Origin of the sequence: Nocardia sp. NPDC050412 (genome assembly GCF_044458825.1) — a bacterium.
Classification (GTDB): domain Bacteria; phylum Actinomycetota; class Actinomycetes; order Mycobacteriales; family Mycobacteriaceae; genus Nocardia.
On the sequence record NZ_JBITIJ010000011.1, the window covers coordinates 173,014 to 228,683 of the forward strand.

Sequence of the window (55,670 nt, forward strand, 5' to 3'; positions counted from 1 at the left end):
GCGGGCACGTCCGTCACCTTCGATCGAAACGAAGTGGTGGCGGCCACGAAGAATTCGTCTCAGATCGTCTGCCCGTGGGTGGCCCAGGACGGCGAAGCTGGACCCAATGAGGCCGATGCCAGGCATACCGTGCGACGCTATCTGTCCCGCTTCGTCGGCACCCCCCTCGACCCTTCCGATAAAGAAGGGACGTATCCGCTGGTCTGCAAAGCCAGCCCGGCGAACTGGGACCCCAACGGAACCGGCAGTCCGACAGCCCCGCCACTGGCCAACAACCCGGGCAAGCTGACCGGGACCACGAAATTCACCGATCAGGAGATCCGCTCGGAGCGGCTGCGTGCGGACTACGTCACTGTGCAGGTTCCGGTCACGAACTCCTCGGGTGTGACCCAGACCCACACCTTCACCCTGACCGCGGACGCCGAGGGCTACTGCATCGGCGACGTTTCTGCCTAACCACTACCCTGGATGGCTGGTAACGGTCAGGAGGAGCAGCTCGTGCAGATCACCAGCGTCGGACACGCCGGATTCCACATCCGCACCGCGGCCGGGTCGATCCTTTGCGATCCCTGGGTCAATCCCGCGTACTTCGGTTCGTGGTTCCCGTTTCCGGACAACACCCAGTTGGACTGGGACGAGCTGGGCAATTGCGATTTCCTGTACGTCTCGCATTTGCACCGCGACCACTTCGACGCGGCGCATATCGCGAAGCACGTCAACAAGGACGCGACCGTACTGCTGCCGGACTATCCGGTGCCGGATCTCAAGCGCGAACTCGAGAAGCTCGGCTTCCACAAGTTCTTCGAGACCAAAGATTCGGTCAAGCATCGGGTGAGCGGACCCGGCGGCGAGATCGACATCATGATCATCGCGCTGCGCGCACCCGCCGACGGACCGATCGGCGACTCCGGGCTGGTCGTCGCCGACGGCGAGACCACCTGTTTCAATATGAACGACGCCCGTCCGGTGGATATGGATGTGCTGCACGACGCATTCGGGCATATCGATATCCACCTGCTGCAGTACTCGGGCGCGATCTGGTATCCGATGGTCTACGACATTCCTTCGCGGACCAAGTCGAATTTCGGTAAGCAGAAGCGTCAGCGCGGAATGGATCGTGCGCGCAGCTATGTCGAGCAGGTCGACGCCACCTGGGTAGTGCCCTCGGCCGGCCCGCCGGTATTTCTCGACGACGAGTTGCGCTACCTCAATGACGATCGCGGCGACGAGGGCAATATCTTCCCGGATCAGATGGTGTTCCTGGAACAGATGAAAATCCACGGCAACGAGGGCGGGATCCTGATGATCCCGGGTTCGGTCGCCGACGTGCGCGGTGCCGAACTCGCGCTGGCCCATCCGTTCGAGCCGGGCCTGATCTATGACAACAAGGCCGAATACATCGAGCTGATGGCACAGCGTCTCGCTCCGGTGCTGGCGGCCGAAAAGGCTTCGTGGGCAACGGGTGACGAGCGGCTACTGGAACCGCTGAAGGCGCTGTTCGAGCCGATCATGAAGCAGAGCGATCTGATCTGCGACGGGATCGGCTATCCGGTCGGACTGGTCATGGGTGACGAAACCGTGGTGCTGGACTTCCCCAAGCGCGTAGTGCGCGAGCCGATCGAGGGTGAAGGCAAGTATCGCTACGGCTTCCGTATCCCGCCGGAACTGGTGCGCACCGTGCTGCGCGACGACGAGCCGGACTGGGTGAACACCATTTTCCTGTCCACTCGATTCCAGGCCTGGCGCATCGGCGGCTACAACGAATTCCTCTACACCTTCTTCAAATGCCTCACCGATGAGCGGATCGCGTACGCGGACGGCTGGTTCGCCGAGGCGCACGATGATTCCGCCTCAACGGAATTGGCCGGCTGGGAAGTCCAGCGCCGCTGCCCACACCTGAAGGCGGATCTGTCGAAATTCGGCGTGATCGAAGGAAATACCCTCACCTGCAATTTGCACGGGTGGCAGTGGGATCTGGAATCCGGGCGGTGCAAGACCTCCAAGGGACATGAGTTGCGCTCGCACAAGCTCGTCTGAATTCTGGTCCCCCGGGTGCCTTTTGCCGACTGTCGGTCGGTTCTGAAATTCGGTGCGATTCGGTCGCTCACGTGCTGGTGGCGACTACCTGGGGCTCCTACAATCAGGGGCGTCGGGGAATATCGAACGAACTCGACGATCGGCGAGTCCCGTACGCGGGACGATTCGCCGGAAGAAGGCACCATGATCATCAACAAGGCGCGCGGCAGCACCGCGCGCCGACTGCTCGCAAAGGTCGCGCTCGTTGGAGCGGCGGTGGCGGTTCCGATGACGGCAGTGGCGGTTCACGCCACGGCGATGCCGACACCCGGACCAGGTGTTGTGCAGACAGATAATCCGCACTGCCCGGGCTACGGCCCCGGGTGCAATGGCGGCGGTTGGGGCGGGGGCGGCGGCGGCTGGGGCGGCAACGGCGGTTGGGGTGGCAACGGCGGCTGGGGCGGCAACGGCGGCTGGGGCGGCGGCGGCTGGGGCGGCGGCTGGGGTGGCAACGGCGGCTGGGGCCAGTGGTTCCCACCGGGCTGGTTCGGCAGCAGCTAACCGAACAAATCCGAGCACCGCAAGATAGGTCTCCCGGCGAGGTCGACCATTGCGGTGGGGTCGCTGGGCGGCCCATGTCCAGGCGCATGCCCTCGAGCAAGGTCGGCCCCGAACACCAAGTGCAATGACTGACACATCGGTGAGTCGCTGCCCCGCAATGCCGGAAGTTCGGCGCTGGGGTCAGGTTCGTGAGCGGGTGGCGACGAGGACGGCGAGGAAGGTGAGGGCGCAGCCGATTACGGCGGTTGGGGAGAGTCCGGCACCGGTTGGGGTGAGCAGGTCCAGGGTGATCGAGGCCAGGAGTTGGCCGGCAACCGAGGTAAGGCCGAGGAGCAGGACGCCGATCCAGCGGACGGTGATGGCGGCCAAGGCGATGAAGGCGACGCCGATGAGGCCGCCCAGATAGAGCCATGGCTCGCTGGGGAATCCACCAGGCAAGCCGGTGCCGACCAGGATGCAGGCCTCGATGGCGAAAAGGGCCGCGGTGCCGATGCCGAAGTTCACCAGGGTGGCGGAGAACGGACCGCCGACCGCGCCGACGCGACCGTTGACCGCCTGCTGCCAGGCCAGTCCGATTCCGGCCAGCGCGGGCAACAGGATCAGCACAGCGGTCGGGCTGTTGCGCAGCCATTCGGGCACCGCCGCGGAACCGACCGGCGCGCCGGACCCTCCCGCCACAGCGAGGACCACCGCGACCATGGCCAGCGCCGCACCGCCAACGCGCGAAACCGTGACCGGAGTGCGGCCATTCGGCGCCAACCCGAGCCGGTCCACCACCAGACTGCTCAGCAATTGCCCGCCGACTGTGGCGACGGTGAAGGCCGTGACGCCGATCGCCGCAACGGTAAGTCCTTGGCACGCAACGAAGAACGCGCCGCAGAGCCCACCGAACAACTGCACCGGCCGCAGCTCACCATCGGCCACCGCCCGCCGCACCCGCACCAGCCCGTCCCGCAACCGCCGACTCACCGCGAACGCGATCACCAACACCACTAGACCGATGCCGAAACTGATACAGGCAGCCGCGATCCCATCCCGCAACCGCACCCCCAACGCCCCATTGATCCGGCCCTGCACCGCCACCCCGGCCCCGATGCAGAACCCGAAGGCCAACCCCACCTTCGCCCGCGCCACCATCCCCGCACCGTACCGCCACCCCCCGCATCCCCCGACCGCGCCACAACCCACCGCGCCCGAGCCCACCTCACACCAGCCCGATCAGACACCCTTCGCTGGCGCCGAATTCGCACGGAATGGCCGGTCACCCTCGATGCAAGTCGGCCGAAGGATGTTCGTCAGATGTGTGTCTGGCGGCTGCACCATCGACCGAGTCGACCAGCCATGCGAGACCGTCATCGGCTGTATCGCCGTATGTGGAGTTGCTTCGAGCGCCCTTGCAGCGCCGCCACTTCCAGCGCCAACTCGTGACCAAGCACTGACTGCGGCCATTCGCCGAACGTCATCGCGGTGATGCCATGGCGGCATCGGTCGGAACGCGCCGTTGCCGACCGCCCGGCGCGCAGGGGCAGCACGGTTACCCGGCGCGCAGGGTGGTGCGGGCAGCGTAGGTGTCGTGACGAGCGTAGGTGCGGTCGCCGCCGTTGCGGGCGATGGAGCCGCGGACCAGGCGGGCGCGGATTCGGGCACCGAGCCGTTCTTGGAAGCGGGTGGCGCCGGGGATGAGTTGGCGGGGTACTTCCAATGCGCCGTTGACTACAGCAGTCGCCATGACGGCGCTCTGGAAGAACTTGCTGTTCTCCAGGCCGAGGAAATCAGAGTTGGTCGGGCCGAGGACGATTCGGCTGTAGGCGACCATATAACTGGTGATCACGCGGCGGATCAGGCGCTGACCTGTGGTGTCGGTGCCGATGAACAGGCCGCCCGCGGCCGGGACCAGGGCCTGGGCCAGGCGTCGGGAGTCCTCGTCCGGGATGAATTCGGTATCGGCGAGGATCCAGAAAGCGCGCCAGGTATCGGTTTCATTGGTCGGCAGGATTTCGGCGTCGATGCCGAGCAGGAAGCCGACATAGCGCCAGAGTTGGAATACCGAATCCTTCTCCTGGGCCGAAAAGCGCAGGCCGAGCGCCTGTGCGCCAACCAGATTCGCCATCGAGAACAGGCCGAGTGTGCCGACGGTGAGCACCTGGTTCACCGGATGGTCCCAGGCTTCGTAATCCCAATCGGGGCGTCGATTCATGCCCGCGCGCACCAGCGCGTGCATCAGCCGCACCCGCAGCACACTCTGGTAGCCGACCTGATTGCGTTGCAGGCCACCGGGAGTCGTGACGTCCAGCCACCACTGGGTGGTTTCGGCCAGGCGGCGCGGCGCCATGGCATCGAGATCACCGGTGCCGACCAGGGCCTTATCCGCGCGAGAGGCCAGATAGCCGCCCATCAGCGCGAACATCCCCATCGCGATCCCACCCCAGACACTGGTGCGTTCCACGACCCGGGCACCGCGGTCGATTTTGGTGCGGTCCAGCCAGTACGGGTCCGTCTCGACCTGACCGAAGAATGCCGTCAATTCGTCGGGTGCATTCGGCACCGCATCGATTCCGCGCTCCACGGCGACCTCGAACATCCGCCGACCCTCGCCGACCGGCAGCCGCTTGAACATGGCGACCACACCGTCCGCGAGCGGATCCCCGACCTGCGCGAACCGGCGGAACGAATCCCGCTGCGCCGCGGTGCAGCGCAGATCGCCGGGTGCCAGCACCGGCACCGCGTACCGGAAGGGGAACTCCGTGAACAGCGGCGGAGTGGGCAGCAGCTGGTTGTCATGCGTCATTGCATTTCACCCATCGGAAGAGAGGTTCGCGCCCAAGCCGAGCACATCTGACAAGACCGTCTCACAAATTCGAATATCTGGCAAGGATCCATGCCAGAATGGAGCGGCGAACCCCTCTCATCGAAGCGACCCACAGCTGACGGCCCATTGCCTCACCGATCGGACGTGCGGCGCGGTAGCGAGGACGGAATCAGCAGGGCAATAGCGAGCATGGAAGCGCCCAGCAACGCGACCGTCGTCGACATCGACAGCCACAACGTGGCGATGGCGGCGAACCCGAAGACCGCCAGTGCGACAACCTCCGCAGCGAGACCCGACACCGAGGTGACCGTCGCCCGCGCCGGACCTTCGATCGCGTCCTGCAACCGAGCCCCCGCCACCACACTGGCGTTGTAGACGATGCCGTAGGAAACACCGATCGCCGTAAATCCCACGCCCGCGAGCACATACACCGCACCCGGCCAGCGGACGGCGAGACCGGCGACCACCGCACCGCCGACGAACAGCACACCACCCAGCCCCACCGCGATCGCCATGACGCGCGCCGACATGGCCTCGGTGCGCCCCGCCAACACCGAACCCACCAGCGAACCGACAACCGTGATCCCGACCAAAACCGGCACCACCGCCGTCTCCACCCCAACCTCCTGAGCGAGCAATGCGAAGTACTCATCGAAGGCCGTAACCCCCGACAGCAGCGCCCCCAATGCCACGACATTACGCACGGCACGCACCCGAATCGCCTCCCCCACACCGGTTCGCAGCATGTTCAGATACGTCGCGAACGGCCGCGACTCCGTCGAGATCGACGCCTGCGCCATCACCGACTCGCCACTCAGGGCGACTGCTCCTCGCGATATCTCGGATGACCCAGCCGAATCCTCGTCTTCCAGATCCTCCACTGCCACCGTCGACACAGCCTTCGGCGCGCTCGGCAAGGACAGACCGACCAGCGTGTGCACCGCCGCGAACGCCACACTGCACCAGCCGAGCAACGGATAGCCGCCCCAGATATACAACGGCGTCGCACCGAGGATGGCGATCACGATCGCGGCTTCCGACGCTGCCCTCGCATAACCGATGATGCGCGGATACGCCCGCTGCTCATTGCGGGCGACGAGTTCGTCGTAGAGCAATGCCTCGAACGTCCCGGACATCAACGCGCCCGAAGTACCCCACAGTACGAAGCCGACCGCGAATCCCAGGTAGGTCGGCAGCAGTGTCCAGCACGCGAAACCGGCGGTCAGCAGCACACCGCTCGTGACGAGCAGCCCACGCCGTGACACCGTATCGGCCCAGGCACCCGATGGCACCTCGAGCAGGAACGCGGTCACCGACCACATTGCCAGCAGAGAAGAGATCTGCCCAGTGCTCAATCCATGATCGGCGAACAGCACCGCGTACAGCGCATACAGCGGAATCAGATCACCGAGGCCCTTGAAGAGCACCGCCCGCACCGTAAGCCCGCGCAGACCGATCCCGCGGGTCAACGACCTATCGAATCAATAGCCGTAGATAAGTAAACGCATACCGTCAGCCTGCCGATCTGTCCCCCAGCGCGTCAAGCGATTTTCAGCCGAGCGGCAGCCACCCGTTGGCGGTATGCAGGTCTCCATCACCGAGTTCCCGATCATTGAGCCCAGGACCGACTCGACCCTGATGCTCGTTCAGATCGGTGATCAGCTCCGAGACCGGATGTGAATCGCTGTAGTGATAGCCCTGGGCCAGCGCGAAACCGAGTTCGGTGAGCACCGCCGCCTGGTATTCGGTCTCCACGCCTTCGGCGATCACCTGCAGGTCCAGTGCACTGCTCAGTGCTGCGATCACACCGAGCAGCGGCGGTGCGGGTGAGTCCGAACGGATCGCGGCGACGAAGGACTGGTCGACCTTGAGGATGTCGCTGGGCAGGGTGGCCAGGCGACTCAGCGACGAATAGCCCGTGCCGAAGTCATCGATCGCGATGCGCACGCCGCGCTCGCGCAGAATATGCAGATTGCCGATGGCCGTTTGGGATTCGGCCGCCAACTCGCTCTCGGTCACCTCGAGCACCAGTTGGTCGGCGGGCCAGCCGGTGCTGGCCAGGATATTGGCGACGCGGTCCGCGTAACCGGTCTCGGCCAGTTCCAGGCCGCTGACATTGACATTCAGCGTCAGATCGAGTTGCGCGAAGGTTTCCTGCAAACGAGCCGCGTCCGCACACGCCCGGCGCAATACCAGCTCGTCCAGATCGGAGATGAGGTCGTATTCCTCGGCAACCCGGATCAGCCCCTCGGTGGTGACATCCGGCTGCGCACTCGACGACCAGCGCAGCAGCGCCTCGACACCGACCGCCTTACCGCCGCCCTCGGTCAGGCTGACGATCGGCTGGTAGTGCACATCGAGCGCGCCACGGTCGATCGCCTCGCGCAACTCGACCGCCAGCGGCAACTGTCGCGACGACTCCAGCACCGTCCGATTGCGCCCCGCCTGCTTGGCCCGGTACAGACCGACATCGGCCCGACTCACCAGCAGCGAACCCGACTCACCCGGCTGCCATGAGGTGACTCCGGCCGAACACCCGGTGGTCACCGATGCCCGCAACTGCTCGGTCAGCAGAATCGCCGCCTGCTCGGTGGTATTCGGCAACAGCAGCGCGAAGGCGTCACCGCCGTAGCGAGCCAGTCGCTGGTCCGGCGCGAGCAATTTCGACCAGGTATCGGCGACCCGCTGCAGCACCGCATCGCCCGCGCGATGGCCGAGGTGATCGTTGATCTTCTGGAAGCGGTCGAGGTCGACGAGCACCAAGGCCAGGCCCTGGCCGGTGCGGGTGGCGGTTTCGATCGCGGCGTTCAACGCACGGTCGAAACCGCGCCGGTTGAGCAGTCCGGTGAGCACATCGATATCGGCCTCGGAGGCCATTCGGGTCAGGATGCCGACTACCACGCCGACTCCGAAGGTCACACCCGCCGGAATCAACCCGGACCACCATGGCAGTGTGGGATGCACCGGCCGCGTCGGCATCACCCACAGGCACATGACCATAGCGAAGGCTATGTGCGCGAATGCCTGTGGCCATGCGAAGAACAATGCGGCATCACAGGCAATGAATACATAGAACGAGGCGAGACTGATCGCGCCGACGGTATTCGGGAACGCGTATACCGCGATCGTCACCAATACCGTCGCTATCGCGACATAACCATGGTGAATCCCATGCGGCAACCGCGGACCCCAGCCGAGCAGGCTGAGTCCGAGCAGCAGCGCCACCGCGGCGGCGGTACCCACCAGTGCTCGGTTGCCCTCGCTGCCCGGGGCAATTCCCGTGATCAGCAGGCCGAGCGCGCCCCCCATTACATAGAAGGCTCCGGTGGTCCGGGACATGACCATCGCCGTCGCCAACGCAGACGCGGCCCGCACCCGGGTTCGGGTATCGCCGCGAGACCCGATTCCTCGCACGGGGAATAGCCTAGACATAGAAATTACCTACAGTTGCCACATCCTGTGAATCCGGCATGGCGAACCCCTAGCTATTTACCTGTAGGCAATGTCGGACGGGCTATTTCGAGGTGTTTATCGCGGCGGTGTCAGCACCTCGGTACCGACGAACGGTACCAGCGCGGCGGGCACCCGGACAGAACCGTCGGCCTGCTGATGGTTTTCCAGAATCGCCACAATCCAGCGGGTAGTCGCGAGCGTACCGTTCAAAGTGGCTGCGATCTGCGGCTTTCCATTCTCGTCGCGATAGCGCACAGCGAGGCGGCGGGCCTGGAAGGTGGTGCAGTTCGAGGTCGAGGTGAGCTCGCGATAGGTCTGCTGGGTTGGCACCCAAGCCTCGCAGTCGAATTTGCGCGCTGCCGAACTGCCCAGATCGCCCGCGGCGACATCGATGATTCGATAAGGCACCTCGACGGCCGCGAGCATGTCCTGCTCCCAGGCGAGCAGGCGCTTGTGTTCGGCCGCGGCCTCCTCGGGCGTGGTGAACACGAACATTTCGACCTTGTCGAATTGGTGCACCCGGATGATGCCGCGGGTGTCCTTGCCGTAGCTGCCCGCCTCGCGCCGGAAACACGACGACCAGCCCGCATAGCGCTTCGGACCGGCGCTCAGGTCCAGGATCTCGTCCGAGTGGTAGCCCGCCAGCGGCACCTCCGACGTGCCGACCAGGTACAGCTCGTCCTCCTCGAGGTGGTAGACCTCGGCACTGTGCTGACCCAGGAATCCGGTACCGGCCATGATCTCCGGACGCACCAGCACCGGCGGAATCATCATGGTGAACCCGTTGGCCACCGCCTGCCGCGCGGCGAGTTGCAAAAGACCCAGCTGCAGCAGCGCACCGTAACCGGTCATGAAGTAGAAACGCGCGCCCGAAACCTTGGCGCCGCGTTCCATATCGAACAACCCGAGTGACTCGCCGAGCTCCACGTGGTCCTTGGGCTCGAAGTCGAATTCCCTTGGTGTACCGATGGTCTCCAGCACGATGTAATCGTCCTCGCCGCCCGCGGGGGCGCCTTCCTGGACCACATTCGAGATGGCCCGGTGCGCGGCGTCCATATCGGCATCGGCGGCGTGCTGGGCGACCTCGGCCTCCTTGACCTTCGCCGACATCTCCTGCGCCTGTTCCAGCAGGACGGACCGTTCCTCCGGCTTCGCCTTGCCGATCAGCTTGCCCATCGCCTTGTGCTCGGCGCGCAGGTTATCGGCGTTGGCCACCGCCGCACGGCGCGCCGCGTCCGCCTCGAGCAGGGCGTCGACGAGGGCGGGGTCTTCGCCGCGGGCGCGTTGCGAGGCGCGGACCGCGTCGGGGTTGTCCCGCAGGAATCGGAGGTCGATCATGGGTGACCAGCCTAATGGTCGCGATATTGCGGTTTCACGCCGATATCCCAGGATGCGGACCGGCGGGCTGGGTCCGCGCGCATAGTTGGCTTGTGGGCACGCCTTTCGACTAAACCGCTATTGATAATGCGGTTGCCGATCTGGTCGCGGGTGAGAAAACGTGGGCGCACACCCCGCTGCGGCGCCGCCGCGAACTTCTCGACGATATCCACACCCGCACCGGCCGCTTCTCCCACGAATGGGTGCGCGCGGCGCGCACCATCAAGGGCCTGGGTCCGGACTCGCCGCTGGTCGGCGAGGAGTGGATGTCGGGTCCGATGACGCTGCTGCAGGCCACCACCGCGCTGTCGGCCACGCTCGCGGCGTTGGAGTAGGGGCGCAGTCCGCTCGACGGGGTCGAACTCGCCGAGGCGCCGGGCCAGCGGGTCGCGGTGCCGATCGTGCCGCTCGATTTCTACGACAGATTGCTGCTCAGCGGTTTTCACGGCGAAGTGTGGCTGCGTCCCGGCATCGACGCCGATACCGCGCGCCGGCGCGCCGGACTCGCCCAACTCGATCCCACCGCGACCGGCGGCGTCGGCGCGGTTCTCGGCGCGGGCAATATCACCTCCAACGCAAGCTGACCGAGTTCTACGCGAGCGCCGATCCGGCGCGCGGTTGCCCGGCCTATTCCTGTCCGCGTTCCGCGGCTGACGCGCCTGGCATGGGTACGACCGGGGCGCTTCGGATCGATCCGTCCAGGTCGTAGCACCAGCGAACAGACGCTGACATGATGGACCGCGATGTCTGCTGATGATGTGACCAAGGACGCGTACGAATCCGACCTGCCCTCGGGCGAGTCGTCGCGCGCGGAATCGTTCCCGCAGTCGGTGATCATCGACCGCGACGCCGTCGCCGACGGCAAGCTGCATCTGTCCGCGCCGAAGTTGCGTTGGGTATTGCTCGCCGCGGCGACGGGCGCCGTAATCATCTCGTTGGTCGGTCTGTTCATCACCGGCTACGACAACGACAAGCGGCTCGAGGCACACAACCCTGGTTCGCCCGGCCAGACCGCCTTGGACAAGGAGTTCGGCACCGCGGCCCGGGGCGACTGCCTCAGCTGGACCAAACAGGACCGTGGCGATCTGGTGAAGGTCGCCTGCTCCAACAAGCACCTGTTCGAGGTCGCGGCCGATGTCGATATGGCCAAATATCCCGGCGTGGAATTCGGTCCGGGCTCCCGCTTTCCGGACTCGTTGCGACTGACCGAACTCAAGGAAGAGCACTGCACCCCCGCCGTCGAGCAGTATCTGAACGGCAAGTTCGATCCGCGCGGTCGCTATGTGGTCGGCCTGATGTACCCCAGTCCGGACGGGTGGAAGCACGGCGACCGAACGCTGCGCTGCGGACTCCAGTTCTCCGGTAGCACCGGTACCCCGCTGCCGACCAGCGGCGCGGCCACCGAACACGATCAGTCGAAGATCTTCGAGCCGGGCACCTGCCTCGGCATCAATCAGAATCTGCCCTCCGATCCGGTGGATTGCGCACAGGCGCACGCCGTCGAGATCGTGTCCACCGTCGACCTCGGCCAGCACTTTTCCGGCGGTCCGCCCACCAAGGACGACCAGGACAAGTTCATGGAGGACGAGTGCGGCCGGGCAACCAACGACTATCTCGGCTCACCTGATGCGGTGCGCAATAAGACGCTGACGGTGTTCTTCGACTACCTCGACGCACGCAGCTGGCTGGCGGGCAGCCACAAATTGGACTGCATGATCGGAAAGGGCACCGACCGTGAGGGTTTCGCGCCGGTCACCGGATCGGCGAAGGGCGACATCCTGATCAACGGCCAGGCTCCGGTGCCGCCGCCGAACTCTGGTCGCTCGACTCCTGCCCCACTACCCGGCGCCGCGCCGCTGCCACCACAGCCACAACCGCGCTGATGGCGGTGACCATGTCCGCGGACCGGTTCGAGGAGCTGGTCGGCGATGCGCTCGATCTCATTCCGCCCGAATTGGCCCGCGCCATCCACAATGTGGTCGTGCTGATCGAACCGCGCAATCCGGAGGATCCACATCTGCTCGGGCTGTATCACGGAATCGCGTTGACCGAGCGAGATAGTCACTACGGCGGCTCGCTACCCGACACCGTAACCGTCTATCGCGAGGCGATTCTCGATATCTGCGGCGATGAGCGCGAGGTCGTCGAGGAGGTCGCAATCACTGTGATCCATGAGATTGCACACTATTTCGGCATTGACGAAGACCGGTTGCATGAGCTGGGATGGGGCTAGTCTTATCCAAGTTGTGTTCGGGCTCGGCTCGACGAGCGCGAAACCAGCACGGATGACCGGAAGAAACTTGGGGATTCGATGGAACCGATCGCGTTGCTGTCGCGTCCTATCACTCGAAGGGGGAATTCTCGTGGTTCCGCCCCACAGCCACTAGAAGGAGTCGAGTCATGGTTGGACATGTACTGATCTCGCCCGAGGCCATTCTCGCCGCGGCGGCCGAACTCGATCTGGTCGCCGAGCGGCTTTCCGCAGCGTCCATGATCACCGCACCGGCGACGCACGTGATCCCGTCCGGCACCGAAGAGGTGTCGCTCGTGGCCGCCAGCCACTTCAACCAGGGCGCGGTGACCCACGATCATTCCGTCGCCCAGGGCATTCTCGAACTGCACCATGCTGCACAGACACTGCGCATGCAGCTGGCGCAGCATATCGCCGGCGATGTCGTGCGCGCCGCTGGAGTCAACGCCATACAGGTCTAGCCGGCACGGCTGTCCTCAACCACCATTCAGACATTCAGGGGAGTTATCAGCATGGTTGCAGGAGTCACCGGGGTCGTGTGGATCGCCCGGCCATCCGAAATCAATTCCGCCACCCTTCACGCGGGCGCACACGCGATCCCGATTTCAGCCGCCGCTACCGCGTGGGGCGCGCTCACCGCCGCCTGGGTCGATGCGACGACCACCGTTGCCCGCGTCATGGCCGAGCTCGGCGTCGGCATGCAGGGCATCAACGGTATCGCCGCGCTCGGCAAGCTGACCGGCTTCCTCGGCTGGTCCGAACAGCAGGGTGTGCAGGCAGCGGCGATGGGCGGCAAGGCAGCGGCGAACGTCATCGCTTACGGCGTTGCCGCGCTCGCTATGCCGAGCCCGCCCGAAATCGCGGCCGTCAATGCCGCGCTGGTCGCTTCGACGAACCCGGCCGGCGCCGTCAGCGGCGCCATGGAGGCCGCCGAGGTCGCCAGGCACGCCATGGATATCCGCGCGGCGTTGGTGATGGACACCTACGAGGCTGCGACCTCGGCGATGGTGGCCACACCCGCCGACTTCTTGATGCCGCCGCCGATCGCCGCGGGCGCGGGCCAGGCCAACCCGAGCGGGACCGCCGATGCCGCGTTCGAAGCCCCCACCGACCCGATCTCGGCGGCGGTGGCCGCCGTGCAGGCGTTCGTATCGAACCCGGGTGTGGCCAGTGCCGCCACGCAGGCCGCGCAGGCAGTCGGATCGGTAGTCAGCACCGGTGTGTCAACGGTCGGCAGTGTGGCGAGCAATGCGGTCGCCGCCGCGACTACGAGCACGCCGATGGCGACCATGGCACCGATGGCGATGGGTGGCACGATCGCCGCGGCGGGCACTGCGGCCGCGACCCGTGCGGTCTCGTTCTCCGGCACCTCGGTCGGTGCGGGCAGCGCCCAGCTCAAACTGCCGGAAGGCTGGGGTACGGGCAGCGTGATCGGCGGTAACACCGCGACAGCGGCACCTCAGACGGTCGCATCTATCGAAGCCGCACCGGCCCGGTCGATCAGCAACAGCGGCGCCGGCAACCCGCTGATGGGGAACCAGGCCCGTGACGGCGAGGACGAGTCCGAGCACGACAGCAAGGTCGACCTGCGGGCCGATCACTTCACCGATGGCCGCTTCGCCGCCGACGGGGTGATCGGCGCCAACGCCGGGACGGTTGGGTGACCGTCCTCGGTTCTATCGGTGGCCCGTCCGCACTCGAGGCGGTTGTGCTGTCACCCGACGAGATCCAGTTTCTCCGCGAGAAGCTGGATCTCGATGACCTTCCGGTTGTGCTGAACGCGTACGCCCGCTTCGATAGTGTGCCCGCGCATCAGGCGGCAATGGCCGCCGCGGCCGCGTCGCTCGAACAACGGGACCTGCTGATCGACGGCGGGATTCAGCCCGACTTGGAGGACCGACTTCGGGTGCTGAACCGGCCGCACTGGATCATCACCATGCGGCTGATCGTCGACGGGTACGTGAGTCGTTTCTGTCTGGCGAAGGGCGACGATCTTTCGGTCGTGGCCCTTCGCGGGCAGGACTCGTATGTGATCGATGAAGTGGGAATCGACCTGGCGGGCACCGTAATAGCGGCGCTCGGCACGGCCCCGCCACTCGAGCTCTACGGGATGAACGCACCGACCGAGGAACTTGCGACGATCTTCGAGGATGTCGGCGATGCCACTGCCACCGCGCAACGACTCGCGAAGGTCGGCAATCCCGCGCAGGACGCGCAAACCATCGCCTCGGCCGTCGTCGAAATCCATTCGCACGCGCAGATCACGGCCGTGCTGTACGGGGACGGCACCCGTGACATCGTCGAGAACCACATCGCCGTATTCAACACTCGCAACGGGCGATTCATCTCGACGGCGAGCGTGGCCGACGACGGCACCAAGTGGTCGTCGCTGGCCAGCGGCACTCCCGCCCGACTGCGCGCCGCCGTGGAGGATCTGATCCATTCGTTGCCGGAGCGCGAAGAGTTTCCGAGGAATCCAAGGTTGGCCTGAGGGCGCATCCGCCGGGAAGAAATGCCCGCTATGCCGCTTCCTGATCTCGAGCCGATTGCGCGCGCTGCGCCAGATCGGCGCCGATCCGGTATGCCTGGTCGAGCAACTGTTCGTGAACCCGCGGTTCGTCGGTCTCGGTGCCGTAGAGAAACTTGATGGATGACTCGGCTATCCCACAGTAGCCGGCAATGCCGTGCACCATCTGGGTCATCATCGCCTCCTTGTATCGGCGCCGGTCGTAAGTGCCTTCATCGAGACCGGCAACTGCGATGAAATGCAAAGCTCTTACGGCACTCTGACCGCTTTCCGAGCTGGTCTCGTAGGCCCAGCCTCTGGCGAATACGCGGTCTATCCATCCTTTGGCCAAGGCAGGCATCGACCACCAGTGCACCGGGAAGAGGAGAGCGATTGCATCGGCCGAGTCGAGCAATTCCTGCTCACGCCTGACATCGGCGGGAACCTCGCCCCGCAGCCGGTGCACCGCCAGATCCTGCTTGCCGAAGATGGGATCGAATCCCGACTTTGTCAGATCATGTGTTGTGGCAGTGGTGTTTCCATCCGCCTGGATGCCTTGTTCAACTTCTCTGGCAATAGCCCAGGTAGCGGAGTCGTGATCCGGGTGCGCAACCACTAGTACGACGTTCGGCCGACCGTCTTCGTTCGTCATATGGCCAAGCTAAAGTATGACACTAACGTCAATGTCAAGGAGTTTGCCGGGTGCGGATCAGCGATCTGAGTCGTATCACCGGCGCGAGCCCTCGGATGCTCCGTCATTACGAGGCCGCCGGTGTCCTCTCGCCTCGGCGGGATCCCAACGGCTATCGGCATTACCGCCCCGAGGATGTCAAGATCGTGAAGGATATTCGCTGCTTGCTGGCATCGGGACTATCGCTGACCGAGTCCTACACGATGTTGCACATTGCGTGCACCGCCCCGTCCAGTGCATCCGAGGACGATCGCGATGCCGTGCTGCAGCAAATCGATGAGCGCACACGCCAATTGGACACCGCCATCGAACGACTCGTCGCCGAGAAGGCCAATCTGCTCGAGCTCCGCTCGGATATCGAGGCGGGCGGATAACACGAAGGCGAGCGGGGAGCATTGTGCCCCAAGGGGATTCAGCCCATGGGATCGTCGGCGGTGGGGGAAACCTCGTAGGCGAAGGGTGGAGTGAAGCGGCCCCAGCGGATGCATTCCCAGCCGCCGACGGGACGGGGGACGAGTTCGATGGTTTCGGTGTTGTCGAGATGGTTATTGGTGGTGAAGGGCGGTGCCACGCCGCTGAGGTTGCGGGAAACCAGGCGCATGGCGGCGCCGTGGCTGACCACCAGGATGTCGCCGTCGCCGCCATTGGCCAGGTATTTGGTGCGCAGGTCCTCGACGACCGGTAGGAAGCGGGCCAGGACGTCGTATCCGGATTCGCCGCCCGGTGGGCGTTCGGCGAGATCGCCTTCGTGCCAGGCTCGGTAGATCCGCTGGAAATACGAATGAGCTGCCTCGGTATTGAGGCCCTCCAGTTCGCCGACCTGCACTTCGTGGATGTCATCGAGCACCTCGACCGGTACGCCGGTCGCCGCCTCGATGTAGCCGGCGGTCTGTCTGGCGCGCAGCGCGGCCGAGCAGAACAGTGCCTTCGGCGGTCTCAGCAGACTCGAGCCGAATGTCTTCGCTTGGGCCGCACCGCGTTCGGTGAGCGGAAGGCCTGGGACACGGGTGTCCAAGATTTTGGCTACGTTGCCTTCGGTCTCGCCGTGGCGAACGAGTATCAGTCTGCCGGTCATAGGTCGGCCACCCCCTTACGCAATTGGGTCAGCCACTCGGCGGCCGGTTCATCCGAGGGCGGTGGGGTTCCAGTCGCCGAGGTCGCGGGCCAGGAACCGAGGAAACGGATCCGCGCCGTGCGGTGCAATGCCTTGAGTGCCTCGGCGACCGCGGTGTCGTCGATATGGCCGACGCAGTCGAGGTAGAAGCGGTAGGTGCCCATACCTGTTCGAGTCGGCCGGGATTCGATTCTGGTGAGATCGATACCGCGGGTGGCGAATTCGGCGAACGCGCGCATGAGTGAGCCCGGTTTGTTGAGCAGCTCGAGCACGATCGAGGTGCGATCCGCCCCGGTTGCGGGCGGCGCGACTCGGGGGCGGGTCACCAGCACGAAGCGGGTGATCGCCTGGTCGTGGTCGGCGACACCCGAAGCCAGTGCCGTCAAACCGAGGCGTTCACCGGCCAGCGCGGTGGAGACCGCGGCGTCGGCGCGACCCGCTGCGACATCCTCGGCGGCAGCCGCATTCGACGCCGAGGTGTACATCTCGACATCCGGCAGCGTGTGCGATACCCACAGCCGCACCTGCGCCCCGGCGACGGGATAGGCGGCCAGGGTGCGAACATCCGCGAACTCCGTCCCCGGCCTGGCCAGAATCGCGAAGCTCACCTCGAGTTCGGTTTCGGCGATAATCTGCAGCCGCGGTCCGATGGCCAGCGAATCAAGGGTCGCCGAAATGGAGCCCTCGACCGAACTCTCGATCGGCACGACGGCACCCTCGACATCACCGGATCGGATCAGGTCCAGCGCCGCACCTTGACTGGGCGCGGCAATCCGCTCGACCGGTCCGTCGAAAGCTTGCGAGGACTCGAGTTCGGCGAGGGCCATCTCGGTAAAGGTTCCGGACGGCCCGAAGTACGCGATTCGCGGCACGGTTACGAGATTACTTGCGTGCGCTGAGGATGCTCAGAGTTCCAGCTAGATCGTCGGGCGCATCGGTTTCGATCGCCAGCAACACGCTGCGCGCCGCCTCAACGGCGGGCGGCTTCAACGAGGTCAGGAAGGTGATATCGGGCTGGGCCAGCGCCGCTCGAATATCCTCACCGCACAGCGCCGCAACCGTTCCCGCGACGATAGCCAGCGCCCGCTTCCCATCGGAGGTCCGCGCAATGAACCCGCCATCCGAGTGCGCGATCTCGACCAGGAATTCGGCGACCTCCCCATCGGTCACATCCGCGTCGAGAATCCGAATATCCGCCGCCGCGGTCCCCACCGCCCGCACCAGCCCGTCATCCAAACTCCGCCGAGCCGCCGACGGCGCCACCAACGAAAGCAACACCGGCTCCCCCGCCACCCCGTGCGCCGCCTGCACTCCATCCGCCATGCACCCACCGTAGCCACGCCCACCGACGCACCTGGGGCCACCTGCGCACATCCAGCTGCTCGCACCCGGCCGCCCCTCGACATGTATCGACCTTGCTCGCGCGGGTGGAGTCGCCGTGTGCGGCCCTTCGTCCAGCAGGCCGAAGGTTCTTCTCGTGGAGGGCGATCTCGGACGGCCGGGCGATAGTGAGTTCGGCGCTCACGGTCCAGCCCGGCTGACCGACGCCGACGGAAACGTCACTGCGAATACCGGGGCGTCCGGCTACGGGCTGCCCCATCGAATCGGAGTTGAACCGATGAGGCACCGCGACCGTCGACCATCCCATACGCCAGGCCGCCGCTGAACCTCCCGCGGCCGATCGCGAGTTTGCAGAACAGCTGAACCGGGTGCCGTCTTAGCGAAATGACGTCGTCAGCTGAACGCGGACGTGCGGTCAACGCGCTCTCTTCTGCCCGCTCGCGAAGGACTCCCGCAAGGGCTGGGACGCACACCGTCGGTGCGGCGACAGGTCGAGATCGAGGGGGATTCGAGGCTGGAGCGCTTGCGGAGAGCGGGAGCCTGACTTAGCTTAGGGTAACCTAATTGCACCGCGTGACTCGGAGGTCTGCATGCTGAAGCCGACTGTTGCACCGTCTACCGCTGAGCGGGTTCGCAGTGCATGTGCCCATGCGGAGCAGGCGGTGTTGGCGATGCCGGGCATCGACCCGACGCCGATTTCGGTGCATCACGTGCGGCAGTGCGGAGATGCGGTGATCGCGGTGTCGACCGCGTCCATGGCGGCGGTATTGGCCGGGAATTCGGGGGAGAGCGGTGCACCGGCGGTGCTGGAGCTCACTGATCACGCGCCACTGCCGCTGCGGGAACCGGTGCGGGCGCTGGTGTGGCTGCGCGGGTCGGTGCGGGCGGTGCCGACGCAGGCGCTGCGGGCGCTGGCCTCCGAGGTCGCCAGAGATTATCCGCATCCCGACCTGCTCGATGTCGGCTACAGCTCGACCCTGTTACGCGTGATGATCAACTCCGCGGTGCTGGCCGATTCGACCGGCGCCGAATCCGTCTGCGTCGACGAACTCCGACTGGCCCAACCGGACCCCTTCTGCGCACTGGAATCGGCCTGGCTGCAGCATATGGACACCGACCACGCCGACATCATCGCCCAACTCGCCCGCCACCTCCCGCCCCGCCTGCAGACCGGCGCCGTGCACCCACTGGCCATCGACCGCTACGGCGTGACCCTGCGCATCGAAGGCCACGATGGCGACCACGACTTCCGCCTCCCGTTCAACTCCCCCGCCGACGACATCGAATCCCTCAGCCGCGCTGTACGCACCCTCGCAGGCTGTCCCTTCCTGAACGGCCTGCCCCGAATCTGATGCGGACCGCCGGCCTGCGCCAGGTACCGAAACCCGGTGCACCGCAACCCGCCCCGCAGGTACACCGCAGCGAAGATCACCCGCCTCGACCGTCAGCAGCGACGCACCTCACCGAGCAGACGCGTACCAACCCAACCGGCAGCACCGGACAGGGCCACCATCCGGGCGGCCACGCTTCGCCGGTGAGGCGACACCCAGCAAGCGACCCGGCACCCGGAGCAACCGATCTTGAACCAGCAACAATGCCGTCCGCAACCCGGATTCGCTGCGCCCACCCCGAACCGCTGATCGAACACCACCACCGTCCCCGACGGCGGCCACAGCGGCCACGCCTCGCCAGTGAGGCGACACCCAGCAAGCGACCCGGTGGCCAGTGCAACCGATCTTGAACCAGCAACAATGCCGTCCGCAACGCGAATTCGCTGCGCCATACCTGTTGGTCGCAGGCTGCGGCGGTGCGGCGACTCCGCGCCCGCCCGGCATGGTGGTGGTGTTCGATCAGCGGATCGGGGGTGACCGCGATCGCGATGACAAAACCACTGATCAACCTGACGCGACACGCACAGCACACGCCGGAACAGTGCGGGCAATAGATTCGGACGCATGCGTGCTGAGACCGGTGCCGGGGACGAGCCCGAGCTGACCGATCGGGAGCGGATTGGGATTCGGCTCGAAATCCTGGTCGTGCTGGTGGTGACGTTCGGGCTGAGTGGTTTGAATGCGGCGCTGTCGTTGCTCGAGAGTGCGCTGTCGCCGGGCGGGGTGGGCGGGCAGACGGTCGCGCTGAATCCGACGCGGGCGGCGCAATCGACCATCGACCTGCTGTTCCAGCTGCTCAGTGCCTTGCGGCTGGCCGGGTGGGGGGCCCTCGGGCTGTATCTGTTGTGGCGCAGCGGGAGCGGGCCGCGGATGGTCGGATTGGCCAGGGCCCGCTGGCGTTCCGATGTGCTGCCGGGGCTGATCCTCGCGGCGATCATCGGGCTGCCCGGGCTCGGGCTGTATTTGACCGCACATGCGCTGGGATTCAGCGTGACGATCGTGCCGAGTTCACTCGGTGACCACTGGTGGCGCTTGCCCGCACTCATTGTTTCCGCCTGTGCGAATGCGGCGGCCGAGGAGCTCCTGGTGGTGGCCTATCTCATTACCCGATTGCGCAGGCTCGGCTGGTCGGAGAACCGGTCGCTGCTGGCCTCGGCACTGCTGCGTGGGAGCTATCACCTGTATCAGGGCTTGGGCGGCGGGCTCGGCAATCTGGCCATGGGGGTGATTTTCGGCCGGTTCTGGCAGCGCACCAACCGGCTGTGGCCGCTGGTGCTGGCCCACGCGACGATCGACGCGGTCGCCTATATCGGCTATACATTGCTACGCGGTCACGTTTCCTGGTTGCCGTAACATCCGCGGGTCCGCGCGGCGAATTTATCGACGAGCGCTCACCCCGAGCGCACCCACTTCCGGCCGCTCGTCAAGCCCCCCGACGGCCCTCGAACAGTAGAGTCTGTGTGATGAACGGCGACGACCCCCAGCGCTACGACCGGACGCGCCGGGTGCCGCAACCCTTCGGAAATCCCGGTGCGCCGTCCATGCCGCCGCAGCGGCGCGAACCACATCCGCCGGGTCGTCGCGGACCAGGTCCGGATCCGAGGCATATCGACCCCACCAAGGTCATCCGCCGCGACGGATCGGATTCCGCACAGCCACTGGCATATTCGCAGGTACCGCCCGAAACGCGAATGCCGCCACGCAGGCCGCCCCATGCGCCGACGCAGCAGCCGCAGCCGTACCGGGAGCCTCGTGGCGTCCCCGGCTATGCGCCGCCCCAGCAGCCGGTTCCTTACCAGGCCCCGCAGAACTTGCGTCCGCGCCGCGAGGTCCCCCCGCCGCCACCCTCCTTGCCGCCGTCGCGCCGGGAACGCGAACCCGGCCCACCGCGCCGCCGTCGCAAACTGCACCTGTTCCGCTGGTTTCTCGTGCTGTTGGTGGTGCTGGTCCTCGCGGTGGTCGGCGCGGTAATCAAACTCGACGGCTCGCTCAATCGGATCGATGCACTCGCAAATTACTCCGACCGCGTCGGCGATACCCCGGGCACGAACTGGCTGCTCGTCGGCTCCGACGGCCGGGCTGGGCTCACTCCCGATCAGGAACAGGAACTCGCCACCGGCGGTGAGGTCGGACCCGAGCGCACCGACACGATCATGCTCGTGCATATCCCGAAGTCGGGTTCGACCACGCTGGTCAGCCTGCCGCGCGACTCGTATGTGGGCATTCCGGGCCACGGCAAGGACAAACTCAACGCCGCCTTCGCCTTCGGCGGTGCGCCGCTGCTGGTGCAGACCGTCGAAACCGCCACCGGCGTGCACATCGATCACTACGTGCAGATCGGGTTCGGCGGCTTCGCGGGCATCGTCGATACCCTCGGCGGCATCGATGTCTGTGTGCCCAAGGCCATCGACGATCCGCTCGCGGGCATCAATTTGGCGGCTGGGTGCCAAACCCTGGACGGTCCGCAGGCCCTGGGCTTCGTTCGCAGCCGTGCGACTGCCCTCGCGGATATCGACCGGATGAACAACCAGCGCCTGTTCATGGCCGCCCTGCTGAAAAAGGCGACCAGCGCGGGCACGCTGGCCAATCCGTTCACGCTGTGGCCGCTCACCAGCGATACCGCGAAATCGTTGAAGGTCGATAAGGGCGATCACATCTGGAATCTGGGCCAGCTCGGCTGGGCGATGCGCGGCGATACCGTGGCGACCACCGTCCCGATCGGCGGCTTCACCGATACCGATAGCGGAAATGTATTGCTGTGGGATAAGCAACGTGCGGGTCAATTCTTCGATGACCTCGCCAAGGACCAACCGATCCCGGACGATCTGCTGACGAGGTAGCGTCGGGCGTATGCCAGATACCGATGCCGACGAGCCGTTCCCGGACCTGCTGCGCGACCAGATCCGTCGTGGCTTCACCGCCTCGCAGCAGTATCTGGCGGCCGCGGTCTACTTCGATTCGAAGCGCCTTCCGCAGTTGGCCGGGCACAGCTACGGCAAGTCCGCCGAGCACCGCTCGCATGCCCTGCGCATGGTGCAGTACCTGCTGGACCGCAATCTGGAAGTGCAGGTCGGCGGCTTGGACGACGTGCGATCCAGTTTCGAATCACCGCGCGGCGCCGTCGTTTTCCTGCTGGAATCCGAGCGCGCCCGCAATGCGCAGATCACCGAGTTGGCCAGCACCGCGCGGGCGGCGGGCGACTACCTCGGCGAGCAGTTCATCCAGTGGTTCCTCAAGGAACAGGTGGAGGACGTCGCCGGGATGACCACCCTGCTGACGGTCATCGACCGTGCCGCGGGCGATCTGTTCGACGTCGAGGACTTCATCTCGCGCGAGCTGCGCACCACACCGCGCGCCGATATTTCCGCCCCGAGAATGGCGGGTGCGGCCAAAAATTAATTAGGCAATACTAGCCTCAATAAGGCTGCACTTGGATGACACGCGGCTTGACCAGCGCTAATGTCGCAACCATGTCCAGCCATCCGGAGTCCCCACGCAGCAAATTCCACGGCCTGCTCCACGATCAGATCCGGCACGAATTCAATGCCGAGCATCAATACATCGCGATCGCGGTCTGGTTCGACAATGCAGATCTGCCGCAGCTGGCCAAGCGTTTCTATGCGCAGGCGGTCGAAGAGCGTAATCACGCGATGATGATCGTGCGGTACTTCTTGGACCGGGATATCAGCGTCGAACTTTCCGGTATCGACGCCGCGAAATCGCATTTCGAGAATGCTCGCGAACCGATCGCACTGGCCCTCGCGCAGGAAAAGAACGTCACCGACCAGATCATCCAGTTGGCGAGCACGGCTCGCGAAGAGGGCGATTACCTGGGCGAACAGTTCATGCAGTGGTTCCTGAAGGAGCAGGTGGAGGAGGTCGCCAATATGACGACCCTGCTCACCATCGCCGATCGCGCCGGGGCGAATCTGTTCGACCTCGAGGATTTCGTCGCTCGGGAAATGAGTGGTCCCAGCGACCCTTCCGGCGCTCCTTCTGCCGCGGGCGGCAGCGTTTAAATTCGCGATTCATCAGGGCCGGCTCGTCGCGACGAGCCGGCCCTGTCGCTATGAATCGAGCGGGGTCGCAACCCCGCGGTCCGCATTACGGTTTATGCGGCACTCAATGAGCTGAGCAGCGTCTTGAGCAGCGTCAGAATGACTTCCATGATGGTCCTACTTTCCTCATCTTTCGGTGAGACTTCGCTCACCACCACCAGCTTTCGGTGATGCAGAGAACCTAACCGAGCAACGATCAGAAAGGAGGATGTTTCACAAAATTCTTCGTGGCTTTTTCGAAATCACCGCAGAGTGATCTGACGCGACCGCAGCCCGTCTCGGGAACGGCGCTCGTCCGCCGAGAGCGGAGCCTCATCGGCCAGCGCTGCCGCCAGGCGCTCCCCGAATTCGATCGCCGGTTTGGTCCACTCGCTGGCGTGCAGTTCCGGATCCAGGTCGAAGACCGGCACCAGCAGGCCGTGCGTGCGGAAGGAGCCCGCGAACCGGGAACCCTCGCCGAGATGCAGTCCGCCCGACGCGTGCAGCCGCGCCAGCGCCAGCATCAGCTCGTCCTCGTTCTCCGGGCGCACCCAGCGCAGATGTGCCTTATCACCGGCATCGACCCACCAGCCCGCACCGATCGAATCGCCGAGATCCAGTCGCGCGGACGGCATTATCGCCTGCTTGGCCTGTTCGATGGTCGCGGCGACCTGCGGATCAGGTTGCACACCCTCGGGGACCCACCAGTCGAAGTCCTGGTGCACGGTCAGTTCCAACTGCGCGTCCGCATCGATCACATCGGCCAAACGTGGTCCGCCCTCGACACTTTCGGCCGCGGTCAGCGATTCGCCGGGTTCGGCGGACTGTGTCCACAGAATCGTCGCCGCGATATCGGCGGCCGGATCCGGACCCTGGAATTGCACCTGCGTGGCGACGTATCCGGTCGGCGGCTCGCCCGCCCGCACCATTCCGGCGACCGCGCCCGGCAATACCGTGGCCAGCACGACGGAACGCTCCGCCGCGATATCGGACGACAGCGGCAGCGTCGCGGTCGCCGACGGCACGAATTCGCGCAGCGCGACCAGATCGCACTCCGCTGCCAGCCCCTCGAACGGACGCGCACCGGACTGCGCCGCCTGCAGTTCCAGAGCCGCCCGCCGCTCGGCGAGACGCTGGGCCCGGTTCCCTCCGGGCTTCGGACTATTGCGCTTGCTTTTACCCACGGCAGGTCAAACTACAGTGGCTGTGTTCGATTTGCCGCGCCTGCCGGCGCGGCGTGTTCGCGGCCCCCTGGCGTCTCGCGAACGGCCACTCGTAAGACTCGCTCCGTCGTGGTCGCCCGAGCGGTTCGTTCGTCCTCGGCTATGCGCTCGCCCAGCGGTGGAAACCGATTCGACTCAGGCAGCCGCGAGCAGGGCCTTCGTGCGGGCCGGGTGGTTGGTGGCTACCCAGCTGACGCCCAGGTCGGCGCACAGGCGCACATCGTCGGGATCGTCCACCGTCCAGCAGTAGGTGGCGCGGCCCGCGGCGGCGGCCTTGTCGACGAGGTCCGGATGGTCGCGCAGAGTTTTCACCGAGGGACCGACGGCGGTGGCGCCGACCGTGGTCGCGGCACTGCCGCCCAGGTAGCGCGATGATTCGCCGAGCAGGACCGTTGGCAGCAGCGGTGCCGAACGCCGGATCCGCCAAACCGCGGTGGCCGCGAACGACATGACGACCGCGCGGGAGTGATCAGCGGAGGCGGGGGTGGCGATGCCGTAGCGCTGGAGTTCGGCGAGCAGCTTGTTCTCCACCAGCGCGCCGTAGCGCACCGGATGTTTGGTCTCGATGAACAGCTTGGTCGGCCTACTGCGCCAATCGAGTACCAGCTCGATCAGCTCGCTGAGGGTCAGTACCGATGCGGGTGCGCCATCGGACCCGAAATCGAGTCCCCCGAGTTCGTCCAGGGTCATTTCGCTGACCAGTCCGGTGCCCGAGGAAGTCCGGTCGACGGTGCGGTCGTGCACGCAGACCAGATGGCCGTCCCTGGTCAGCCGGACATCACACTCCACGCCATCGGCGCCCTCCTGCAGCGCCAGCTCATACGCGGCGAGCGTGTGTTCCGGGCGCGCCGCCGACGCTCCCCGGTGCGCGACGACGAACGGTGCGCGACTGCCCTGGCTCACTTGGCCAAAACCTCCTCATGCTCACGGTGCGGTGTACTTGTTTCGAGCGCGACCGGCTCGGGCTGCTTCGACGCGCCGCCACCGGGCTGCACCGGTTCGATTACGGGCACCGCCGGATCGACGGCGATCACCCACCGGCGCGCGATCCTGGTGCGGCCGAACAGATCACGACCGCTCATCGACCGCTGCACCCAGAGGGTCAGCACCGCGACCCCGGCCGCGACCAGATCGGTGAACCCTGTGAACAGCACACTGTCCGCCTTGGCCTGCAGGGTATCCGCGGTCCGCCACAACAGGGCCGCCACCGTGCAGCCCGCGCCGAGCACCCAGCCCACCCACCAGATGCGCACGGCCCGCAGTGTCCGCGGAGCCGGACGCACAGCGACCGTCTCGGTGAGAAAAACACCGGGCCACAATAGATTCACCCCCGGTATCAGACAGCCGAGCGCGAGCGTCCGGGCCAACCGTGGGTCGCGGCGGCCGACCGCGGCGAAGGCGGCCCGACGCGTTTCGATCAACCAGCCGAGCATCGCGATCGCGGTGATCAACCCGAGTGTGAGCCCGAGCAATGCGGAAAGCCACACCATGGCATCGGAGATGTGTAGCAGCCATGACGGGATCAACCGGGTGCGGTTGCGCAGGAGGATCAGATAGCGCCCGAGTTCGGCGCAGGCGGCGACCGCGAAAACCGCCGCGGTCGCGATGAGTAGCACACCGGCCCGATTGGTCAGCCGGTCCAGCGGACGTTGTGGCGCAGGCGCGGACTCGACCGGCGGATCCAGCAGGCCCCAGCGTGGAATCTGCTGGTAGCGCGGTGTTTCCACCGGTGGTCGCGGCCGACCCGAGCTCAGCTTGCGGCCGCGCTGATCGGGGCGGCGCGCCACCCATCGGTAATTGCGCCGCTCGGCGGGGGCATCGATGGGCGCCGGTGACAACAGCACGCCACGGCAGCGCGGGCACCAGTGCATCGGCGTTGTCTGCACCGCCCAGCGCGCGCCACAGCGCGCACAAGGTTGTACCGCCGTACTCACGGTGTCTCCTTTGCGGCACGCCCGGGCCCTCCGTGGTTACGCAAGCTGCCACCTCCGGGCCTGACGTTCATGCCGCGTGTCTCCTTTGCGGCACGCCCGGGCCCTCCGTGGTTACGCAGGCTGCCACCTCCGGGCCTGACGTTCATGCCGCGTGCCTCGCTCTCTTGCCTCAGTAGATCTTCGCCTGGTGATCGCCGTCGGCAACCAATGGTCGACCCACCCGCTGCCATGCCACCATGCCACCGCTGACATTGACCGCGTCGTATCCGATGTGCGCCAGGTACTTGACCACCTCGATGGATCGGCCGCCCTGTCGGCAGATCACATACAGCTGGGCGTCGTAATCGAGCTCGTCGACCCGGGCGGGCACGTCGGCCATCGGAATGTGGATCGCGCCCGGCGCGTGGCCGAGCTGCCATTCGTCGTCCTCGCGCACGTCGAGCAGAATCGCCGCCGGGGCGTCCGCGGCGACACGGTCGGTCTTATCGAATTCGTCCGGTACGGCTTCCACCGGCACCGACGACACTTCAGGGCTCGTCACGCTTCGATCCTGCCATGGGTGGCGCACCACGGGGCAGTTCCGGCCCCGCTAGGCCGGTGCCCCACGGGTACTTCACGGCCTCGACATCGGCACGTTACCTCGGGTATGTTCTGTGCTTCTGGTTCCCGTCCGATGCCCCGCTCCGGGGCCGCTTGTGCATACCTCGGTCAAAGTTATCCACATAATCCACAACTTGATCCACAGGCCACAGCTATCGAACAGCACACCGATCACAGGCGTTGACTCCCAACCAGCTGTCGATCTACAAGGGATAATGCACTGAATCCGGCATCAGGCGGGCGATCCCGGAAGATTGCTGGATCGGGTCGCGGTACGAACGACCGATCCGGGACTCCCCTCCTTGCCATCCCGGAGCGGTCATTCGCCGCTGCTTCGGGATCTGAGGCTGTGCAGGTCCCGATATCTACTTGGACGCCGCCCATCACCGATCGGTTCCAAGAAAAATCGAGAACACCAGCGAATAACTGAAATACCGGGTTCCCGCAGGTGCTGTCGGTAGCCTGGGCGCATGGACGTGAGCAGGGGGCTACTCGACAAAATGGAAACAACATCACTCAACACCGCACTGTCCGAGGCCACATGCCTAGGCGTGCAGGTCGATACCGCGAACGCGCAACTGAGCCTCGACCTGGAGGTATTGACGCTTCCGGCCGAAGGACCCGCGCCCGAGGACTACCGCGTGAAGTTGACCTTCACCGGTGTCAGTCGAGTCGCGGCCTCGCTGCGCGTTCAGGAGTGGGACGACGTGGCGGCCAGGGTGCTGCCGCTACAGCTGGACAATCTGGACGCGGCAATCAGCAGCTTCGGCGGCGGACGACTGCACGGCTGGGAATTCATCGATGTGGACGACAGCAGCTGGGTGCACTGGGGTGAACTACTCAGCTTCGATACCCCGATCGCCTCGCACGCCGCAGCGCACGTACTCGAGTTCTCCCAGGAGGAAGGCATCGACCCGCGCGAACTAGACGTGCGGGTGTGGTTCGACGGCATCACGATTCACGATGCCAAGGGCACCGAAATCCCGCTGAAGGAATTCATCGCGGGCGGGGTGCGCTGGTGGAAGGCGCATGACGAGGGCGACCCGCGGACTATGCGCGCCGGAATCGTGCCGCAGCTGTAAGCATCCGCCAACCGCACACCCGGTCACCGGGTGTGCGGTTGTGTGGTTCAGGCGCCCAGTCCGACCGGACAGCTGACGCCGGTGGCGTGCACCGGGCAATAGCCGCCGGGATTCTTGGCCAGATACTGCTGGTGGTAGCTCTCGGCGTAGAAGAACTCGGGCAGCGCCCGCAGCGGATCCGTGCCGCCCTGTCCCGGCAATTCGGTGATCCCCGTGGTGATCTCGCCGTAGCCCGCCGCGGCCAGCCGTTCGCCGAAGGCCTGCGCGGTGCTGTGTGCGAGCCGCGCCTGCGCCGGGTCGACGGTGAAGATCGCCGAGCGGTACTGGGTGCCGCGATCGTTGCCCTGGCGCATGCCCTGGGTCGGATCGTGGTTCTCCCAGAAATGGCGCAGCACACCGGCGTAGTCGATGACTTTCGGATCGAAGACGATCAGCACGGCTTCGGTATGGCCGGTGCGCCCGCTACAGACCTCTTCATAGGTCGGGTTCCGGGTGTATCCCCCGACGTACCCGACCGCAGTGGTGAAGACACCGTCGAGTTGCCAGAACTCCTGCTCGGCACCCCAGAAACAACCCACGGCCAGCACCGCGACCTGCAGACCTTCCGGAAACGGCGGCTGGATCGGCCGACCGTTCACATAATGGGTACCCGAGACCAGTATCGGGTCGGGACGACCGGGCAGCGCTCGCTCCGGCGTCACCATCTCTGGCTCGGGAAGATGGACCCGTCCGACTAGTTCGTCGTACCAGGACATGGTGCTCATCCGCCTCTCCGCGTATTCAGGCCATACGAGTCGAGTGCCACGTGGCCTGGTCTCAGGTCCTGCGTGCGGTGCCTGGTTGACTTTTGGGCGTACCCGGCGAGTTACCCATGTATTTATGAAATCAGTCGTTCCGTCGAGCGTCCAGCGCGCGGACCGGGAAAGTTACGCGACGGAATGTGGGGGCAAGGAGCGCGGTTGCAAACCAGCGGGTGTACGAATGATGGTTGAGTGTGCTCGAGACGAGGGCACACACGGCCCAGACACTAGGAAGGGACATCGTGGCTGAGTACACGTTGCCAGATCTGGATTACGACTACAGCGCCCTGGAGCCCCATATCTCCGGGCAGATCAACGAGATTCATCATTCCAAGCACCACGCTGCCTATGTCGCCGGCGTCAACACCGCCCTGGAGAAGCTCGAAGCCGCACGCGAGGCGGGCGACCACGGCGCGATCTTCTTGAACGAGAAGAACCTGGCCTTCCACCTGGGCGGCCACGTCAACCACTCGATCTGGTGGAAGAACCTCTCCCCCAACGGTGGCGACAAGCCGGTCGGCGAGCTGGCCGCCGCGATCGACGACCAGTTCGGTTCGTTCGACAAGTTCCGCGCCCAGTTCACCGCCGCGGCCAACGGCCTGCAGGGCTCCGGCTGGGCGGTGCTCGGCTATGACACCCTCGGCCAGAAGCTGCTGACCTTCCAGCTCTACGACCAGCAGGCCAATGTGCCGCTCGGCATCATCCCGCTGCTGCAGGTCGACATGTGGGAGCACGCCTTCTACCTGCAGTACAAGAACGTCAAGGCGGACTACGTGACCGCGTTCTGGAACGTCGTCAACTGGGAGGACGTGCAGGAGCGCTTCGCGCGCGCTGTCGGCCAGGCCAAGGGCCTCATCTTCGGCTGAGCTGAGTCCAATTGCGGCGCCTCCGGCGCTGCGTGTTCGCGGCCCCCTTGTGGCTGCGTCCGAGCCGTCGAGACTCGCGACTGCGTCGCATGTGCTTCGACGACTCGGACGCAAGCCGGGCCGCGAACGTCGCATGCTCGATCTCGTTTCGCTCGAAACACCAATGCCCTCGCCTGCGACATGCTTCGTTTTGTCCGCTTAGCACTCTTTGGTACTTGTGTGCCAACTGAGTTTTGGCGCATCCTCGAGAATCCACAGTTCGAGGACGGGCAAAGCCGCCCCCGGTTAGCTCACGGGAGGCATCATGCAAACGAACGGACCCATCGGCATCACGCCGTTCCAGGCCCGCGGATCGCTGCGAGGGTTCGTCATCTCCGGACGCTGGCCCGACACCACCAAGGAATGGGCACAGGTACTTGTGCTCGCCGTGCGGGTCGCCTCGTATCCGGGACTGCTGACCACCTCGACCGTCTTCGGTGTGCGCGAAGAGCTACCGGATGATCCGGCACCGGGCACCGTCGGACTGGTCCTCGCCGAGGGGCCGGTGCTCGGTGATCAGGCGCTCGAGCCCGGCCGGTTCGCCGATCATGTGCCAGCGGCGCTGTTGATGCTGCATCCGCCCTCGGAGACCCGGCCGTCGCTGCCGGAATGCGTCGGAGTGGCGTCGGGTTGCGTGCTCCTGCCGGGCGTCCCGCATCTGGGATTGGAGCATCGGGCAGCCTGGGCCGAGGCCGAATCCGACGGCACCGTCACCTCTTTGGTGAGCCGGGTTGGCCTGGACCCGATCAGCGATCCCGACACCGCCGTACTGGCGATGCTGCTGGCCGCCTGAGCACTCGCAACCGCCGCGTATTCGGTGGCTGCCTCGCACAGGTCGCAGTGCTGCGCCGCTTCCGCCGAAATATCCGAGCTAATGGCCGATTTTGGTACGCAGGAAGTGCCAGAAGACGGCACGCCGATACGACAGCCCGGACTCGACCGCCGATCCGGCAAGCCCGGTGCCGAAGACGCCGAATGTGCGATCGTGCCGTCATAGCGACGGACCAAATCACCTGGCGACGGGCATGATTGCGTCTCAGCCGCCCACAATGGGCACGTGGCCTGCGCTACGGCCAAAAGCCGCGCCAATTCGGTAACTGCCTCCGTGTGCGAGTCACCGACCGATATGCGCTATCCGGTGACCTCATGAAGATTGCCAAGGGCTAGCTCACTTCTGGATAAGCGCGTGCTGCCGGATCTGTGAGGACAGCCGAAACTCGACGGTTGGATCGCCAAACTTATTGTGCGCATTGCGATTTCGATTAAAGCGGCTTGGCTCGAGTGCGCCCGCAGGGTACAGTCGATGGCAGCGAAGGGGAGTAGCCCGCAATCGCGCTGTCGACATACTGGCCCGCCGCCTCACGAGGGCGCGGACCCGGTCGCGCGAACCGGCGCAGATCCGGTGGGCGAGACCTTCGGCCGAGACAACTATTTCGTTGTCGGCCGGAGGCGTAATTCGATCTCCGGGCCGGCAGGCCGGAGCCCGGGAGTGCACACCACATGATCGCGACGATATTGCTGAGCGTCGGAATCGTCTTTCTCGCCGAATTGGGCGACAAGTCCCAACTGATGGCGTTGACGTTCGCGCTGCGCTACCGCTGGTGGGTGGTACTCGGCGGCATCGCGACCGCGAGTGCGGCGGTGCACCTGATCTCGGTCGGCGTCGGATACTTCCTCGGTGCCGCACTGCCCACCCGGGCCATCACCATGGTCGCCGCGCTGACCTTCCTGGCCGTCGGCCTGTGGACCCTGCGCGAACATTTCGGCAGTGCGGATGAACCGGCCGAACCCAAGCCGCCACGTTCGACAACCGCGCCGTTCCTCGTGGTCCTGTCCGCCTTCCTGCTCGCCGAACTCGGCGACCGGACCATGTTCGCCACCGCCGCTCTGGCCACAGATAACAGCTGGGTCGGCGTCTGGATCGGCTCCACCATCGGCATGGTCGCCGCCGATGCCCTCGCCATCGCCGCGGGCATCGTGGTCGGCAAACATCTCCCGGAACATGTCATCGGCATCTGCTCCGGCCTACTGTTCCTCTACTTCGGCACCGCCAGCCTGCTCGCCGCCACCCGCCCCGACCTCGGCATCCTCACCGGTGGCGCACTGGCCATCCTCGCCCCGACCGCCGCGGGCCTTGCCCTGCTGATTCGTTCGCGCCGCGCCCGGCGCGATTCGGAACCTGCCGCGGTAGCCGAACCCGCCGAAGAGATGCGCTGACCGATCGCGCTTCGAGCCCAGGCCGTTTCGAGCTGTCCAGAGAAGTCCCCGGCCTGGCGCTGCTCGACCATTCGCCGTGGCCGGGCAGCCAGCCTCGAGCAGAAGTCCCATAACCGCCGCTCAAGCACGCACCTCGGACTGACGCAGCATTGCCTCGCCATAAAGGTCACCGCTGCGGCGGACCAGGTCCAGTAGGGGTTCGCGGAGGGCTCGGAGGCCGTCGAGGTCGTCGACCGCTACGCGGGCGGTGACCATGGCGCTGATGGCGGCGGCGAGGGTTTGGCAGGCGAAGCGCTGTTGGTCGGTGCGGGCGTCGAGGACCTCGGCGATCATCGCGACGAAGGATTCCTGCAGTTGGGTGCGGCGGGCGACGGCCTTGGAGCCCACCGCGTAGACCTCGACCAGGTAGAGGCGGGCATATGCGGGTTCAGCGATCAGCCCGTCGAAGTAGGCCTCGAGGATTCGGCCCATCCGGTCGGGATCGGCCGGGTTTGTCGAATCCCGTGCATCGCCGCTGATCGCATTCGCGATATTCGAGATCAGCAATTCGACGGCCCACTCATAGGCGGCCTCGAAACAATCCTCTTTGGAACGGAACTGCTCGTAGAAGGTCTCCCGGGAAACCCCGGCCCGCTTGAGGATGGCCGCGACCGAGGTCCCGACGTATCCGTTCTCGACCATCGCCTCGGCCATCGCGCTCAAAATCCGCTCGCGCTGCGAGGCGATCACCTCCTCCCGCGGCAGGCCGTGTCGCCCCCTCGGGAGTTGGCGTGCGTGGCTGGCGGATTCGGTCATTCAGTGGCTCCGAGGGTCGGGCGGGCAATATCCGGCTACGCCGGTCGCTCCATTTTGCGGGGTCTGGCCGGTTGGTCGGTGGTGAAGGGCGCATCTTCGGTGCGCGCGATCTGCAACGCCCGCGCTACCCCGCGGCGCAGCGCGATATCGATGACGCGCTGCGCGACCGGCCGGAACGGCAACGCCACCGCTACCCACCAGGGCGATACCACCTGACGCTTGCGCCGGGCGATGGCACGCTCGACCGCATCGATCGCGGGGCCGAGTGGTGCGACTCCCGACACCGTGGACCGGCCGAGAATGGCTCGCGCGGCGGCGGTACCGAAGCCGCGCGCGGTCATATCGGTATCGAGTTCGGCGAAATACGCGACACCGACCTTCGCACCGGTATGCCTGACCTCGTGCCGCAACGTATTGCCGAGCGCCTCCACCCCGGCCTTGGAGGCGCTGTATGCCCCGACCAAAGGCAGATTCACCGCAGCCGCCAACGACGAAACGACCAGCGCATATCCGTTCGGATGACAGATGTGCGGTCCGGCGGCACGCAGCGTGTAGTAGACGCCCAGTACATTGACCGCCAGCGTCTCCTCGATGACCGCCGGATCCCCGCCGAGCAGGGCCAATTGTTTGGCGATCCCGGCATTGGCCACCACCACATCCAGCCCGCCGAGTTCGGTGACCAGCGTGCTCACCACCCGCTCCACCTGCCGGTGATCGGCGATATCGCAGTAGCGCCATGGTGCGTCCCCGCATTCGCGCGCCACCTCCGCGAGCAGATCCGCCTCCAGCCCGAGCAGCGCTACCTTCGCCCCTTTCGCGTGCAACTGCCGCGCCAGTGCGGCCCCGATGCCGCGCGCCGCGCCGGTGATCAGAATCCGGCGCCCGCTAATAGACGCGGCGGAAAACAGGTTCATACCAGCGACGATACCAGCCGCGAACACGTATGTTCGCAAATAATTTTCCGTTTATCCAGCAGTGTTATATAGGGCCGGCATCGGGTGCGAGGGAGCCGTGATCGGTTTCTCACATGCCACCGGTTAGGGTGCAATTGACGAAGGGCCAACTGGCTGTCACGAACGAGAGGACCATCGTGGAGATTTCGGGTTCCGCCGCCATCATCACCGGAGGCGCATCCGGCCTCGGCGCCGCCACTGCCAAGCGTTTCGCCGATCTGGGCGCAACCGTCTTCGGACTCGACGTACCCCAATCCATCGAGCGCGCCGGGGATAACGTGCCCGACGGCGTCACCCTGATCCCCGCCGACGTCACCAGCAACGACGAAGTTGCCGCCGCGGTCGCGCAGGTCGTCGAATCCGGTGCGCCGCTGCGCATCGTGGTCAACTGCGCCGGTGTCGGCTGGGCCGGGCGCATCCTGTCCAAGAACGGCCCGCACGACCTGGAGCTGTTCCGCACTGTCATCACCGTCAACCTGCTCGGCACCTTCAATGTGATGCGCCTGGCCGCCGACGCGATCGCCAAGACCGAGACGGTCGACGAATACGGCCAGCGCGGCGTGATCATCAACACCGCTTCGGTCGCCGCGTTCGAGGGCCAGATCGGTCAGATCGCGTACTCGGCCTCCAAGGGCGGCGTGCACGGCATGACCGTCCCGGCCGCGCGTGACCTGGCCCAGTTCGGCATCCGCGTGAACACCATCGCTCCCGGCATCATCGACACCCCGATGCTCGCCGGTGTCACCGAGGAATACCGCAAGGGTCTCGAGGCCGGTGTGCCGTTCCCGTCGCGCCTCGGCCGTCCGGACGAGTACGCGCAGCTGTCGCAGTACATCGTCGAGCACGATTACCTCAACGGCGAGACCATCCGCATGGACGGCGCGCTGCGCATGGCTCCCCGCTAAAGAGCCTGCGCTCGTCCGCCTCCCCGGATATTCAGGCCCATAGCAGTTGGGTGCCCAGATCGTCGATCGTAAGGCCGGCGGTCGGGCACCCATTCGGCTTTTGGGCGTACCCCCACCGGTCTCAGAGGGTCGGTTTGTGCCCGATGCCGAGGAATGCCGTGGTGGACAGGGGTTTGTTCGGGCGATAGTTGACGGCGAGATAGGCGCGCATGAGGGCGACGCGTTCGGCCCATACCTGCTCGCCGACGGTGCGGCGCATCAGCAGCAGTGGGGCACTGCTGCGCACCATGGTCTCCCACATCTCGTCGGAGTCGGCGAAACTCAGTGTGCTGGTGTGACGTTGGATACTCACCCCGGCGAAGCCCGCGGTGCGCATCTCGGTCGCGAAGACCTCCGGATTTTCCAGGTTGAGGAAGTTGGGTTGGGGTTCGGAGATGGTCGGGTCGGCGGCGGCGAAGGCGCCGAACATCATTCGCATCAGGGTCGATTCGGCCACCGGTGCCCAGCTCGACACAACGGCGGTGGCACCGGGACGCAGTACCCGGAACAATTCGGCGAAACCCTTCGCCCGATCCGGGAAGAACATCAGCCCGAACATCGAGAAACCGGCATCGAAGCTCGCGTCGTCGAACGGTAGCGCCTGCCCGTCCCCCACCCGCGCTTCGATATTGGTCAGCCCAGCGGCGCGTGCGTCCTCGGTGAGTCGCTGGATCATCGGCTCGGAGAAGTCGATGGCCGATACCCGCGCCACTCGCTCGGCGGCGGGCAGACTCAGCGTGCCCGGCCCCGCCGCGACATCGACCACCCGCGATTGCGCCGAAAGTCCAGCGAGTTCGAGGGCATATGCGGAGAAAGCCGCCATGATCGCGGGTCCGAATTCGGCATATCCGTCGGCGACGAGATCCCACGGTTCGGCGGCGGCAAGCGGGTTACCAGACATCAGCTGACGATCCTTTCGACCGTCCAAGGCTAACCGGGCGATACCCCCGGACCCTACCAACTTCGCCCGATCTCACTGTGCGCGAAGCAGATCAGATCTTGCGTTCGAAGGTGATCAGATGATGCCCTGGTCCGTTGTAGTCGCGCACCGGTCCGACGACCGTGAAGCCCAGATGCCGGTGGAAGCCGATCGACGCGTCATTGCCGGGCGAGGTGATCGCTTTCACGATATGGCGGTCATTCGCCCGGGCTATCGCGAAGAACCGCTCATAGAGCTCGCGCGCGAGACCGCTCTTGCGAGACTGCGGATCGACGCCGACGAAGTGGATGTAGGCCTCATCGGATTCCGACGGCGAGAGGAACCCGATCAGAAAGCCCGCCAGCCAGTCGGTCGGTTCCCGCCGTCCGGCGCCGGGCACCTCGGCGACCAGGCTGGTCCGGTAGAAATGATCGAGGAACAATCTGGGCAGATGCGATAACACCGAGCGCCCCCACCAGTCATCGATAACGGTGGCGATGGCGTCGTAGTCATCGGCACGTGCGGCCCGGATGACCGGTCCGTTCGCATTCGGCACGTTAGCTAGCCCGCCTCCCCGCATATTCAAGCCAGATCAAGTGCCACGATAGTCGCGTTGGCGCCCAGCGGTGAATCGGTGCAGGGCTTAGCCCGTCCCCGATGAGTTACCCCCATGTGCCATGGAAATCAGTTGTCTCGTCCGACAACCTGGCGGGTCGTCGCAGACCTAGGGAGCGGCTCACACAGGTTGGGAACCTATGTGAGCCGCTCACTGGTTATGTCTCCCCCATTCCTGGCAGATCGACCTTCAGAGCGTGCGGGTCAGGCGCTCGGTGAGGATCTGGGCGAAGCGGGCCGGATCCTCGAGTTCCCCACCCTCGGCGAGAACCGCTGTGCCGTAGAGCAATTCGGCGGTCTCGGTGAGTTCGGGCACCTTACCCGCGTCGGCGTCGTCCTTGCGGGTGTCATAGGCGTCGCGCAGGCCGGTGACCAACGGGTGGGTCGGGTTGAGCTCGAGGATTCGCTTGGACGCGGGCACCAGCTGACCAGAGGCCCGGTACATGCGCTCCAGCATCGGGGTGAAGTCGAAGACATCACCGACGAGGCAGGCCGGCGAGGTGGTGAGCCGGTTGGTCAGGCGCACCTCCTTGACGTTGTCCAGGGTCTTGCCGAGCCAGCCGAGCACTTCGGCGAAGTCCTTGTCCTGCTGTTCGCGCAGCGATTCGGTGGCCTTCTTCTCCTCCTCGGTCTCCAGATCGACTTCGCCCTTGGCAATGGACTGCAAGGGCTTGCCGTCGAATTCGGTGACCGAACCGACCCACATCTCGTCGACCGGATCGGTCAGGATCAGCACCTCGCGGCCCTTGGCTTTGAAGGCCTCCATATGCGGGGAGCTTTCGACCTGCTGACGGGTCTCGCCGGTCATGTAGTAGATGGCGTCCTGACCGTCCTTCATCCGCTCCACGTAGGCGGCGAGGGAGGTCAGTTCTTCCTCGGAGTTGGTCGAAGCGAACGAGGAAACCTGCAGCAGCGTCTCGCGGTTGTCGAAGTCCGAGAGCAGGCCCTCCTTGAGGACGCGCCCGAACTCCTTCCAGAACGTCTGGTACTTCTCCTGATCTTCCGCACCCTGCAGTTCCTTGACCGTCGAGAGCACCTTCTTCACCAGGCGCTTGCGGATCATCTGGATCTGCCGGTCCTGCTGCAGGATCTCGCGGGAGACATTGAGCGACAGATCCTGCGCGTCCACCACCCCCTTGACGAAACGCAGGTATTCCGGCATCAGCTCTTCGCAGTTGTCCATGATGAACACCCGCTTGACGTAGAGCTGCACGCCGCGCTTGTGCTCGCGGGTGAACAGATCGAAGGGCGCGTGCGAGGGAACGAACAGCAGCGCCTGGTACTCGAAGGTGCCCTCGGCCTTCATCGGGATGATCTCCAGCGGATCGTCCCAGCCGTGGCTGACGTGCTTGTAGAACTCCTTGTACTCCTCGTCGCTGACCTCGCTCTTCGGGCGCGTCCACAGCGCCTTCATGGAGTTGAGGGTCTGCTCCTCGAGAATCGTCTTCTCGGTCTTCTCCTCACCCTCACCCTCGGTGACGGTCCGCTCGACCTGCATGCGGATCGGCCAGGCGATGAAGTCGGAGTACTTCTTGACGATCTCGCGGAGCTTCCACTCCAGGGTGTAGTCGAAGAGATGGTCCTCCTCGTCCGGGGTCTTGAGATGCAGCGATACGGTGGTGCCCTGCGGGGCCTCGTCGAGGGTTTCGATGGTGTAGGTCGAGCTGCCCGCGGCCGACTCCCAGCGGGTGCCCTCGGTCTCGCCCGCCTTGCGGGTGGTCAGGGTGACCTTGTCGGCGACCATGAAGGTCGAATAGAAGCCGATGCCGAACTGGCCGATCAGCTCCTCGGCGGCCGCCTCGGATTTGGCCTCGTTCAGCTTCTTACGCAGCTCCGCGGTGCCGGATTTGGCGAGTGTGCCGATCAGATCGACCACCTCGGCGCGGGACATGCCGATACCGTTATCCCTGACCGTCAGGATCCGATTGTCCTTGTCGACCGCCAGCTCGATATGCAGATCGGCGGTATCGACGTGCAGATCCTTATCGCGGAAGGACTCCAGCCGCAGCTTGTCCAGCGCGTCGGAGGCGTTCGAGATCAGCTCCCGCAGGAACGTGTCCTTGTTGGAGTAGACCGAATGGATCATCAGCTCGAGGAGCTGATGGGTTTCTGCCTGGAACTCGAGTTGTTCGACGTGCTCTGTCACGTCGCGATGGTACCGCCGCGCCTATCCGACATCGCCGACATCTGCCCGAAGTCGGCCAAGCCGGGTACCTCGACGTCGGCGCGATGGGGATCATCGGAGCGCGTAGGGCGTGGATGCATCCATTCGCGCAGCACCATGGTGGCCCGCACATCGTCCTCGTTGTACTCGAGCAGCCGGGTGCGCTGACCATGATCGGGTTCGCCCTCGTAGCCGACGGCCAGCCGATACCAGCTCATCGACGCCTCCCCGCCCGCCTCCGGATCGCGCCAGGAGAAGCCGGCCACCGGCGCGATCTTCTTGAGTCCCTTGCCGTTCGGGCAGATGAACTGATCGGAGACGGCCTGGAACATATCCACCCACTGTGGTCCGTCGACGAAGGCGCGCACCTGCTCGACCGTCGGCACCCCGGGCCGACCCGCGAACCGGCGCGCCGATTCGTAGAGCCATTTGTCCTCTGCGGTGCGCGAATAGCAGTACGCGGCAAAGGTTTTCCCGGCCGCGATGGCCTCGGCGCGGACGGTCATCAGCCAGGTCCAGAATTCGCCGAAGGAGCGGCCCTCATCCTCGGTGGGCAGCGGATCCCAGGTGACGAACGGGCGGTACACGCCGTCGAGCAGCGTGCCCCACAGGTATGCGCCGTACTCCTGGAAGCTCTCCAGATCGACATCCACCTCGACATCGGCCCGGCGCACCCAGACCCGCTCGACCCGGCGCACCAGCGGTGCACCCGCGAGCCAGGCACGTGCGGTCACCACGGCCTCATCGAAGGGGCCGTGCTGCCAGTCCTCCGGATCGTCGCCGACCCAGGCGGCCAGATCGTCGATGGTCTCGACGCCGTGGCCGCGCAACACCTCGGCGCGGGAACCGGGCGCGACCAGGCTCACGTCCCGATGTTCGGTCAGCCAGCCCTCACAGCTCTGACCCGCGACCCGCGCCTCATCGGCGGGTGCTTTGCGCGTCCACCACGGGCACTGGCGGCATTCGGGCACCTTCGACGGAACCGTCGGCAATTCCCCGCGCACCACCGCGATTCGATCGGCATAGCGCCGGTCGTAATCGGCGAGCAGCGGGCCGAGATCGTGCACCAGGATGCGGTCGAAGTGGTAGCCGATCACGCCGCCGACCAGCGCCGGACTGGCCAGACCGTGCCGCTGCAGCATCCGGTACAGATGCGCGAGCCGCTGTTGATCGCGGGGCTGCGGGCGCAGTTTGCGATGCGGGTCCGGTTGCGGATCCCAGTGATACGGGTCCGAGGTGGTGGGGTGGAAATCGGCCGGTTCGGGTTGCCGCGGATCGGTGACCTTGTGATTGACCACGATCACCGGGATGTAGCCGCCGCGATCACGGTCACGCAGCAGGATTTCCGAGCCGCCGCGGCGGCCGGTATCCGGCTCCTGCGGCAGCAGTCCGCCCCAGATGTGTTGCGCGCCTTCGGCACACGCGCGCATGGTGGCCGCGGCCCGCTCCCCGGCGCGTAACGTCGGATCGATCACCACCCAGTTGTCCGGATCCGCGGCGATCAGCGCTTGACGCACCCTGGCGCGATGCGCGGTCGCGGCATCCCGGCGCTGACGGACCCCGGCATCCTCGATCACCCCGGTCAGCAGGTCCGGATTGGCGGCGTTCAAATGCAAGCGGTGCCGACACCCGATCAACGCTCTGGCATCGACGAATGCGGTCGGCTCGGCGGGCATCGGCGCAGTATTCAACTCGGTCTGCCGCTCGTCGGCTACGCCTTCGTGATTGCGACCCTCGCGGTCACCGCTGCCCGAATACACATACGCAGTATGGTCCAGACCCCTGACAACTCTGTGATCGCATGACGTGGTCGGCCCCCGAGTCGCACAGCAGCCATTGAGTCGCGTGGTACACCGGTGAGCGGCGTGGTAGACCTGTGCCCGGTAGACGAGCAGCGAGATGATTCAATATCAACGCAGCCCGTTCGGAATCAACGCAGCCCGTTCGGAGCGAGTCTTACGAGCGACGTTCGCGGCCCGTCTCGCGGTCGAGCGGTCGAAGCGCACGCGACGAAGTCGCGAGTCTCGACCGCGCCGCTAGCGACTGCTTGCAGGTCGCTCGAAAGGGTCGGCCGCGAGACACCGGGGGACCGCGAACACGCCGGGCCGCAGGCGCGGCAAATTCGACACAGGAGGGCCTCGATGGGGTTGTTCACGAAGCGCAAGCGGCGGCCGAGCCGCAGGGCCGAGGCGAAGGCCCTCAAGCACAAGGCCGCCATGGAAGCGAAACTCGGCGCCAGGAACGACCGCAAGGCCCGCCGCGCGGAGGCCCGCACCCAGAGCAAGGTCGCCAAGGCGCAGATCGCCGCATTGCAGGCGGAGGAGAAGGCAGCACTCAAGGTGGCGGCCAAGGCCGAGCGGGATCCGTTCACCGCGAGCCAGGTCCGCAAGTACCTCGGTGTGGCTCGGGTGCTGGTGCCCGTACTCGCACCGCTGGCCTACCGTGCCGCGACCTATATCCGCGGCCGGATCGATACCCGTCGGGCGCATCAGCTCGGCATCGGCGTCGAACAGCTCGGTGACTTCAGCGGTCACGGCGGTCAGCTGCAGGCGCGGATCTCCAATACCGAAGCCGCCCTCGACAAGATCGGCACGCAGTCCAGCGACAAGGCGGGCAAGGGCGAGACCCAGAAATTCGTCGCCGCAACCCAGGATCGACTCGGCAATCTGACCGCCGCGATTCGGACCGCGGAACAGATGCCCGCGCCGCGCCGTCGCGCCGTACACGCGTCGATTTCGAGCGAGCTGTCCGGTATCGAGGCGGACGTCTTGGCGCGCCTCGGCGTCAGCTGATCCACCCGATGTCTCCCGGCCAGCCCTCCGGCAGCCCGCGTGGCTGTCTGGTCGGCGGCACAGTCGGTGCGCTCGCCATCGCCGCACACGGTGCGGCGGGTGGTGGATTTCCGGATTCGGCCGAATCCGCACTGCTGCTGCTTGTTTCGGCGTTGACGGGTTGGGCCGCGGGGCGACTGTGGCAGGGCACCGACGGCCGTTGGGCCGTACTCGGTCCGCTCGCGCTCGGACAGCTCGCCGGGCATGCGGTGCTATCCGGGCTGATCGACCACACCCACACCCACGCCGCCGCACCGCAAGTCGACCGGTATCTGCCCACCGGCTGGATGTTGTTGGCGCACTCGAGCGCAACGCTCGGCTGCGTCGCGCTGATCCTGTTGGCCGAGCGGCTCTACGGAATGGCATCCAGCGTCATTCGCGCGGTTTCCGCCACCGGATCACCGCTCGTGCTCACCCGCCCGGTTCGCTGGTCCGATCCAGTTCCGCGGCCCTACCGCTTTCATCCGAACGGCGCGATCGGTCCGCGCGCGCCTCCGGTGTCGGCCTGATCCGCCACACCCAAACCCCTTCGGACAGAAAGCACTTCACCCATGCGTACGCAGATCACGCGCGCCTGCACGGCCGTGGCCGCCGCCGGCTTCGTTCTCCTCGCGGGCGGCACCGCCTCCGCACACGTCACCGCCGACGCACCCGGCGCGACGCAGGGCGACTACTCGGTGATCACCTTCAAGGTGCCGACCGAATCGGAGACCGCGAACACCACGGCCCTCACCGTCGCCCTGCCCAATCTCAAGAGCGCCCGCACCGAACCCATTCCGGGTTGGAACTCCAAGGTCGACCGCAATGACAAGGCCGAGGCCACCTCGGTCACCTGGACCGCTGATCCCGGCACGCCCGGTGTGCGCCCGGGCCAGTTCCAGCGCTTCGTCCTCTCGGTCGGACCGCTGCCGACCCAGAACGAGGTCAGCTTCCCGGCAACTCAGACCTACAGCGACGGCAAGGTCGTCAAGTGGGATCAGCCCATGGGCGCGGACGGTTCCGAACCCGAACATCCGGCACCGACGCTGACCCTCGCGGCGGCCACCGGCGACGGCCATGACGGCCACCACGTCGGCAGTTCGGCCGCCGCCTCGGAGCAATCGAAGGACACCGACAACACCGCGCGCTGGCTCGGCGGCATCGGTCTCGCACTCGGCCTGCTCGGCGTCGCGCTCGGTCTCGGCAATGTGATCCGCGGACGCCGGGCATGAGTGGCACCGCCCTGCGTCGCATGGTCGGCGGGTTGGTCGCGGGGGTGCTCTTCCTCGGCATGGGCGCGCTCGCGGCTGGAACGGCGGCGGCCCATTCCACGCCGGTCAGCAGCGTGCCCGCCGACGGCGCGAGTATCGAAACCGGTCCGGAGCGGGTGAGCATCACCTTCAACGAACCACTGCAGGAAGGCTTTCCAGCACTCACCGTGGTGGGGCCGGACGGGAATCTGTGGTCCAAGGGCGACCCGAAGGTGGACGGCCCGACCGTGAGCGTCGCCGTCGGCGAACTCGGCCCGACCGGCGTCTACAAGATCGGCTACCGAGTCACCTCCGCCGACGGCCACCCGGTCAAGGGTGAGCGGACCTTCACCCTCACCAAGGCGGGCAACGGAACCCCGGGCCCGAAGGCCAACGCCCAGAACAACTCCGGCGGAGGTGGCGATTCCGACGGAATTCCGCTGTGGGTCTTCATCATCGGCGCGGTCGTCCTGTTCGGCGGTGGGCTGGCATTCGCCCTGTTCGGCGGCAGGAGCCGCAAATCGCAGCGGTGAGAAGAGCACGCGGGTGAACAAGGTGCAGCCGACGACCGGCGGCGGAAACGCGCAAGCTCTGCTGCTGGTCGTCCCGGCCGGGCTGCTGGGGGTGGCGCTCGCGCTGATCCTGGCCGTCCCGGCCCCCGCACAGTCCGAGAGCATCGTCCGGGTGCTGGCGGACTGCACCGGGGCGACCGTGCTCGGGCTGGCCGCACTGCCCCGGCTGCACGATCGGCTGCGGCCACCGTGGCGGGTGCTCGCGGTACTGGCCGGGATCTGGTGTGTCACCGAATTCATGGTGCTCGTCTTCGAAGCGGCGGCCGTCGTCGGAGTGCCCGTCGGCACGCTCAGCGCTAGGCAGTTCGGCAATTTCCTGGTGGAGATCAGCGCCGGTCAGGTCGGCATCGCGGTACTGATCGGCAGTGGTGCGGTCGCCTGCTATTCGGCGATCGCGTTCCGACGACCGGAGACCGCATCGGCGGATCTGGTGTTGGTCTTCACCGCAGTGGCGTTAGCGCTGCGGCCGATCACCGGGCATATGTCACAGCAGCCGTTCGGCTCGGTGCTCGCGGCGGTGCACGCGCTGGCGGCGGCGTCCTGGTTCGGGCTGTTGGTCGCGCTGGCACTGGTAGTGCGCGCCCGGGGTGAGTGGGCGGTGACGCTGCCCCGGTATTCGGCGGTGGCGCTGCCGCTGGTCGGCATCGTCACGGTCACCGGCCTGGTCAACGGGTTGGTGCGGGTCGGCGGAATCGCCCCGTTCGTGACGACCGGCTACGGCCGCATTCTGCTGGCGAAAACCCTTGTGCTGGTTGGATTGCTGGCGCTGGGCTGGTGGTGGCGACGGAGCTGGGTTCCGCAGGCGACGGGACATCGAATGCCTGCGGAATCCTCACTGCGTCGGGCGATCATCGAGGTGGCGGTGATGTCCGTGGCCTTCGGACTGGCGGCTACCCTGGCGGTCACCGCTTGACGCTTGCAAATGCAAGCACCTGCTGCCGGGCCGATAGCAACCCGTTACAGTTGTGCCATGACCGAGGTGAAGATCATCGAAGACTGTGCGGCATCGGCCGAAACAGCCTTCGCGTATGTCAACGACTACCGGAATCTGTCGCGTTTCATCACCGAGGTACAGGACTTCACACCGATCACCGAGCAGGTCGAGGGTGTCGGAGCGACCTTCGACGGCACCATCAAACTCGGTCCCGCCGCGCTGCATTCGCGCCTGCAGGTCGTGCGGTGGGAGGAGAACTACGCGATCGCGGTGAAGTCGATCAAGGGTTTCGAGATCGAATCCACCTTCCTGTTCCACGCCAAGGGGACCGACAGTTGCACGGTCGACGCGATCGTCGACTATCGCGTGCCGGGCGGGATCGCGGGCAAGGTGCTCGGCAAGACCATCGAGCCGTTCGTGAAGCTCGCCGTCAAACACTCCACACACAACCTGACCACCCAGATCGCCGAATTCCACGCCAGCAGGCAGGGCTAGCCAGAACTTGTCCGAGCCGGTCCGCCCGGAGGATGCTTGGCACTATGGTCGACCGAACGACACCAACATTCGCGCAGCGCATCGCCTACATCTGCGGGCGCACGCTGCCGGAGTCGATGTCGGCGTGGGTGCTCGAGGATCTGACCGGCCCCGGTGCGGCACGTCGCTATCTGATGCGCTTGCTCATCCCGATGATTCCGGTACTGAGCCTGTTCCTGCTGGTACCCGGACCGAAATGGATGGGCCTGGCGATGATGGCCCTGTTGTATCTGCCGCTGATCTATTTCACCGCGGCGCTGATGTATGTGTATCGCAGGGCGCGTCTGGTCAAGCACGGCCTCGATCCAGCGCTGGCCGACGCCGCGTCCAGCAAGCGCGTGGAGACCGAGCGGCGGGCCTACGAACGCCGCCACGGTCGCGCTTGATTCCGGCTGCCGAATATTCGCCGAACCTGGCGATGACGCATCTCACAGGCATAGCCTGAACATATGAAACGCCCCACGATAGGCCAGCGGATCTCTTACGATCTCGGCCGCGAGCTCCCCGAGGAGCTGCACGAGTGGGTCATCCACGACCTCGTCGGGCACGGGGCCGAGGTGCGCTATCTCGTCCGGTTCATCGTTCCATTCATCCCGCTCTTGCTGGTCCCGCTGCTGTTCCCCGGGCCGATCGCATTGAAGATCGGCGTGATCATCATGATGGTCGTGCCGCTGGTCGTGTTCACCGTGGCGCGCAGCTATGTCTGGCGCCGCTACCGGATGAGGCAGCACGGCCTCGACCCGCAATGGATCAACCACAACAAGATGCGCGAAACCGAGCGAATCAAGTACCAGATGCATTACGGGCATCGCTAGCGACCGGGTTTGCAGCGGGCGCGCCGGTGAATGCCGACCATCGTCACCCACTCGACCACGACGGAGCGAGTCTTACGAGCGACCGTTCGCAGACACCAGGGGGCCGCGAACACGCCGCGCCGAAGGCGCGGCAGAATGTCACAGTGGACACCATTGCTACCGCGGACCTCGCCGACGAGATCGGCCCCGAAATCCGTAGCTGCGATACGCAGTTCATCCAGTTCGGCGGGCGCGCGGAGTTCTCCGGGCGCATCACCACGATCCGCTGCTTCCAAGACAACCTGCTGGTCAAGCAAACGCTGAGCGAGCCGGGCAACGGCGGCGTGCTAGTCGTCGACGGCGGCGCCAGCGTGCACACCGCATTGGTCGGCGACATCATCGCCGGACGCGGTGTGGCCAACGGCTGGTCCGGCGTCATCGTCAACGGTGCGGTGCGCGACTCGGCCATCCTGCGCACGCTCGATATCGGCATCAAGGCACTCGGCACCAACCCGCGCAAGAGCACCCAGACCGGCTCCGGCGAGCGCGATATCCCGGTCGAATTCGGCGGTGTGACGTTCGTGCCCGGCCATATGCTCTACAGCGACCACGACGGCATCGTGGTCCGTGCTTGAGCCCGAGCGACTAGACCGCTGCCACCCTGGCCTTATGACCGGCGATGGCCACAATGTCGCCGATATGCAATTGCCGTCCGCGACGCAGTTCCACCTCCTCGTTCACCCGTACCAGACCCGCGGCGATCACGGTCTTGGCCTCCGATCCGGAATCGATCAGATTGGCCAGCTTGAGGAACTGACCGAGTCGAATGACGTCGTCATCGATTGGTACATCGACTGCATCGGACATGGGATACATCCTTACTCCGTTGCCGTCGAACCGGAAATCCAACCCCCCGCCCACACGACCCGACACTCATGAATGACTCGCCGATAACCGACATGCCCGGGTGGTCTTCGAGCACCACTACCGCGGCACCGTACACACTGGTGCTGTGACAACCACGCACGCCGGGCAACGCATCGACACCGAAGCACCCCCGGAAAGATCGGCACCACCGGTTCCGCATCGCGGACACGGACGGCTGCGGGAGGTCCCGCATATCGCGGGTCTGCTCCTGGGTGTCTTCGCCGTGCTCTGCTTCCTGTGGAGCCTCTCGCCCGGACTGCGATATCTGACGCATGTGCCGCGGCGCTACATCGACCTGTACTACTTCGACGCACCGGATACCAGCCTCGTGTGGGCGCTGGTGGTCGGGTTGCTCGCGGGGGCGACGGCCAGCCGCAAGCGCATCGCCTGGTGGTTGCTGCTCGGCTATATAGCGCTCTACGCCCTCGCGAATGTGCTCGAATTCGCCGACGAGGCCAATATGCACGCACTGGTGGCCGCGGTGGTACAGATCGCCGCGATCGGCGTGCTGCTCGCGTCCTGGCGGGAGTTCTACACAAAGGTGCGCCCGGGGGCGGGCTGGAAGGCGTTGGGCGTACTGGCAGGCGGTCTCGCGGTCGGCTGTCTGCTCGGCTGGGGTCTGGTGGAGTTGCTCCCCGGTTCGCTGCCCCGAGGCGTGCAGCGGCCGCTGTGGTCGATCTATCGGGTGACGGCCGCGGTGCTGGTGGACAACGAACATTTCGACGGCCATCCGCGCCCGTTCGTCAACTTCCTGCTCGGCCTGTTCGGCGCCATCGCCCTATTGGCCGCGGTGGTCATCCTGCTGCGCTCGCAACGTGCGGGCAACGCGATGACCGGCACCGACGAATCCGCGATCCGCGGTCTGCTGGAACGCTCCGATGTCGAGGATTCGCTCGGCTACTTCGCGACCCGGCGCGATAAGGCGGTGGTCTTCGCGTCGAGCGGCAAGGCGGCGCTCACCTATCGCGTCGAATTGGGCGTGTGCCTCGCCAGTGGCGATCCGGTCGGTATTCGCGAGTCGTGGCCGCAGGCGATCGATGCGTGGCTGCGGCTGGCCGACCAATTCGGTTGGGCCCCAGCGGTCATGGGCGCGAGCGAGCTCGGTGCGACGGCGTACCGACGGGCCGGACTTTCGGCGCTGCGCCTCGGTGACGAGGCCATTCTCGACACCAGGACCTTCTCGCTCGCGGGCCCGGAGATGAAGCAGGTCCGTCAGGCCGCGAACCGGTTGCGCAAACACGGGATCACCGTGCGCATCCGCCGCCATCGCGATATTCCGGCCGCGGAATTCCGGCAGGTGATCGCCCGTGCGGATGCCTGGCGCGATACCGAAACCGAGCGCGGCTTCTCCATGGCGCTCGGACGCCTCGGCGATCCGCTGGACGGCGACTGCCTGCTCGTCGAAGCGGTGAATTCCCAGGAGCGGGTGCTCGGCATGCTCTCGCTGGTGCCGTGGGGACGCACCGGCGCGTCACTCGAGCTGATGCGCCGAGATCCACACGGCCCCAACGGTGTCATGGAGCTGATGATCTCCCAGCTCGCGCTGACCTCGGAACAGCATGGCATCACCAAGGTTTCACTGAACTTCGCGGTCTTCCGCTCGGTCTTCGAGGAGGGCGGCCGCATCGGCGCCGGACCGGTGCTGCGGCTGTGGCGCGGCGTGTTGCTGTTCTTTTCACGCTGGTGGCAGTTGGAGGCACTGTACCGGTCGAATGTGAAGTATCAGCCGTACTGGGTGCCCCGGTTCTTCCTGTTCGAGGATCGCAGGCAACTACCACGGGTGGCCATGGCCAGTGCGCTCGCCGAGGGCTTCCTACCGCGCTTCGGTAAGGAACCCGAAACCATTACCCACACCGGTCTGCACAGTGCGGTACCCGCGGGCATCACCGGACTGCACGCCGACGGCAGTCCGCCGGATCTGCCGGATAACGTTGGTGTGGAACTGCTTCCACGCCGCCCGGAACAGGTGCGGGTGCGCATGGACAAGCTCGACCGGCTAGCGGCCGCCGGTGTCGATGCCTATCCGGTCGCCTATCCCCCGACGCATGCCGTCGCGGCGGCGCGTCGTTCACCGCGCGGCACCACGGTGCGGGTCTGTGGCCGACTGTTGCGCATTCGCGATTACGGCGGGGTGATCTTCGCGGTGGTCCGGGACTGGACCGACGATATCCAGCTGGTCATCGACCGCGATCGGGTCGGTGCCGAACGCAGCGCCGAATTCGGCGAATTCTTCGATCTCGGTGACCTCATCGAGGTCAGTGGCCAGATCGGGCACAGCCGCCGCGGCGAACTTTCGCTGCTGGCCGCGGACTGGCGGATGATCGGCAAATGCCTGCATCCGCTGCCGGACAAATGGAAGGGACTGGCCGATCCCGAGGCCAGGGTGCGTCAGCGCTACGTCGATATGGCGATCAATCCGGAGGTCCGCGAGATGCTGAGCAAGCGCACCGCGGTGGTGCGCTCGCTGCGGGATTCGTTGAACGCCTGGGGATATCTCGAGGTCGAGACGCCGATCCTGCAAAAGGTGCACGGCGGTGCCAATGCGACACCGTTCCTCACCCATATCAATGCCTACGATCTGGACCTGTATCTGCGGATCGCGCCCGAGCTGTATCTCAAACGGCTGTGCGTCGGCGGTATGGAGAAGGTCTTCGAAATCGGGCGCAACTTCCGCAACGAGGGTGTGGACTTCAGCCATAACCCGGAGTTCACCAGCCTGGAAGCCTATGAGGCACATGCCGATTACGAGCGGATGATGCAGCTGGCGCGCCTACTCATCCAGAACGCGGCGCAGGCGGCCAATGGTTCGATGGTGGCGCTGCGCCCCAGGCCGGACGGCTCGTTCGAAGAGGTGGACATCTCCGGGGAGTGGACGGTGAAGACCGTGCACGGCGCGGTATCGGAGGCACTCGACTCCAAGATCACCCCGCAGACCACGCTCGAGGAGCTGCGCGAACTCTGCGATAAGGCGCAAGTGCCCTATCAGCACGGCTGGGATGCCGGGCAGGTCGTGCAGGAAATGTATGAGCATCTGGTCGAATCCCGTACCGAGAAGCCGACTTTCTACATCGACTTCCCCACCTCGGTCTCTCCGCTGACCCGCGCGCACCGCAGCATTCCCGGCGTGACCGAGCGCTGGGATCTGGTCGCCTGGGGCGTCGAATTGGGTACGGCCTACAGCGAACTCACCGATCCGATCGAACAGCGCCGCAGGCTCACCGAGCAGTCGATGCTGGCGGCCAATGGCGATCCGGAAGCCATGGAGCTCGACGAGGACTTTCTGCAGGCGCTCGAGCATGCGATGCCGCCCACCGGCGGATTGGGAATGGGCGTGGACCGCATCGTCATGTTGATCACCGGACGCAGCATTCGCGAGACGCTGCCGTTCCCATTGGTCAAGCCGCGCTGAGGAACTCGAATCGAGTATCTCAATATGAAAGATTGCAGTCCGGAAAAGTTCCATTTGCCGTATTTGCCCGCTACCCTTGGTAATTCGGCCCCGGGAGGAGGCCGGTACCTTCGACCATGGGGATGCATATGTACCTTGACCTGCTGACCAACACCGCACTGCTGGACCCGCAGGTGTGGGCGAGCGCGGACACCTGGACCAACTCCGACACCGTCGCATCAGCAGTAGAGTTCGCCGCCAAGAAAAAGAAGAAGAGCAGCAGCGGACTGCTGATCGGCGGCATCTGCTGCCTGGTCATCGTCGCCCTGATCGTCGGCGGCATCTACCTGCTGACTCAGCGCAAGAAGCAGCAGTAAGCCCACGAAAACGGCCCGGCTCGCAGATCGCGAACCGGGCCGTTTCGGTATTTCCGGACTAGATGACGGTGCGTTCGGAGGCCACCTCGGCCTCGAGCAACAGCTCGTCATCGAGTTGGTCGTGCGGCTGCGCCGGCACCGACTTCAGCACCACCACCGCCGTGACCAGCGCGGCGACCACCAGTGCGACGCCGATCCAGAACGCGAGCTGGAATCCATTGGTGAGCGCCACATTTGCCGCGACACCGTCCTTCAGCAGATGTTCGGTCTTGCTAGCCGACAGGGTGGCGAGCACCGCCAGACCGAGCGCGCCACCGACCTGCATGGTGGTGTTGGCCAGACCCGAGGCCAGACCGGCCTCCTGCGGCTCGACCCCCGACATCGCCAGATTCATCAGCGACGGGAAGGCCAGACCCGCACCGGTGCCGAACAGCACCATCGGCCCGAAGATGTTGAGCCAGTAGTTGCCGTCCACCGGCGCCTGGGTCAGCCAGAGCAGCGCGACGAGAATCAACAGCAGACCGGGAATCAGCACCCTGCGGGCGCCGAAGCGCATCACCAGATGTTCGGAATAGCGCACCGACAGCAGACCCATGATCGCCGCGACCGGGAAGAAGGCCGTGCCGAGTTGGATCGGCGAATAGCCGAGCACCTGCTTCAAGTACAGCGAACCCATGAAGAACATGCCGAACATGCCGGCCACGGTCAGCACCTGGATCACATTGGCACCGGACAGATTCCGCGAGCGGAAGATCTTCAGCGGCATCAGCGGGGTGGCCGCCGTCGCCTCCCGCGCGATGAATCCGGCGAGCAGTACCAGCGCGGCCGCTCCCAGACCCAGTGTGACCGGATCGGTCCAGCCGTATTCGGCCGCCGGCTTGACGATCGTGTAGACGCCGAGCATCAGCGCCGCCGTGATCAGTACGGCGCCGGGCACATCCGCGCCATCCTTCAATCCGGCACCCTTGTCCTTGTCCAGGATCTTCAGCGCGCCGAGGCCGACCGTGATACCGATCGGCAAGTTGACCAGGAAGATCAGCCGCCAGTCCAGGGCGGTCAGGAAACCGCCGAGCAGCAGGCCGATCGCACCACCGGCCGACGCGACGAAGGCATAGCGACCGATCGCCTTGGCCTGCTCGCGCGGATCCGGGAACATCGCGAAGATCATGCCGAGGATGACCGCCGAGGTCATGGCGCCGCCGATGCCCTGCAGGAAGCGGGCCGCGATGAGTGTCACCTCGTTGACGGCCGCGCCACACAGCGCCGAGGCCAGGGTGAAGACCACCAGACCCGACAGGAACATGGTGCGGCGACCGATGAGGTCACCGAGTCGGCCGGCCAGCATGAGCAGGCCGCCGAAGGAGATCAGATATCCGTTCACCACCCAGGCCAGACCCGATGCGGTGAAGCCGAGGTCGGTCTGGATATCCGCCAGCGCGACATTCACGATCGTCGCATCGAGCACGATCATGAGCATGCCGCCACACAACACATAGAGGGCGAGCCAGCGCTTGCCGTCCGAACCGGGGGCGTCCCCCACCTGTCTATGTCGTTCTTTTGCTTCCGTCACCACAGACGCCTTCCACCCGAAGATCGTTACTGTGGCACGCTAGCAATGGTTAGTCCTAAAAGACAACTAATTAATTCAGTTGAAGAATCGACTGATATGCTGTAGCACATGACTATTGCCCCGGAGCAGCGCGCTAAGCGCAGCTACCACGACGCCTGCGGTGCCGCCCGCGCGCTCGACCTCGTCGGCGAGCGCTGGACCCTGCTGGTGGTGCGCGAACTACTCCTGGGCCCCAAACGCTTCACCGATCTGCGCGCCGGACTGCCCGGCATCAGTCCCAATGTGCTCTCCCAGCGCCTCGAGGAACTCGTCCAGATCGGCGTCGTACACAAACGCAAGCTCCCGCCACCGGTCGCCGCCGCCGTCTACGACCTCACCGACTGGGGTCGCGAACTCGACGATGTGATCGTCGCACTCAACCGCTGGGGCGCTCGCACCCCCAACAGCTACAGCTGCTCCGATATGTCGACCGATTCGCTGATGGTGACCCTGCGCACCTTCTTCCAGCCCGAGCAGGCGGCGGGTGTGCACGCCGACTACGACCTCTACTTCACCGGATCCGATTCCGGCACAGACGAATTCCACGCCGTGGTGTCCGACGGCACCATCACCATCAGCCGCGGCGCCTCCGGCACCGGCGCCACCACCATCCACACCACCGTCGCGGCCTTCATCGCCGTCGCCATCCACGGCCGGCCGCTGGCAGACAGCTTGGCATCGGGCGAGACCGAGATCAGCGGTGACAGCGCGGCCGTTGCGAAGTTCGTGAGCTTCTTCGAACTCCCACCGGAGTGCACCGCGACTCCACGCGGGTGAAAAGGCTGGGCGAAGCTACAGCCGTTCGATGTCGGTCAGATCAATATCGATATCGAACGGCACACTGAGCTTCAGTTGCTCATGATGAATGCCGGTGAGCGCGTACACCTTAGTGGCCGGGTCGAGCTCGTACACATAAACGACCGGTCGCCCGTCGACATTCTCAACGCGCCAGAAGTGTGTAATGCCCGCCTGGGCGTACAACTGCGGCTTGCGTTCCCGATCGCGGCTGCGTGATTCAGGCGAGACAACTTCCACGGCGAGAACAACATCGTCAGCCTGATATGTCGTGAGCTCTAAGCCTCCGTCACGGTCTGCGTGAACCACAACGATGTCTGGCTCCGGGCGTTGGTTACGCCCCAACGTCACCGTCATTCGCGCCGAATACGCAAGTGACTGGGCACCAGACGATGCAAGGCGATATCGAGCATGGTGATGACCAGCACATGAAACTTCGCCTGCGGGCTCGCGAAGACAAGACTCCCGTCGATCAACTCGGTATGCGGAGGCAGGTCGGGCAGGCGGTCCAGGTCCTCGGCGACAAAACCGCCCGGCGGCGGGCGCAGCCACTGCGGAAACGGTTCGACGGTCATGACTTCGAGTATGGCACCCATACGTCGCTTACTCCCCCTAGTACGAATGAACGCCGATCGTACGGCAGAGTGGGCGAGGTGCAGTTGATATTCGTTCGTCATGCTCAGCCATTGCGGGTGCAAGGCTCCGGTGGACCGGCCGATCCCGGGTTGGCGCCGGTCGGCCTAGAGCAGGCCGAACGAGTGCCAGCGGCATTGAGTCAGCATCGGATCAGCCGGATCGTGAGCAGCCCGCAGCGGCGGGCGCGGGAGACGGCCGAGCCGACGGCGGCGAAGCTGGGGCTAGCGGTGGATGTGGTCGACGATCTGGCCGAATACGATCGCGACCTGCCCGCCTACATTCCGATCGAGGATGCCAAGGTCGAATTCGCGGCCGTCTACGAGCGGATCAAGTCCGGGCATCTGCCCGAGCAGATCGACGGGCCCGCCTTCATCACGCGGGTGCGCGAGGCCATCACCTCGATCGCCGCGCACACCGATCCCGCGGATACGGTGCTCGTCTTTGCGCACGGCGGGGTGATCAATGTGATCCTGCAGGATGTGCTCGGCCTGGCCAGACCGCTGACCTTCCCGATCGACTACTGCTCGATCACCCGAATCCTGTTCTCCCGCAGCGGACGCCGCACCGCGGCCACCATCAACGAGAACGGCCATGTCTGGGATCTGTTGCCACGCAACATCTCACAGCAATCCTGACGGCTATTCACAGACTTCGGCTTCACAGCCGACTGCCAGACAGATCCCACCCCAATCCCAGTGACGGAGCCTTGTATTGGTCCGGTGAGCCGCCGCAGCGACTACTGACAGGTCGCTCGGAACAACCAGCGACTCACAGTCCGAGGAAAGGAATCCGTTTTGCTCTCCAAGACATCGACCTCCTTCAGGCGGAGCTTCGCTCGAATTGCGATCGCAGGCGCGCTGGCCGCGGTTCCGCTCAGCGCGCTCGCGGTCACCGCATCCGCGGCCACGGCCGATTCGTCCGTGCCGACGGTTCAGGCGGCATCGGATCAGATTCCGTTGCAAGGCGCCGATATCGACCGCCACCACCATGGTGACTGGGACGGACCGCGCGGCGACCATGACGATCGCGGCCCCGGCGATTGGCGCCATGGCCCCGGCGATCAAAACAACGGTCCCTGGCAGCCCGGCCAGCCGCCGATCCTGCCGCCGACCGGTTCGGCTGGCTAGTCTGCCCAGAACCGTTGGACAAAGCGAAGGCCACCCCTCCAGACCGGAAGGGTGGCCTTCGCTTTTGCCTTGGGAACTACCGCCCTGGGATCAGGCCATGCCCGCGATCCAGTTGTGCATCCAGGAGATAGCGTTCTGCCCGCCACCCACCGGGTAGCTGCCGTAGAGCGTATGCGCGTGCGAGTCGTAGAAGCGCTCCAGATCCTTCGCCCGCTGCTGGTTGGCGGATTCGGTGAGCTGCGACTGCAGCGTCGGGATGCCGCCGAGGTTCATCAGGTCGTTCATGATCGTGCCCGCCTCGAGCTGGTAGCGCCAGAGGTTGGCCGGATTCGCCTCGGAGGTCTGCGCGAGGAAGCCGGCGAACCGGGTCACGAAATCGTCGGGGGCGGTGGCGCAGTAGAGATCGTCGAGCGCGCAGATGGTGCGGGTGCGATCGCTGAGCCAGCCGAAGCCGCCGACCCGAGCGCCACCGGCGCCCGCGCCCGGCGCGACCGGTCCGACCTGGATGTCGGTGGGCGAGCGACGCGGATCGGAGATCAGGCCGACACCCGCGATCCGGTCCGCCGGAATCGAGCTCAAGCCGGTGCCGATTTCGGCGGCGAGGTCGCCCGCCGCATCCGCGCCCTGGCTGTAGCCGACGATCGCGATCTTGGTGCCGCCACAGCTCTGTGCCATCTCGGTGGCCAGGCCACGGGCGCGATCGGTCGCTTCCTTCTTCGACGCGCCGTAGACATCGCCTTCCCACGGGAAGGCGGTCGCGGCATAGGTCACGTAGTCGACGTCGACCGACCGGGGCAGATTGTTCGTGACACCGGACAGCATGCCGGGCTGTGGCGTCTTGTCCTTTCCGGTCTCCCAAGTACCCGGAATCGCAACCACATAGAGGCTCGGGCAGCCCGGATCGGCCGTTACCGAACCGCTACCAAGGACTACGCCGGATGCTACAGCCGCGCACGCACCGAGTGCGGCGGTCACCTTCTTCAACCGCATACTGCTCCAGTTCAAAACATCGCCCCTTGCGAGAGCAAGCTTCCGACAGTTGTTTACCAACCGTGCTGACCTCGGCGGATGTCGGTCCAGTGCATCTGGGTCGACGCGAGCAACCCACCGGTATGACATGCACGTAGCGACCCGCATCCCAAGATCACGCACCACGCCGCTGATCACAATAAGGCAACACCGCAACCAGCGCCATTCGAACCCCGTGAGCGTGTCCGAT

61 protein-coding genes (1 of these 61 running past the window's edge) are annotated in these 55,670 nt (G+C 65.5%); 35 read left to right on the forward strand and 26 right to left on the reverse strand.

The window, feature by feature from the left end; translation table 11 throughout:
- The 3 genes from ACIBI6_RS28760 to ACIBI6_RS28770 all read left to right on the forward strand — a co-directional run.
- Positions 1 to 456 carry the final stretch of a hypothetical protein gene (locus ACIBI6_RS28760; protein WP_396958434.1) on the forward strand. The gene continues 456 nt to the left of window position 1, outside the view, so the window shows 456 of its 912 coding nt (coding positions 457-912); its start codon lies beyond the left edge, outside the window; it ends in the stop codon at positions 454 to 456.
- 42 nt (positions 457 to 498) lie between these two features.
- Positions 499 to 2,037, forward strand: coding sequence for a Rieske 2Fe-2S domain-containing protein (locus tag ACIBI6_RS28765; protein ID WP_396958435.1), 1,539 nt, complete (start codon positions 499 to 501; stop codon positions 2,035 to 2,037).
- A gap of 183 nt (positions 2,038 to 2,220) precedes the next feature.
- Complete coding sequence (locus ACIBI6_RS28770; RefSeq protein WP_396958436.1) at positions 2,221 to 2,577, forward strand: hypothetical protein; 357 nt, start codon at positions 2,221 to 2,223, stop codon at positions 2,575 to 2,577.
- Between the two features lie 180 nt (positions 2,578 to 2,757).
- Here ACIBI6_RS28770 and ACIBI6_RS28775 read toward each other — a convergent pair whose 3' ends face one another.
- The 6 genes from ACIBI6_RS28775 to ACIBI6_RS28800 form a co-directional block, all read right to left on the reverse strand.
- Positions 2,758 to 3,714 (reverse strand): DMT family transporter, encoded by a 957-nt coding sequence (locus ACIBI6_RS28775; RefSeq protein ID WP_396958437.1) that lies wholly within the window; start codon positions 3,712 to 3,714, stop codon positions 2,758 to 2,760.
- 397 nt (positions 3,715 to 4,111) lie between these two features.
- On the reverse strand, positions 4,112 to 5,365 hold the full coding sequence (locus tag ACIBI6_RS28780) for an oxygenase MpaB family protein (protein WP_396958438.1): 1,254 nt from the start codon (positions 5,363 to 5,365) through the stop codon (positions 4,112 to 4,114).
- 152 nt (positions 5,366 to 5,517) lie between these two features.
- Positions 5,518 to 6,855, reverse strand: coding sequence for an MFS transporter (locus ACIBI6_RS28785; RefSeq protein WP_396958439.1), 1,338 nt, complete (start codon positions 6,853 to 6,855; stop codon positions 5,518 to 5,520).
- Between the two features lie 82 nt (positions 6,856 to 6,937).
- Positions 6,938 to 8,800, reverse strand: coding sequence for a bifunctional diguanylate cyclase/phosphodiesterase (locus tag ACIBI6_RS28790; RefSeq protein ID WP_364351046.1), 1,863 nt, complete (start codon positions 8,798 to 8,800; stop codon positions 6,938 to 6,940).
- Between the two features lie 114 nt (positions 8,801 to 8,914).
- The gene (serS, locus tag ACIBI6_RS28795; RefSeq protein ID WP_364351043.1) at positions 8,915 to 10,177 is read right to left on the reverse strand and encodes a serine--tRNA ligase; all 1,263 of its coding nucleotides are present in this window, start codon (positions 10,175 to 10,177) and stop codon (positions 8,915 to 8,917) included.
- An 11-nt stretch (positions 10,178 to 10,188) separates the two neighbouring features.
- Positions 10,189 to 10,389: a hypothetical protein gene (locus tag ACIBI6_RS28800; protein WP_396958440.1), complete on the reverse strand. Its 201-nt coding sequence runs from the start codon at positions 10,387 to 10,389 to the stop codon at positions 10,189 to 10,191.
- A 30-nt stretch (positions 10,390 to 10,419) separates the two neighbouring features.
- Here ACIBI6_RS28800 and ACIBI6_RS28805 point away from each other — a divergent pair, with 30 nt between their 5' ends.
- The 7 genes from ACIBI6_RS28805 (at position 10,420) to ACIBI6_RS28835 (ending at position 14,958) form a co-directional block, all read left to right on the forward strand.
- Positions 10,420 to 10,551: a hypothetical protein gene (locus tag ACIBI6_RS28805; protein WP_396958441.1), complete on the forward strand. Its 132-nt coding sequence runs from the start codon at positions 10,420 to 10,422 to the stop codon at positions 10,549 to 10,551.
- 66 nt (positions 10,552 to 10,617) lie between these two features.
- Positions 10,618 to 10,800: a hypothetical protein gene (locus ACIBI6_RS28810; protein ID WP_396958442.1), complete on the forward strand. Its 183-nt coding sequence runs from the start codon at positions 10,618 to 10,620 to the stop codon at positions 10,798 to 10,800.
- 201 nt (positions 10,801 to 11,001) lie between these two features.
- The gene (locus ACIBI6_RS28815) at positions 11,002 to 12,099 is read left to right on the forward strand and encodes a septum formation family protein (protein WP_396958525.1); all 1,098 of its coding nucleotides are present in this window, start codon (positions 11,002 to 11,004) and stop codon (positions 12,097 to 12,099) included.
- Positions 12,099 to 12,449 carry a metallopeptidase family protein gene (locus ACIBI6_RS28820; RefSeq protein ID WP_364351031.1) on the forward strand — a complete coding sequence of 117 codons (351 nt, stop codon included), beginning with the start codon at positions 12,099 to 12,101 and terminating at the stop codon, positions 12,447 to 12,449. Before ACIBI6_RS28815 ends, ACIBI6_RS28820 begins: the two co-directional genes overlap by 1 nt.
- A 167-nt stretch (positions 12,450 to 12,616) precedes the next feature.
- Entirely contained in the window at positions 12,617 to 12,928 is a 312-nt protein-coding gene (locus ACIBI6_RS28825) for a PE family protein (RefSeq protein ID WP_364351028.1), read from the forward strand.
- 51 nt (positions 12,929 to 12,979) lie between these two features.
- Positions 12,980 to 14,131: a PPE family protein gene (locus ACIBI6_RS28830; RefSeq protein ID WP_396958443.1), complete on the forward strand. Its 1,152-nt coding sequence runs from the start codon at positions 12,980 to 12,982 to the stop codon at positions 14,129 to 14,131.
- Positions 14,128 to 14,958, forward strand: a complete 831-nt coding sequence (locus ACIBI6_RS28835; RefSeq protein WP_396958444.1) for an ESX secretion-associated protein EspG — start codon at positions 14,128 to 14,130, stop codon at positions 14,956 to 14,958. Before ACIBI6_RS28830 ends, ACIBI6_RS28835 begins: the two co-directional genes overlap by 4 nt.
- Before the next feature lie 28 nt (positions 14,959 to 14,986).
- Here ACIBI6_RS28835 and ACIBI6_RS28840 read toward each other — a convergent pair whose 3' ends face one another.
- A complete protein-coding gene (locus tag ACIBI6_RS28840; protein WP_396958445.1) occupies positions 14,987 to 15,625 on the reverse strand; it encodes an NAD(P)H-dependent oxidoreductase in 639 nt (212 codons plus the stop codon).
- 50 nt (positions 15,626 to 15,675) lie between these two features.
- Here ACIBI6_RS28840 and ACIBI6_RS28845 point away from each other — a divergent pair, with 50 nt between their 5' ends.
- A complete protein-coding gene (locus ACIBI6_RS28845; RefSeq protein WP_364351014.1) occupies positions 15,676 to 16,038 on the forward strand; it encodes a MerR family transcriptional regulator in 363 nt (120 codons plus the stop codon).
- A gap of 38 nt (positions 16,039 to 16,076) precedes the next feature.
- On the opposite strand, the gene ACIBI6_RS28850 is transcribed toward ACIBI6_RS28845, so the two are convergent.
- The 3 genes from ACIBI6_RS28850 to ACIBI6_RS28860 are packed head-to-tail and all read right to left on the reverse strand — an operon-like array spanning position 16,077 to position 18,101.
- On the reverse strand, positions 16,077 to 16,739 hold the full coding sequence (locus ACIBI6_RS28850) for a histidine phosphatase family protein (protein WP_364351011.1): 663 nt from the start codon (positions 16,737 to 16,739) through the stop codon (positions 16,077 to 16,079).
- Positions 16,736 to 17,650 (reverse strand): prephenate dehydratase, encoded by a 915-nt coding sequence (pheA, locus tag ACIBI6_RS28855; RefSeq protein ID WP_364351008.1) that lies wholly within the window; start codon positions 17,648 to 17,650, stop codon positions 16,736 to 16,738. The genes ACIBI6_RS28850 and pheA overlap by 4 nt, the downstream gene beginning before the upstream one ends.
- A gap of 10 nt (positions 17,651 to 17,660) precedes the next feature.
- A complete protein-coding gene (locus ACIBI6_RS28860; protein WP_396958446.1) occupies positions 17,661 to 18,101 on the reverse strand; it encodes a hypothetical protein in 441 nt (146 codons plus the stop codon).
- Positions 18,102 to 18,709: 608 nt separating this feature from the next.
- On the opposite strand from ACIBI6_RS28860, the gene ACIBI6_RS28865 reads away from it, so the two are divergent.
- From ACIBI6_RS28865 to ACIBI6_RS28885, 5 genes are all read left to right on the forward strand, one after another.
- Entirely contained in the window at positions 18,710 to 19,471 is a 762-nt protein-coding gene (locus tag ACIBI6_RS28865; RefSeq protein ID WP_396958447.1) for a DUF2470 domain-containing protein, read from the forward strand.
- A 603-nt stretch (positions 19,472 to 20,074) separates the two neighbouring features.
- Positions 20,075 to 20,863, forward strand: coding sequence for a CPBP family intramembrane glutamic endopeptidase (locus ACIBI6_RS28870; RefSeq protein ID WP_396958448.1), 789 nt, complete (start codon positions 20,075 to 20,077; stop codon positions 20,861 to 20,863).
- A 110-nt stretch (positions 20,864 to 20,973) separates the two neighbouring features.
- Positions 20,974 to 22,350: an LCP family protein gene (locus ACIBI6_RS28875; protein WP_364350996.1), complete on the forward strand. Its 1,377-nt coding sequence runs from the start codon at positions 20,974 to 20,976 to the stop codon at positions 22,348 to 22,350.
- Between the two features lie 10 nt (positions 22,351 to 22,360).
- Positions 22,361 to 22,909: a ferritin gene (locus tag ACIBI6_RS28880; RefSeq protein WP_396958449.1), complete on the forward strand. Its 549-nt coding sequence runs from the start codon at positions 22,361 to 22,363 to the stop codon at positions 22,907 to 22,909.
- Positions 22,910 to 22,980: 71 nt separating this feature from the next.
- Positions 22,981 to 23,529, forward strand: coding sequence for a ferritin (locus ACIBI6_RS28885; RefSeq protein ID WP_396958450.1), 549 nt, complete (start codon positions 22,981 to 22,983; stop codon positions 23,527 to 23,529).
- Positions 23,530 to 23,810: 281 nt separating this feature from the next.
- Here ACIBI6_RS28885 and ACIBI6_RS28890 read toward each other — a convergent pair whose 3' ends face one another.
- The 4 genes from ACIBI6_RS28890 to ACIBI6_RS28905 all read right to left on the reverse strand — a co-directional run bounded on the left by ACIBI6_RS28890 (position 23,811) and on the right by ACIBI6_RS28905 (position 27,245).
- Positions 23,811 to 24,731, reverse strand: coding sequence for a DUF5926 family protein (locus ACIBI6_RS28890; protein WP_364350987.1), 921 nt, complete (start codon positions 24,729 to 24,731; stop codon positions 23,811 to 23,813).
- Between the two features lie 174 nt (positions 24,732 to 24,905).
- Positions 24,906 to 25,673, reverse strand: coding sequence for a glycerophosphodiester phosphodiesterase (locus ACIBI6_RS28895; RefSeq protein WP_364350984.1), 768 nt, complete (start codon positions 25,671 to 25,673; stop codon positions 24,906 to 24,908).
- Entirely contained in the window at positions 25,670 to 26,704 is a 1,035-nt protein-coding gene (locus ACIBI6_RS28900) for a DUF4328 domain-containing protein (RefSeq protein ID WP_396958451.1), read from the reverse strand. The genes ACIBI6_RS28895 and ACIBI6_RS28900 overlap by 4 nt, the downstream gene beginning before the upstream one ends.
- A 169-nt stretch (positions 26,705 to 26,873) precedes the next feature.
- Positions 26,874 to 27,245: a rhodanese-like domain-containing protein gene (locus ACIBI6_RS28905; protein ID WP_364350978.1), complete on the reverse strand. Its 372-nt coding sequence runs from the start codon at positions 27,243 to 27,245 to the stop codon at positions 26,874 to 26,876.
- A gap of 529 nt (positions 27,246 to 27,774) precedes the next feature.
- Here ACIBI6_RS28905 and ACIBI6_RS28910 point away from each other — a divergent pair.
- The gene (locus ACIBI6_RS28910) at positions 27,775 to 28,386 is read left to right on the forward strand and encodes a hypothetical protein (RefSeq protein ID WP_396958452.1); all 612 of its coding nucleotides are present in this window, start codon (positions 27,775 to 27,777) and stop codon (positions 28,384 to 28,386) included.
- Between the two features lie 47 nt (positions 28,387 to 28,433).
- On the opposite strand, the gene msrA is transcribed toward ACIBI6_RS28910, so the two are convergent.
- Positions 28,434 to 29,141 carry a peptide-methionine (S)-S-oxide reductase MsrA gene (gene msrA / locus ACIBI6_RS28915; protein WP_396958526.1) on the reverse strand — a complete coding sequence of 236 codons (708 nt, stop codon included), beginning with the start codon at positions 29,139 to 29,141 and terminating at the stop codon, positions 28,434 to 28,436.
- A gap of 287 nt (positions 29,142 to 29,428) precedes the next feature.
- Here msrA and ACIBI6_RS28920 point away from each other — a divergent pair, with 287 nt between their 5' ends.
- The 3 genes from ACIBI6_RS28920 to ACIBI6_RS28930 all read left to right on the forward strand — a co-directional run bounded on the left by ACIBI6_RS28920 (position 29,429) and on the right by ACIBI6_RS28930 (position 32,308).
- Positions 29,429 to 30,052 carry a superoxide dismutase gene (locus ACIBI6_RS28920; protein WP_040685719.1) on the forward strand — a complete coding sequence of 208 codons (624 nt, stop codon included), beginning with the start codon at positions 29,429 to 29,431 and terminating at the stop codon, positions 30,050 to 30,052.
- Between the two features lie 304 nt (positions 30,053 to 30,356).
- On the forward strand, positions 30,357 to 30,884 hold the full coding sequence (locus ACIBI6_RS28925; protein WP_364350971.1) for a peptidase: 528 nt from the start codon (positions 30,357 to 30,359) through the stop codon (positions 30,882 to 30,884).
- A 707-nt stretch (positions 30,885 to 31,591) separates the two neighbouring features.
- Positions 31,592 to 32,308, forward strand: a complete 717-nt coding sequence (locus ACIBI6_RS28930) for a TMEM165/GDT1 family protein (protein ID WP_364350968.1) — start codon at positions 31,592 to 31,594, stop codon at positions 32,306 to 32,308.
- Between the two features lie 120 nt (positions 32,309 to 32,428).
- Here the strand turns inward: ACIBI6_RS28930 and ACIBI6_RS28935 are convergent, their stop codons facing one another.
- Both ACIBI6_RS28935 and ACIBI6_RS28940 read right to left on the reverse strand, forming a co-directional pair.
- Positions 32,429 to 33,103 carry a TetR/AcrR family transcriptional regulator gene (locus ACIBI6_RS28935; protein ID WP_364350965.1) on the reverse strand — a complete coding sequence of 225 codons (675 nt, stop codon included), beginning with the start codon at positions 33,101 to 33,103 and terminating at the stop codon, positions 32,429 to 32,431.
- A gap of 35 nt (positions 33,104 to 33,138) precedes the next feature.
- Entirely contained in the window at positions 33,139 to 34,017 is an 879-nt protein-coding gene (locus tag ACIBI6_RS28940) for an SDR family NAD(P)-dependent oxidoreductase (RefSeq protein ID WP_364350962.1), read from the reverse strand.
- Positions 34,018 to 34,193: 176 nt separating this feature from the next.
- Between ACIBI6_RS28940 and ACIBI6_RS28945 the strand changes: the two genes are divergently transcribed.
- The gene (locus ACIBI6_RS28945) at positions 34,194 to 34,961 is read left to right on the forward strand and encodes an SDR family NAD(P)-dependent oxidoreductase (protein WP_364350959.1); all 768 of its coding nucleotides are present in this window, start codon (positions 34,194 to 34,196) and stop codon (positions 34,959 to 34,961) included.
- A 121-nt stretch (positions 34,962 to 35,082) separates the two neighbouring features.
- Here ACIBI6_RS28945 and ACIBI6_RS28950 read toward each other — a convergent pair whose 3' ends face one another.
- The 4 genes from ACIBI6_RS28950 to ACIBI6_RS28965 all read right to left on the reverse strand — a co-directional run bounded on the left by ACIBI6_RS28950 (position 35,083) and on the right by ACIBI6_RS28965 (position 40,374).
- Complete coding sequence (locus ACIBI6_RS28950; protein WP_364350956.1) at positions 35,083 to 35,901, reverse strand: methyltransferase domain-containing protein; 819 nt, start codon at positions 35,899 to 35,901, stop codon at positions 35,083 to 35,085.
- A gap of 91 nt (positions 35,902 to 35,992) precedes the next feature.
- Positions 35,993 to 36,475, reverse strand: coding sequence for an N-acetyltransferase (locus ACIBI6_RS28955; RefSeq protein WP_364350953.1), 483 nt, complete (start codon positions 36,473 to 36,475; stop codon positions 35,993 to 35,995).
- 249 nt (positions 36,476 to 36,724) lie between these two features.
- Complete coding sequence (gene htpG, locus ACIBI6_RS28960) at positions 36,725 to 38,680, reverse strand: molecular chaperone HtpG (protein ID WP_364350950.1); 1,956 nt, start codon at positions 38,678 to 38,680, stop codon at positions 36,725 to 36,727.
- Complete coding sequence (locus ACIBI6_RS28965; protein WP_396958527.1) at positions 38,677 to 40,374, reverse strand: TM0106 family RecB-like putative nuclease; 1,698 nt, start codon at positions 40,372 to 40,374, stop codon at positions 38,677 to 38,679. The genes htpG and ACIBI6_RS28965 overlap by 4 nt, the downstream gene beginning before the upstream one ends.
- A 465-nt stretch (positions 40,375 to 40,839) precedes the next feature.
- On the opposite strand from ACIBI6_RS28965, the gene ACIBI6_RS28970 reads away from it, so the two are divergent.
- The 9 genes from ACIBI6_RS28970 to rraA all read left to right on the forward strand — a co-directional run bounded on the left by ACIBI6_RS28970 (position 40,840) and on the right by rraA (position 46,227).
- The gene (locus ACIBI6_RS28970) at positions 40,840 to 41,490 is read left to right on the forward strand and encodes a DUF6474 family protein (RefSeq protein WP_396958453.1); all 651 of its coding nucleotides are present in this window, start codon (positions 40,840 to 40,842) and stop codon (positions 41,488 to 41,490) included.
- An 8-nt stretch (positions 41,491 to 41,498) separates the two neighbouring features.
- The gene (locus ACIBI6_RS28975) at positions 41,499 to 42,038 is read left to right on the forward strand and encodes a hypothetical protein (protein WP_396958454.1); all 540 of its coding nucleotides are present in this window, start codon (positions 41,499 to 41,501) and stop codon (positions 42,036 to 42,038) included.
- A 42-nt stretch (positions 42,039 to 42,080) separates the two neighbouring features.
- Complete coding sequence (locus tag ACIBI6_RS28980) at positions 42,081 to 42,740, forward strand: YcnI family protein (protein WP_364350941.1); 660 nt, start codon at positions 42,081 to 42,083, stop codon at positions 42,738 to 42,740.
- A complete protein-coding gene (locus tag ACIBI6_RS28985; RefSeq protein ID WP_396958455.1) occupies positions 42,737 to 43,291 on the forward strand; it encodes a copper resistance protein CopC in 555 nt (184 codons plus the stop codon). Before ACIBI6_RS28980 ends, ACIBI6_RS28985 begins: the two co-directional genes overlap by 4 nt.
- Before the next feature lie 13 nt (positions 43,292 to 43,304).
- Positions 43,305 to 44,243, forward strand: a complete 939-nt coding sequence (locus tag ACIBI6_RS28990; RefSeq protein ID WP_396958456.1) for a copper resistance D family protein — start codon at positions 43,305 to 43,307, stop codon at positions 44,241 to 44,243.
- Positions 44,244 to 44,300: 57 nt separating this feature from the next.
- Entirely contained in the window at positions 44,301 to 44,759 is a 459-nt protein-coding gene (locus ACIBI6_RS28995; RefSeq protein ID WP_357476007.1) for an SRPBCC family protein, read from the forward strand.
- A gap of 44 nt (positions 44,760 to 44,803) precedes the next feature.
- Positions 44,804 to 45,184: a DUF5313 family protein gene (locus ACIBI6_RS29000; RefSeq protein ID WP_396958457.1), complete on the forward strand. Its 381-nt coding sequence runs from the start codon at positions 44,804 to 44,806 to the stop codon at positions 45,182 to 45,184.
- A gap of 63 nt (positions 45,185 to 45,247) precedes the next feature.
- Complete coding sequence (locus ACIBI6_RS29005; RefSeq protein WP_364350934.1) at positions 45,248 to 45,613, forward strand: DUF5313 family protein; 366 nt, start codon at positions 45,248 to 45,250, stop codon at positions 45,611 to 45,613.
- A gap of 143 nt (positions 45,614 to 45,756) precedes the next feature.
- Positions 45,757 to 46,227 (forward strand): ribonuclease E activity regulator RraA, encoded by a 471-nt coding sequence (gene rraA / locus ACIBI6_RS29010; RefSeq protein WP_396958459.1) that lies wholly within the window; start codon positions 45,757 to 45,759, stop codon positions 46,225 to 46,227.
- Positions 46,228 to 46,237: 10 nt separating this feature from the next.
- Here the strand turns inward: rraA and ACIBI6_RS29015 are convergent, their stop codons facing one another.
- Positions 46,238 to 46,459 carry an RNA-binding S4 domain-containing protein gene (locus ACIBI6_RS29015; RefSeq protein WP_364350931.1) on the reverse strand — a complete coding sequence of 74 codons (222 nt, stop codon included), beginning with the start codon at positions 46,457 to 46,459 and terminating at the stop codon, positions 46,238 to 46,240.
- A gap of 172 nt (positions 46,460 to 46,631) precedes the next feature.
- Here ACIBI6_RS29015 and lysX point away from each other — a divergent pair, with 172 nt between their 5' ends.
- Together lysX and ACIBI6_RS29025 are read left to right on the forward strand one after the other, a co-directional pair.
- Positions 46,632 to 49,928, forward strand: coding sequence for a bifunctional lysylphosphatidylglycerol synthetase/lysine--tRNA ligase LysX (gene lysX / locus ACIBI6_RS29020; protein ID WP_364351133.1), 3,297 nt, complete (start codon positions 46,632 to 46,634; stop codon positions 49,926 to 49,928).
- A 128-nt stretch (positions 49,929 to 50,056) separates the two neighbouring features.
- Complete coding sequence (locus ACIBI6_RS29025; protein ID WP_364350928.1) at positions 50,057 to 50,284, forward strand: hypothetical protein; 228 nt, start codon at positions 50,057 to 50,059, stop codon at positions 50,282 to 50,284.
- Between the two features lie 58 nt (positions 50,285 to 50,342).
- On the opposite strand, the gene ACIBI6_RS29030 is transcribed toward ACIBI6_RS29025, so the two are convergent.
- Complete coding sequence (locus tag ACIBI6_RS29030; protein ID WP_364350925.1) at positions 50,343 to 51,854, reverse strand: MFS transporter; 1,512 nt, start codon at positions 51,852 to 51,854, stop codon at positions 50,343 to 50,345.
- Positions 51,855 to 51,962: 108 nt separating this feature from the next.
- Here ACIBI6_RS29030 and ACIBI6_RS29035 point away from each other — a divergent pair, with 108 nt between their 5' ends.
- A complete protein-coding gene (locus tag ACIBI6_RS29035; protein WP_364350922.1) occupies positions 51,963 to 52,670 on the forward strand; it encodes a helix-turn-helix domain-containing protein in 708 nt (235 codons plus the stop codon).
- Positions 52,671 to 52,685: 15 nt separating this feature from the next.
- Here ACIBI6_RS29035 and ACIBI6_RS29040 read toward each other — a convergent pair whose 3' ends face one another.
- Positions 52,686 to 53,045: a Uma2 family endonuclease gene (locus tag ACIBI6_RS29040; protein WP_396958460.1), complete on the reverse strand. Its 360-nt coding sequence runs from the start codon at positions 53,043 to 53,045 to the stop codon at positions 52,686 to 52,688.
- Positions 53,042 to 53,263: a hypothetical protein gene (locus ACIBI6_RS29045; protein WP_396958462.1), complete on the reverse strand. Its 222-nt coding sequence runs from the start codon at positions 53,261 to 53,263 to the stop codon at positions 53,042 to 53,044. Before ACIBI6_RS29045 ends, ACIBI6_RS29040 begins: the two co-directional genes overlap by 4 nt.
- A 78-nt stretch (positions 53,264 to 53,341) precedes the next feature.
- On the opposite strand from ACIBI6_RS29045, the gene ACIBI6_RS29050 reads away from it, so the two are divergent.
- Together ACIBI6_RS29050 and ACIBI6_RS29055 are read left to right on the forward strand one after the other, a co-directional pair.
- Positions 53,342 to 53,959 (forward strand): histidine phosphatase family protein, encoded by a 618-nt coding sequence (locus ACIBI6_RS29050; RefSeq protein ID WP_364350915.1) that lies wholly within the window; start codon positions 53,342 to 53,344, stop codon positions 53,957 to 53,959.
- A 159-nt stretch (positions 53,960 to 54,118) separates the two neighbouring features.
- Positions 54,119 to 54,451, forward strand: a complete 333-nt coding sequence (locus tag ACIBI6_RS29055; protein WP_364350912.1) for a hypothetical protein — start codon at positions 54,119 to 54,121, stop codon at positions 54,449 to 54,451.
- A 90-nt stretch (positions 54,452 to 54,541) separates the two neighbouring features.
- Here the strand turns inward: ACIBI6_RS29055 and ACIBI6_RS29060 are convergent, their stop codons facing one another.
- Positions 54,542 to 55,441 carry a cutinase family protein gene (locus tag ACIBI6_RS29060; RefSeq protein WP_364350909.1) on the reverse strand — a complete coding sequence of 300 codons (900 nt, stop codon included), beginning with the start codon at positions 55,439 to 55,441 and terminating at the stop codon, positions 54,542 to 54,544.
- Between the last annotated feature and the right edge of the window lie 229 nt (positions 55,442 to 55,670).

Coding starts and splice junctions, on each gene's coding strand:
- ACIBI6_RS28770 (WP_396958436.1), top strand. CDS start 2,221: ATGATCATCAACAAGGCGCGCGGCAGCACCGCGCGCCGACTGCTCGCA.
- ACIBI6_RS28775 (WP_396958437.1), bottom strand. CDS start 3,714: ATGGTGGCGCGGGCGAAGGTGGGGTTGGCCTTCGGGTTCTGCATCGGG.
- ACIBI6_RS28780 (WP_396958438.1), bottom strand. CDS start 5,365: ATGACGCATGACAACCAGCTGCTGCCCACTCCGCCGCTGTTCACGGAG.
- serS (WP_364351043.1), bottom strand. CDS start 10,177: ATGATCGACCTCCGATTCCTGCGGGACAACCCCGACGCGGTCCGCGCC.
- ACIBI6_RS28820 (WP_364351031.1), top strand. CDS start 12,099: ATGGCGGTGACCATGTCCGCGGACCGGTTCGAGGAGCTGGTCGGCGAT.
- ACIBI6_RS28825 (WP_364351028.1), top strand. CDS start 12,617: ATGGTTGGACATGTACTGATCTCGCCCGAGGCCATTCTCGCCGCGGCG.
- ACIBI6_RS28830 (WP_396958443.1), top strand. CDS start 12,980: ATGGTTGCAGGAGTCACCGGGGTCGTGTGGATCGCCCGGCCATCCGAA.
- ACIBI6_RS28840 (WP_396958445.1), bottom strand. CDS start 15,625: ATGACGAACGAAGACGGTCGGCCGAACGTCGTACTAGTGGTTGCGCAC.
- ACIBI6_RS28850 (WP_364351011.1), bottom strand. CDS start 16,739: ATGACCGGCAGACTGATACTCGTTCGCCACGGCGAGACCGAAGGCAAC.
- ACIBI6_RS28860 (WP_396958446.1), bottom strand. CDS start 18,101: ATGGCGGATGGAGTGCAGGCGGCGCACGGGGTGGCGGGGGAGCCGGTG.
- ACIBI6_RS28865 (WP_396958447.1), top strand. CDS start 18,710: ATGCTGAAGCCGACTGTTGCACCGTCTACCGCTGAGCGGGTTCGCAGT.
- ACIBI6_RS28870 (WP_396958448.1), top strand. CDS start 20,075: ATGCGTGCTGAGACCGGTGCCGGGGACGAGCCCGAGCTGACCGATCGG.
- ACIBI6_RS28875 (WP_364350996.1), top strand. CDS start 20,974: ATGAACGGCGACGACCCCCAGCGCTACGACCGGACGCGCCGGGTGCCG.
- ACIBI6_RS28880 (WP_396958449.1), top strand. CDS start 22,361: ATGCCAGATACCGATGCCGACGAGCCGTTCCCGGACCTGCTGCGCGAC.
- ACIBI6_RS28885 (WP_396958450.1), top strand. CDS start 22,981: ATGTCCAGCCATCCGGAGTCCCCACGCAGCAAATTCCACGGCCTGCTC.
- ACIBI6_RS28910 (WP_396958452.1), top strand. CDS start 27,775: ATGGACGTGAGCAGGGGGCTACTCGACAAAATGGAAACAACATCACTC.
- msrA (WP_396958526.1), bottom strand. CDS start 29,141: ATGTCCTGGTACGACGAACTAGTCGGACGGGTCCATCTTCCCGAGCCA.
- ACIBI6_RS28925 (WP_364350971.1), top strand. CDS start 30,357: ATGCAAACGAACGGACCCATCGGCATCACGCCGTTCCAGGCCCGCGGA.
- ACIBI6_RS28930 (WP_364350968.1), top strand. CDS start 31,592: ATGATCGCGACGATATTGCTGAGCGTCGGAATCGTCTTTCTCGCCGAA.
- ACIBI6_RS28935 (WP_364350965.1), bottom strand. CDS start 33,103: ATGACCGAATCCGCCAGCCACGCACGCCAACTCCCGAGGGGGCGACAC.
- ACIBI6_RS28940 (WP_364350962.1), bottom strand. CDS start 34,017: ATGAACCTGTTTTCCGCCGCGTCTATTAGCGGGCGCCGGATTCTGATC.
- ACIBI6_RS28950 (WP_364350956.1), bottom strand. CDS start 35,901: ATGTCTGGTAACCCGCTTGCCGCCGCCGAACCGTGGGATCTCGTCGCC.
- ACIBI6_RS28965 (WP_396958527.1), bottom strand. CDS start 40,374: ATGCCCGCCGAGCCGACCGCATTCGTCGATGCCAGAGCGTTGATCGGG.
- ACIBI6_RS28970 (WP_396958453.1), top strand. CDS start 40,840: ATGGGGTTGTTCACGAAGCGCAAGCGGCGGCCGAGCCGCAGGGCCGAG.
- ACIBI6_RS28975 (WP_396958454.1), top strand. CDS start 41,499: ATGTCTCCCGGCCAGCCCTCCGGCAGCCCGCGTGGCTGTCTGGTCGGC.
- ACIBI6_RS28980 (WP_364350941.1), top strand. CDS start 42,081: ATGCGTACGCAGATCACGCGCGCCTGCACGGCCGTGGCCGCCGCCGGC.
- ACIBI6_RS28985 (WP_396958455.1), top strand. CDS start 42,737: ATGAGTGGCACCGCCCTGCGTCGCATGGTCGGCGGGTTGGTCGCGGGG.
- ACIBI6_RS28995 (WP_357476007.1), top strand. CDS start 44,301: ATGACCGAGGTGAAGATCATCGAAGACTGTGCGGCATCGGCCGAAACA.
- ACIBI6_RS29000 (WP_396958457.1), top strand. CDS start 44,804: ATGGTCGACCGAACGACACCAACATTCGCGCAGCGCATCGCCTACATC.
- ACIBI6_RS29005 (WP_364350934.1), top strand. CDS start 45,248: ATGAAACGCCCCACGATAGGCCAGCGGATCTCTTACGATCTCGGCCGC.
- ACIBI6_RS29015 (WP_364350931.1), bottom strand. CDS start 46,459: ATGTCCGATGCAGTCGATGTACCAATCGATGACGACGTCATTCGACTC.
- ACIBI6_RS29025 (WP_364350928.1), top strand. CDS start 50,057: ATGTACCTTGACCTGCTGACCAACACCGCACTGCTGGACCCGCAGGTG.
- ACIBI6_RS29035 (WP_364350922.1), top strand. CDS start 51,963: ATGACTATTGCCCCGGAGCAGCGCGCTAAGCGCAGCTACCACGACGCC.
- ACIBI6_RS29040 (WP_396958460.1), bottom strand. CDS start 53,045: ATGACGGTGACGTTGGGGCGTAACCAACGCCCGGAGCCAGACATCGTT.
- ACIBI6_RS29045 (WP_396958462.1), bottom strand. CDS start 53,263: ATGACCGTCGAACCGTTTCCGCAGTGGCTGCGCCCGCCGCCGGGCGGT.
- ACIBI6_RS29060 (WP_364350909.1), bottom strand. CDS start 55,441: ATGCGGTTGAAGAAGGTGACCGCCGCACTCGGTGCGTGCGCGGCTGTA.